Annotated in this window: 53 protein-coding genes (2 of these 53 running past the window's edge); 23 read left to right on the top strand and 30 right to left on the bottom strand. The window is 61.8% G+C overall.

The features are described 5' to 3' along the window. The 3 genes in view from ftsX to ftsY are tightly spaced (each overlapping or abutting the next) and all read right to left on the bottom strand, a layout consistent with a single transcriptional unit that may run on beyond the window. On the bottom strand, nt 1-547 hold the 5' portion of the coding sequence (ftsX, locus tag HX817_RS22090) for a permease-like cell division protein FtsX (protein ID WP_003213783.1). It extends 476 nt beyond the left edge of the window; only the first 547 of its 1,023 coding nucleotides appear in the window; its start codon is at nt 545-547; its stop codon lies off the left edge, out of view. After that, nucleotides 544-1,215: a cell division ATP-binding protein FtsE gene (ftsE, locus tag HX817_RS22085; protein WP_003213784.1), complete on the bottom strand. Its 672-nt coding sequence runs from the start codon at nt 1,213-1,215 to the stop codon at nt 544-546. Before ftsE ends, ftsX begins: the two co-directional genes overlap by 4 nt. Then, entirely contained in the window at nt 1,212-2,633 is a 1,422-nt protein-coding gene (gene ftsY / locus HX817_RS22080; RefSeq protein WP_177041187.1) for a signal recognition particle-docking protein FtsY, read from the bottom strand. The genes ftsE and ftsY overlap by 4 nt, the downstream gene beginning before the upstream one ends. Before the next feature lie 232 nt (nt 2,634-2,865). Here ftsY and HX817_RS22075 point away from each other — a divergent pair, with 232 nt between their 5' ends. The 4 genes from HX817_RS22075 (at nt 2,866) to HX817_RS22060 (ending at nt 7,435) form a co-directional block, all read left to right on the top strand. Further along, a complete protein-coding gene (locus tag HX817_RS22075) occupies nt 2,866-4,221 on the top strand; it encodes a pitrilysin family protein (RefSeq protein WP_177041185.1) in 1,356 nt (451 codons plus the stop codon). After that, nucleotides 4,214-5,704 carry a pitrilysin family protein gene (locus HX817_RS22070; RefSeq protein WP_177028019.1) on the top strand — a complete coding sequence of 497 codons (1,491 nt, stop codon included), beginning with the start codon at nt 4,214-4,216 and terminating at the stop codon, nt 5,702-5,704. The genes HX817_RS22075 and HX817_RS22070 overlap by 8 nt, the downstream gene beginning before the upstream one ends. Then, on the top strand, nt 5,704-6,309 hold the full coding sequence (gene rsmD, locus HX817_RS22065) for a 16S rRNA (guanine(966)-N(2))-methyltransferase RsmD (protein WP_003213788.1): 606 nt from the start codon (nt 5,704-5,706) through the stop codon (nt 6,307-6,309). The genes HX817_RS22070 and rsmD overlap by 1 nt, the downstream gene beginning before the upstream one ends. A gap of 130 nt (nt 6,310-6,439) precedes the next feature. Next, nucleotides 6,440-7,435: a hydrolase gene (locus tag HX817_RS22060; protein WP_177041183.1), complete on the top strand. Its 996-nt coding sequence runs from the start codon at nt 6,440-6,442 to the stop codon at nt 7,433-7,435. Between the two features lie 47 nt (nt 7,436-7,482). Here HX817_RS22060 and HX817_RS22055 read toward each other — a convergent pair whose 3' ends face one another. Both HX817_RS22055 and HX817_RS22050 read right to left on the bottom strand, forming a co-directional pair. Continuing rightward, nucleotides 7,483-8,337 (bottom strand): sulfurtransferase, encoded by an 855-nt coding sequence (locus HX817_RS22055; RefSeq protein WP_087693253.1) that lies wholly within the window; start codon nt 8,335-8,337, stop codon nt 7,483-7,485. Nucleotides 8,338-8,376: 39 nt separating this feature from the next. After that, nucleotides 8,377-9,048: a TetR/AcrR family transcriptional regulator gene (locus HX817_RS22050; RefSeq protein ID WP_003213791.1), complete on the bottom strand. Its 672-nt coding sequence runs from the start codon at nt 9,046-9,048 to the stop codon at nt 8,377-8,379. A 146-nt stretch (nt 9,049-9,194) separates the two neighbouring features. Between HX817_RS22050 and HX817_RS22045 the strand changes: the two genes are divergently transcribed. From HX817_RS22045 to HX817_RS22025, 5 genes are all read left to right on the top strand, one after another. Further along, nucleotides 9,195-10,622, top strand: a complete 1,428-nt coding sequence (locus tag HX817_RS22045) for a coniferyl aldehyde dehydrogenase (protein WP_008438970.1) — start codon at nt 9,195-9,197, stop codon at nt 10,620-10,622. A 28-nt stretch (nt 10,623-10,650) separates the two neighbouring features. Beyond that, nucleotides 10,651-11,196: a twin-arginine translocation pathway signal protein gene (locus tag HX817_RS22040; protein WP_177041180.1), complete on the top strand. Its 546-nt coding sequence runs from the start codon at nt 10,651-10,653 to the stop codon at nt 11,194-11,196. Nucleotides 11,197-11,229: 33 nt separating this feature from the next. Then, nucleotides 11,230-12,825 (top strand): GMC family oxidoreductase, encoded by a 1,596-nt coding sequence (locus tag HX817_RS22035; RefSeq protein ID WP_003213795.1) that lies wholly within the window; start codon nt 11,230-11,232, stop codon nt 12,823-12,825. Nucleotides 12,826-12,939: 114 nt separating this feature from the next. Further along, the gene (gene coaD / locus HX817_RS22030) at nt 12,940-13,419 is read left to right on the top strand and encodes a pantetheine-phosphate adenylyltransferase (protein WP_003176711.1); all 480 of its coding nucleotides are present in this window, start codon (nt 12,940-12,942) and stop codon (nt 13,417-13,419) included. A gap of 183 nt (nt 13,420-13,602) precedes the next feature. Next, the gene (locus HX817_RS22025) at nt 13,603-13,854 is read left to right on the top strand and encodes a YfhL family 4Fe-4S dicluster ferredoxin (protein ID WP_003213796.1); all 252 of its coding nucleotides are present in this window, start codon (nt 13,603-13,605) and stop codon (nt 13,852-13,854) included. A 133-nt stretch (nt 13,855-13,987) separates the two neighbouring features. Here HX817_RS22025 and mutM read toward each other — a convergent pair whose 3' ends face one another. Together mutM and HX817_RS22015 are read right to left on the bottom strand one after the other, a co-directional pair. Then, nucleotides 13,988-14,800: a bifunctional DNA-formamidopyrimidine glycosylase/DNA-(apurinic or apyrimidinic site) lyase gene (gene mutM, locus HX817_RS22020; RefSeq protein WP_177041179.1), complete on the bottom strand. Its 813-nt coding sequence runs from the start codon at nt 14,798-14,800 to the stop codon at nt 13,988-13,990. A 21-nt stretch (nt 14,801-14,821) separates the two neighbouring features. Next, nucleotides 14,822-15,634 carry an HDOD domain-containing protein gene (locus tag HX817_RS22015; RefSeq protein ID WP_173882995.1) on the bottom strand — a complete coding sequence of 271 codons (813 nt, stop codon included), beginning with the start codon at nt 15,632-15,634 and terminating at the stop codon, nt 14,822-14,824. Between the two features lie 209 nt (nt 15,635-15,843). On the opposite strand from HX817_RS22015, the gene HX817_RS22010 reads away from it, so the two are divergent. The 4 genes from HX817_RS22010 to ilvD all read left to right on the top strand — a co-directional run bounded on the left by HX817_RS22010 (nt 15,844) and on the right by ilvD (nt 21,312). Further along, nucleotides 15,844-17,040: a class I SAM-dependent rRNA methyltransferase gene (locus HX817_RS22010; RefSeq protein ID WP_177041177.1), complete on the top strand. Its 1,197-nt coding sequence runs from the start codon at nt 15,844-15,846 to the stop codon at nt 17,038-17,040. 232 nt (nt 17,041-17,272) lie between these two features. Beyond that, on the top strand, nt 17,273-18,469 hold the full coding sequence (locus tag HX817_RS22005; protein ID WP_003213800.1) for an MFS transporter: 1,197 nt from the start codon (nt 17,273-17,275) through the stop codon (nt 18,467-18,469). 212 nt (nt 18,470-18,681) lie between these two features. Continuing rightward, nucleotides 18,682-19,140, top strand: a complete 459-nt coding sequence (locus tag HX817_RS22000; protein WP_003213801.1) for a transposase — start codon at nt 18,682-18,684, stop codon at nt 19,138-19,140. Nucleotides 19,141-19,470: 330 nt separating this feature from the next. Further along, on the top strand, nt 19,471-21,312 hold the full coding sequence (gene ilvD / locus HX817_RS21995; protein ID WP_177041175.1) for a dihydroxy-acid dehydratase: 1,842 nt from the start codon (nt 19,471-19,473) through the stop codon (nt 21,310-21,312). A 193-nt stretch (nt 21,313-21,505) separates the two neighbouring features. On the opposite strand, the gene HX817_RS21990 is transcribed toward ilvD, so the two are convergent. Continuing rightward, nucleotides 21,506-22,564 (bottom strand): haloacid dehalogenase-like hydrolase, encoded by a 1,059-nt coding sequence (locus tag HX817_RS21990; RefSeq protein ID WP_256348809.1) that lies wholly within the window; start codon nt 22,562-22,564, stop codon nt 21,506-21,508. Nucleotides 22,565-22,805: 241 nt separating this feature from the next. Between HX817_RS21990 and HX817_RS21985 the strand changes: the two genes are divergently transcribed. Beyond that, nucleotides 22,806-24,197, top strand: a complete 1,392-nt coding sequence (locus HX817_RS21985) for an L-cystine transporter (protein ID WP_003213804.1) — start codon at nt 22,806-22,808, stop codon at nt 24,195-24,197. A 47-nt stretch (nt 24,198-24,244) separates the two neighbouring features. On the opposite strand, the gene HX817_RS21980 is transcribed toward HX817_RS21985, so the two are convergent. After that, entirely contained in the window at nt 24,245-24,757 is a 513-nt protein-coding gene (locus tag HX817_RS21980) for a dihydrofolate reductase (protein WP_177041173.1), read from the bottom strand. Between the two features lie 90 nt (nt 24,758-24,847). On the opposite strand from HX817_RS21980, the gene HX817_RS21975 reads away from it, so the two are divergent. Together HX817_RS21975 and HX817_RS21970 are read left to right on the top strand one after the other, a co-directional pair. After that, nucleotides 24,848-26,227: a DUF2868 domain-containing protein gene (locus tag HX817_RS21975; protein WP_177041171.1), complete on the top strand. Its 1,380-nt coding sequence runs from the start codon at nt 24,848-24,850 to the stop codon at nt 26,225-26,227. Next, the gene (locus tag HX817_RS21970; protein ID WP_177041169.1) at nt 26,220-27,593 is read left to right on the top strand and encodes a DUF3482 domain-containing protein; all 1,374 of its coding nucleotides are present in this window, start codon (nt 26,220-26,222) and stop codon (nt 27,591-27,593) included. Before HX817_RS21975 ends, HX817_RS21970 begins: the two co-directional genes overlap by 8 nt. On the opposite strand, the gene HX817_RS21965 is transcribed toward HX817_RS21970, so the two are convergent. From HX817_RS21965 to HX817_RS21935, 7 genes are all read right to left on the bottom strand, one after another. Further along, nucleotides 27,590-28,144 (bottom strand): phosphonate degradation HD-domain oxygenase, encoded by a 555-nt coding sequence (locus tag HX817_RS21965; protein WP_102370110.1) that lies wholly within the window; start codon nt 28,142-28,144, stop codon nt 27,590-27,592. The genes HX817_RS21970 and HX817_RS21965 overlap by 4 nt on opposite strands. Further along, nucleotides 28,144-29,268, bottom strand: a complete 1,125-nt coding sequence (locus tag HX817_RS21960) for a TIGR03364 family FAD-dependent oxidoreductase (protein ID WP_177028026.1) — start codon at nt 29,266-29,268, stop codon at nt 28,144-28,146. The genes HX817_RS21965 and HX817_RS21960 overlap by 1 nt, the downstream gene beginning before the upstream one ends. A 125-nt stretch (nt 29,269-29,393) precedes the next feature. Then, complete coding sequence (locus HX817_RS21955; protein WP_003213811.1) at nt 29,394-30,410, bottom strand: putative 2-aminoethylphosphonate ABC transporter substrate-binding protein; 1,017 nt, start codon at nt 30,408-30,410, stop codon at nt 29,394-29,396. Between the two features lie 23 nt (nt 30,411-30,433). Next, nucleotides 30,434-32,158 (bottom strand): putative 2-aminoethylphosphonate ABC transporter permease subunit, encoded by a 1,725-nt coding sequence (locus HX817_RS21950; protein WP_177041167.1) that lies wholly within the window; start codon nt 32,156-32,158, stop codon nt 30,434-30,436. A gap of 1 nt (nt 32,159) precedes the next feature. Then, nucleotides 32,160-33,224 (bottom strand): putative 2-aminoethylphosphonate ABC transporter ATP-binding protein, encoded by a 1,065-nt coding sequence (locus HX817_RS21945; RefSeq protein WP_023659299.1) that lies wholly within the window; start codon nt 33,222-33,224, stop codon nt 32,160-32,162. A gap of 241 nt (nt 33,225-33,465) precedes the next feature. Next, on the bottom strand, nt 33,466-34,329 hold the full coding sequence (locus HX817_RS21940; protein WP_177041165.1) for a LysR family transcriptional regulator: 864 nt from the start codon (nt 34,327-34,329) through the stop codon (nt 33,466-33,468). A 16-nt stretch (nt 34,330-34,345) separates the two neighbouring features. Then, nucleotides 34,346-36,616, bottom strand: a complete 2,271-nt coding sequence (locus HX817_RS21935; RefSeq protein ID WP_177041163.1) for a heavy metal translocating P-type ATPase — start codon at nt 36,614-36,616, stop codon at nt 34,346-34,348. 85 nt (nt 36,617-36,701) lie between these two features. On the opposite strand from HX817_RS21935, the gene cadR reads away from it, so the two are divergent. Next, nucleotides 36,702-37,151, top strand: a complete 450-nt coding sequence (gene cadR, locus HX817_RS21930) for a Cd(II)/Pb(II)-responsive transcriptional regulator (protein WP_017476559.1) — start codon at nt 36,702-36,704, stop codon at nt 37,149-37,151. Nucleotides 37,152-37,275: 124 nt separating this feature from the next. On the opposite strand, the gene HX817_RS21925 is transcribed toward cadR, so the two are convergent. From HX817_RS21925 to HX817_RS21915, 3 genes are all read right to left on the bottom strand, one after another. Continuing rightward, nucleotides 37,276-38,109 (bottom strand): thymidylate synthase, encoded by an 834-nt coding sequence (locus HX817_RS21925; RefSeq protein ID WP_177041161.1) that lies wholly within the window; start codon nt 38,107-38,109, stop codon nt 37,276-37,278. Between the two features lie 51 nt (nt 38,110-38,160). Next, nucleotides 38,161-38,973: a prolipoprotein diacylglyceryl transferase gene (gene lgt / locus HX817_RS21920; protein WP_003213823.1), complete on the bottom strand. Its 813-nt coding sequence runs from the start codon at nt 38,971-38,973 to the stop codon at nt 38,161-38,163. 66 nt (nt 38,974-39,039) lie between these two features. Beyond that, nucleotides 39,040-39,822 carry a sulfite exporter TauE/SafE family protein gene (locus HX817_RS21915; RefSeq protein WP_003213825.1) on the bottom strand — a complete coding sequence of 261 codons (783 nt, stop codon included), beginning with the start codon at nt 39,820-39,822 and terminating at the stop codon, nt 39,040-39,042. A gap of 89 nt (nt 39,823-39,911) precedes the next feature. On the opposite strand from HX817_RS21915, the gene HX817_RS21910 reads away from it, so the two are divergent. Next, on the top strand, nt 39,912-40,658 hold the full coding sequence (locus tag HX817_RS21910; protein WP_102370116.1) for an NRDE family protein: 747 nt from the start codon (nt 39,912-39,914) through the stop codon (nt 40,656-40,658). Between the two features lie 137 nt (nt 40,659-40,795). Here the strand turns inward: HX817_RS21910 and ptsP are convergent, their stop codons facing one another. Together ptsP and HX817_RS21900 are read right to left on the bottom strand one after the other, a co-directional pair. After that, on the bottom strand, nt 40,796-43,075 hold the full coding sequence (gene ptsP / locus HX817_RS21905; RefSeq protein ID WP_003213828.1) for a phosphoenolpyruvate--protein phosphotransferase: 2,280 nt from the start codon (nt 43,073-43,075) through the stop codon (nt 40,796-40,798). 22 nt (nt 43,076-43,097) lie between these two features. Further along, entirely contained in the window at nt 43,098-43,577 is a 480-nt protein-coding gene (locus HX817_RS21900; RefSeq protein WP_003176750.1) for an RNA pyrophosphohydrolase, read from the bottom strand. 143 nt (nt 43,578-43,720) lie between these two features. On the opposite strand from HX817_RS21900, the gene HX817_RS21895 reads away from it, so the two are divergent. After that, entirely contained in the window at nt 43,721-44,377 is a 657-nt protein-coding gene (locus HX817_RS21895; protein ID WP_177041159.1) for an HAD family phosphatase, read from the top strand. Between the two features lie 112 nt (nt 44,378-44,489). Here HX817_RS21895 and HX817_RS21890 read toward each other — a convergent pair whose 3' ends face one another. After that, nucleotides 44,490-44,903: a DUF2269 family protein gene (locus HX817_RS21890; RefSeq protein WP_102370118.1), complete on the bottom strand. Its 414-nt coding sequence runs from the start codon at nt 44,901-44,903 to the stop codon at nt 44,490-44,492. Nucleotides 44,904-44,943: 40 nt separating this feature from the next. Continuing rightward, the gene (gene ilvA, locus HX817_RS21885) at nt 44,944-46,458 is read right to left on the bottom strand and encodes a threonine ammonia-lyase, biosynthetic (protein ID WP_003213834.1); all 1,515 of its coding nucleotides are present in this window, start codon (nt 46,456-46,458) and stop codon (nt 44,944-44,946) included. Nucleotides 46,459-46,594: 136 nt separating this feature from the next. On the opposite strand from ilvA, the gene rpiA reads away from it, so the two are divergent. Then, entirely contained in the window at nt 46,595-47,266 is a 672-nt protein-coding gene (rpiA, locus tag HX817_RS21880) for a ribose-5-phosphate isomerase RpiA (RefSeq protein WP_003213836.1), read from the top strand. 114 nt (nt 47,267-47,380) lie between these two features. Here rpiA and HX817_RS21875 read toward each other — a convergent pair whose 3' ends face one another. From HX817_RS21875 to HX817_RS21860, 4 genes are all read right to left on the bottom strand, one after another. Beyond that, nucleotides 47,381-48,295, bottom strand: coding sequence for an SdiA-regulated domain-containing protein (locus HX817_RS21875; RefSeq protein WP_177041157.1), 915 nt, complete (start codon nt 48,293-48,295; stop codon nt 47,381-47,383). Nucleotides 48,296-48,412: 117 nt separating this feature from the next. Further along, the gene (locus HX817_RS21870; protein ID WP_177041155.1) at nt 48,413-49,342 is read right to left on the bottom strand and encodes an SdiA-regulated domain-containing protein; all 930 of its coding nucleotides are present in this window, start codon (nt 49,340-49,342) and stop codon (nt 48,413-48,415) included. A 246-nt stretch (nt 49,343-49,588) separates the two neighbouring features. Continuing rightward, on the bottom strand, nt 49,589-50,254 hold the full coding sequence (locus tag HX817_RS21865; protein ID WP_003213842.1) for a fumarylacetoacetate hydrolase family protein: 666 nt from the start codon (nt 50,252-50,254) through the stop codon (nt 49,589-49,591). Nucleotides 50,255-50,276: 22 nt separating this feature from the next. Beyond that, nucleotides 50,277-51,671: an FAD-binding oxidoreductase gene (locus HX817_RS21860; protein WP_003213844.1), complete on the bottom strand. Its 1,395-nt coding sequence runs from the start codon at nt 51,669-51,671 to the stop codon at nt 50,277-50,279. 204 nt (nt 51,672-51,875) lie between these two features. Between HX817_RS21860 and serA the strand changes: the two genes are divergently transcribed. After that, the gene (gene serA / locus HX817_RS21855) at nt 51,876-53,105 is read left to right on the top strand and encodes a phosphoglycerate dehydrogenase (RefSeq protein ID WP_003213846.1); all 1,230 of its coding nucleotides are present in this window, start codon (nt 51,876-51,878) and stop codon (nt 53,103-53,105) included. Nucleotides 53,106-53,166: 61 nt separating this feature from the next. On the opposite strand, the gene HX817_RS21850 is transcribed toward serA, so the two are convergent. After that, on the bottom strand, nt 53,167-53,607 hold the full coding sequence (locus HX817_RS21850) for a DUF4399 domain-containing protein (RefSeq protein WP_003213848.1): 441 nt from the start codon (nt 53,605-53,607) through the stop codon (nt 53,167-53,169). Nucleotides 53,608-53,741: 134 nt separating this feature from the next. Between HX817_RS21850 and HX817_RS21845 the strand changes: the two genes are divergently transcribed. After that, nucleotides 53,742-54,521 carry a transporter substrate-binding domain-containing protein gene (locus HX817_RS21845; RefSeq protein WP_177041153.1) on the top strand — a complete coding sequence of 260 codons (780 nt, stop codon included), beginning with the start codon at nt 53,742-53,744 and terminating at the stop codon, nt 54,519-54,521. A gap of 109 nt (nt 54,522-54,630) precedes the next feature. On the opposite strand, the gene HX817_RS21840 is transcribed toward HX817_RS21845, so the two are convergent. Then, entirely contained in the window at nt 54,631-55,125 is a 495-nt protein-coding gene (locus tag HX817_RS21840) for a DUF523 domain-containing protein (RefSeq protein WP_043226180.1), read from the bottom strand. Between the two features lie 2 nt (nt 55,126-55,127). Next, complete coding sequence (locus HX817_RS21835; protein WP_003213854.1) at nt 55,128-55,760, bottom strand: 2OG-Fe(II) oxygenase; 633 nt, start codon at nt 55,758-55,760, stop codon at nt 55,128-55,130. Between the two features lie 131 nt (nt 55,761-55,891). Between HX817_RS21835 and HX817_RS21830 the strand changes: the two genes are divergently transcribed. Then, nucleotides 55,892-56,472: the 5' portion of a DUF2059 domain-containing protein gene (locus HX817_RS21830; RefSeq protein ID WP_177041151.1), read on the top strand. Its footprint extends 172 nt past the window's final position; the window shows 581 of its 753 coding nt (coding positions 1-581); it begins with the start codon at nt 55,892-55,894; its stop codon lies off the right edge, out of view.

Raw genomic sequence — 56,472 nt, 5'->3', positions numbered from 1 at the left:
GTTTTTGTCGCAGGGCTTCCAGGGTGGTCTTGTCGACCTCGTTCGGGGTGACCAGCACCACGCCCGGCAGCGGGTTTTGCGGCAACTCCTTGAGCGCCTCGCCCAGGCCGGACTGTTGCTGGAACTCTTCCAGGGCTTGATCGCGGCTGATGTACTCAGCCTCGGCCACACCCGGAATGCCCTTGATCTGGTCGCGCAGGGACTCACCGTCCTGGGCGCTGGCATCCAGGTTCAGGTACAGGGAAATCTGCGCCGCCCGCTGCCACGAACCGCCAAGGCGCTCGACATTGTTCAGCAGCAATGACAAGCCCATGGGCAGGCTCAAGGCCACGGCCATGACCAGGCAGGTAAAAAAGCTGCCGATCGGCTGCTTGCCGAGGCGGCGCAGGCTGTCTACCAGGCTGGCACGGTGGCTTTCGATCCAGGCATGCACCAGGGTGCCGAAATCCGGGCCATCGTCTTCGTCGCGTTTTTTCTTCTGTGGCTGCGGGTCGGCCGCCTTTGGCGCGACGCGCTCGGAAACCTTCGGGCTGCGTGTTGCACTCATACCCCAGCCTCCCCGTCACCGATCAGGCGGCCGCGTTGCAGGGTCAGCATGCGGTGGCGCATGCGGGCGATCAGCGCCAAGTCGTGACTGGCGATCAGCACGCTGGTGCCCAGGCGGTTGATGTCTTCGAACACGCCCATGATTTCTGCGGCCAGGCGCGGGTCGAGGTTACCGGTGGGTTCGTCCGCCAGCAGCAAGGCCGGGCGATGGACGATGGCGCGGGCGATGCCGACGCGCTGTTGCTGGCCGGTGGACAGGTCGCCTGGGTACAGGTCGGTCTTGTCCGACAGCGCCACGCGCTCCAGGGCCGAATCCACGCGCTTGACGATTTCGGCCTTGGACAGACCGAGAATCTGCAACGGCAAGGCGATGTTGTTGAACACCGTGCGATCGAACAGCAACTGGTGGTTCTGGAACACCACGCCGATCTGGCGACGCAGGAATGGAATCTGTGCGTTGCTGATGGTTGCCAGGTCCTGGCCCGCCAGCAGCAGTTTGCCGGTGGTTGGGCGCTCCATGGCCAGCAACAGGCGCAACAAGGTACTTTTACCGGCACCCGAATGGCCGGTCACAAACAAGAATTCGCCGCGACGCACCCGGAAACTCAGCTCATGCAAGCCGACATGCCCGTTGGCGTAGCGTTTACCGACCTGTTCGAAACGAATCATGAACGCTCCCGCTCGGCAAACAGTGCCTGTACAAAGGGTTCGGCTTCAAAAGTGCGCAGGTCGTCGATGCCTTCACCGACGCCGATGTAACGAATCGGCAACCCGAACTGCTTGGCCAGGGCGAAGATCACACCGCCCTTGGCCGTGCCGTCGAGCTTAGTCAATGCCAGGCCGGTCAGTTGGACCGTCTGGTGGAATTGTTTGGCCTGGCTGATGGCGTTCTGGCCGGTACCGGCGTCCAGCACCAGCAACACCTCGTGGGGCGCGTCGGCATCGAGCTTGCCGATCACGCGGCGAACTTTCTTCAGCTCTTCCATCAGGTTGTCTTTGGTGTGCAGGCGACCGGCGGTATCGGCGATCAGCACATCAATGTTGCGCGCCTTGGCGGCCTGCACCGCATCGAAGATCACCGAAGCCGAATCGGCGCCGGTGTGCTGGGCGATGACCGGGATCTTGTTGCGCTCGCCCCAGACCTGCAATTGCTCCACGGCGGCGGCACGGAAGGTGTCACCGGCGGCGAGCATGACTTTCTTGCCTTCCAGTTGCAGCTTCTTCGCCAGCTTGCCGATGGTGGTGGTCTTGCCGGCGCCGTTGACGCCAACCACCAGGATCACAAACGGCTTTTTCTGCGTATCGATGATCAGCGGCGCTTCCACCGGCTTGAGCATGTTGGCCAGCTCGGCCTGCAGCGACTTGTAGAGCGCATCGGCGTCGGTCAGCTGCTTGCGCGCGACCTTCTGGGTCAGGCTCTGGATGATCACGGCGGTGGCTTCGACGCCCACGTCGGCGGTCAGCAGGCGGGTTTCGATGTCCTCCAGCAGCTCGTCATCGATGGTCTTTTTGCCGAGGAACAGGCTGGCCATGCCTTCGCCGATGCTGGCGCTGGTCTTGCTCAGGCCTTGCTTGAGGCGGGCGAAGAAACCGGTCTTGCCGGTTTCGGCAGGAACAGCAGGCTCTTCGATGACTGCTGGCGCGGCGACGGCGACCGGAACAGGTTTGGCGACCACCGGTGCAAGCACCTCAACCACTGGCGGCGCTTGGACCACAACGGGCGCAGGCTCCACGAGGGCCGGAATCGGCGGAGCCACATGCTCGGCCAGCTCGCCTTCAACCAGTGCTACAGGCTCTTCTGCCACCGGCAACACCAGCCATGGCTTGTGCTCTGGCTCTGGCTCTGGCTCTGGCGCAGGTTCTGGCTCAACCACCGGCTGCAACACCGGCTCGGCCATCGGCAACACCACCGGGGCCGGTGTTTCGGCAACCGGTTCGGCTTCTACTATGGATTCGGGGATCGGTTCAGCTTGAACCTGCGGCTGTTCGACGACGGTTTCCTGCGGCTTTTTGCGCAGCCATCCGAACAGGCCTTTTTTCTCGCCAGCCGCAGCTGGGGTCTTCTTGTCGTCGTTGGAACCAAACATGGAGACGGCTATCTCAAGGTAGCGACGCGCCAGGGGGCGTGCCGGTAAATAAAATTCGATGCGTAACAGACTGTTTTTTAGCCAGCTCGTTCATGCGCAACATTTTGTAAGGCCTAAATAGAGCCTTAACAAGACAGCCACAGTGGCCGTCCCTAGGTCGGACCAGTATCCTAGCACCTCCTCGCCCGCCGACGCTAAGACCAAGCGGGCAGCCCAACAGGTTTAAAAACGAATGAATGCTCTAGCCCGCCGCGCCGCAGGCCTGCTGCTCAGCACAGTTTGTCTGCCCCTTTCAGCTTTGGCTGCCGACCCACAACCCACCCACGAATTCACCCTGGACAACGGCCTCAAGGTCGTCGTGCGCGAAGACCATCGCGCCCCGGTGGTGGTTTCCCAGGTCTGGTACAAGGTTGGCTCCAGCTATGAAACCCCGGGCCAGACCGGTTTGTCCCACGCCCTGGAACACATGATGTTCAAGGGCAGCGCCAAGGTCGGCCCCGGCGAGGCTTCGTTGATCCTGCGTGACCTGGGTGCCGAAGAAAACGCCTTCACCAGCGACGACTACACCGCTTACTACCAAGTGCTCGCCCGTGACCGCCTGGGCGTCGCCTTCGAGCTGGAAGCCGACCGCATGGCCAGCCTGCGCCTGCCGGCCGACGAGTTCAGCCGCGAGATCGAGGTGATCAAGGAAGAGCGCCGGATGCGCACCGACGACAACCCGATGTCCAAGGCCTATGAGCGCTTCAAGGCCATGGCCTACCCGGCCAGCGGCTACCACACGCCGACCATCGGCTGGATGGCCGACCTGGACCGCATGAAGGTTGAAGAGCTGCGCCACTGGTACCAATCCTGGTACGTGCCGAACAACGCCACCCTGGTAGTGGTGGGCGACGTAACCCCGGATGAAGTCAAAACCCTGGCCCAGCGCTATTTCGGCCCGATCCCCAAACGCGACGTCCCCCCGGCGAAAATCCCGCTGGAGCTGGCCGAGCCCGGTGAACGCCTGCTGACTATGCATGTACAGACCAAACTGCCGAGCGTGATCCTTGGTTTCAACGTGCCGAGCCTGGCCACCGCTGAAGACAAACGCTCGGTCAACGCCCTGCGCCTGATCTCGGCCCTGCTGGACGGCGGCTACAGCGCGCGCATCTCGACACAACTGGAGCGCGGCGAAGAGCTGGTGTCCGGCGGCTCGTCGAGCTACGACGCCTACACCCGCGGTGACAGCCTGTTCACCCTGACTGCCACACCGAACCTGCAAAAGAAAAAGACCGTGGCCCAGGCTGAAGCCGGCCTTTGGCGCCTGCTGGATGAGCTGAAGGCCAAGCCACCGAGCGCTGAAGAACTGGAGCGTATCCGCGCCCAGGTCATCGCCGGCGTGGTTTACCAGCGCGACTCGATTACCAGCCAGGCCACTGCCATCGGCTCCCTGGAGACGGTGGGCCTGTCCTGGAAACTCATGGACACCGAGCTGGCCGAGCTGCAAAGCGTCACCTCCGAAGATATCCAGAAAGCTGCACGCACCTATTTCACCCGCGAACGTCTCAGCGTCGCCCATGTCTTGCCTGAGGAGACCGCTCATGAGTGAACGTAAAAACAACCGCCTGGTGCTGCCCGGCCTGATCGTGGTGACTTTGGCTGCGGCCTGCGCGCTGTACTTGCTGCGCCCCAGCGAATCCGTCGCCAGCCAGGCGCTGGAGCAGGCCAAGTCCGCCAACAAGCTGCAATCCCTGGCCGAGCTGGACGACAAGGCGCCGACCAACCGCAAGCTCGACGTGCAAACCTGGACCACCGCCGAAGGCGCCAAGGTGCTGTTCGTCGAAGCCCATGAACTGCCGATGTTCGACATGCGCATCCTGTTCGCCGCCGGCAGCAGCCAGGACGGCGCAACGCCAGGCCTGGCGCTGTTGACCAACGCAATGCTCAACGAAGGCGTGCCGGGCAAGGACGTCAGCCAGATTGCCGCCGGTTTCGACGGCCTGGGTGCCGATTTCAGCAATGGCGCCTACCGCGACATGGCGCTGGTTTCCCTGCGCAGCCTGAGCGCCAGCGACAAGCGTGACGCCGCCCTGTCACTGTTTGACGACGTGATCGGCAAGCCGACCTTCCCGGCAGACTCTCTGGCGCGCATCAAGAACCAGTTGCTGGCGGGCTTCGAGTACCAGAAACAGAACCCCGGCAAACTGGCGAGCATCGAGCTGTTCAAGCAGCTCTATGGCGACCACCCTTACGCCCATCCGAGCGAAGGCAACGCCGAGAGCGTGCCGAAGGTGACTCTCGCGCAATTGAAGGACTTCCACGCCAAGGCCTACGCCGCCGGCAACGCAGTGATTTCCGTAGTCGGCGATCTGACCCGTGCCGAAGCCGAAGCCATGACCGCCAAGGTTTCCGCGTCCCTGCCAAAAGGCCCGGCGCTGGCGAAAATCGCCCAACCGGTCGAGCCCAAGGCTGGCACCACCCACATCGAGTTCCCGTCCAAGCAGACAACCCTGCTGCTGGCGCAACTGGGTATCGACCGTGCCGACCCGGATTACGCCGCGCTGTCCCTGGGTAACCAGATTCTCGGCGGCGGTGGCTTCGGCACCCGTTTGATGAGCGAAGTGCGCGAGAAACGCGGCCTGACCTACGGCGTATACTCCGGCTTCTCGCCGATGCAGGTACGCGGCCCGTTCATGATCAACCTGCAAACCCGCGCCGAAATGAGCGCCGGCACGCTGCGATTGGTGCAGGACGTACTCGCCGACTACCTCAAGACCGGCCCGACACAGAAAGAACTCGATGACGCCAAGCGCGAACTGGCCGGCAGCTTCCCGCTGTCCACCGCGAGCAACGCCGATATCGTCGGGCAGCTGGGCGCCATGGGTTTCTACAACCTGCCGCTGAGCTACCTGGAAGATTTCATGAAACAATCCCAGGCGCTGACCGTTGACCAGGTCAAAGCTGCTTTGAACAAACATTTGAGTGCCGACAAGATGGTCATCGTGACCGCCGGCCCGACGATTGCGCAAAAGCCACTACCGCCCCCCACTGATAAACCCGCCGAGCAACCGCTCGGGGTTCCGGAGCATTAATGGCCCGTCCATCCCGTCCCAAAAAACCTGTCCACAACGTTCACAACGGTGTGGGCCAACTGCGCATCATCGGCGGAGAGTGGGGCAGCCGTAAGCTGAGCTTCCCCGATGTCGTGGGCCTGCGCCCGACGCCAGACCGCGTGCGTGAAACCCTGTTCAACTGGCTCGCGCCGTATATCGCCGGGGCCAAGGTGCTGGACCCGTTCGCGGGCAGCGGCGCGTTGTTCCTTGAAAGCCTGTCCCGTGGCGCTGCCTTGGGCCAGGCGCTGGATGCCAGCAACGTGGCGGTTGCCAGCCTCAAGGAACACCTGGGCACCCTGCGTTGCACCACGGGGCAAGTGCAGACGGCTGATGCGCTGCGCTACCTGGAAACCCAGGAAGCCCGCGAGTTTGACGTGGTGTTCCTCGATCCGCCGTTTAATCAGAACCTGCTGCCGACCGTTTGCGCGTTGCTGGAAGAGCGCCAGTGGTTGGCACCGGATGCCTGGATCTACACTGAAAGCGAAACCGCACCGTCCACACTCGGTCTGCCGGGCACCTGGCGCCTGCACCGCGAGCAGAAATCCGGGCGGGTGTATTACGCGTTGTGGCAACGCACCGTGTAGGAGCGAGCTTGCTCGCGAAGATCGTTAACGATGACGCGGGAAACCAGGGGAACGCGGTGATCTTGAGTTTTTCGCGAGCAAGCTCGCTCCTACAATGATTGGAGCAAGCCCATTCGGCACCGAGAATTTCATGACTCCGCCCCTCGACCGCTTCTCCCCCGCCTTCGGCCTCGGCAACCCGCACCTTCAAACGCTGTGGGGACCGCTGTGGCGCAAAACCACCCACATCGAACGCCAGCGCGAACGGCTGTGGCTGGCAGACGGCGACTTTCTCGACCTCGACTGGCACGGGCCCCATGAGGCAACCACCCCGTTGGTGCTGGTCCTGCATGGCCTGACCGGCTCGTCTAACTCGCCCTATGTAGCCGGCCTGCAAAAAGCCCTGGCGGCTCAAGGCTGGGCCAGCGTGGCACTGAACTGGCGTGGCTGTTCCGGCGAACCCAACCTGCTTGCCCGCAGCTACCATTCCGGCGCCAGTGAAGACCTGGCCGAAACCATCGTTCACCTGCGGGCCAAGCGCCCGTTGGCGCCGCTGTATGCGGTGGGGTATTCACTGGGCGGCAATGTGCTGCTCAAGTACTTGGGCGAAACCGGCGAAGCCTCCGGGCTGCAAGGTGCGGCCGCCGTGTCGGTACCGTTTCGCCTGGATCAGTGCGCCGATCGCATTGGCCTGGGCTTTTCTCGGGTTTATCAGAAGCATTTCATGCGCGAAATGCTGGCCTATATCCGCGTCAAACAAAGCCGGTTTCTCAAGGATGGCCGCGAGGCAGGCCTGAAAACCCTCGCCGACCTGGGCTCGCTGGAGAAGATGCGCACGTTCTGGGACTTTGACGGCCGCGTCACCGCGCCGCTGCACGGGTTCCTCAGTGCCGAGGACTACTACCGCCGCGCCTCCAGCCGCTATTACCTCGGGGGCATTCGCACACCAACCCTGATCATCCAGGCCGCGGACGACCCGTTCGTGTTCGCCCACAGCCTGCCCGAGGCCAGCGAACTGTCGGATTGCACCGAGTTCGAACTGCTGGCCAAGGGCGGGCATGTCGGGTTTGTGGACGGCTCATTGAAGCAGCCAACTTACTACCTGGAACGGCGAATCCCGGAGTGGCTACTGACACAACGCCGATAAAAATGTGGGGGCTCCCACACTTTGGATCAGACCGGGTCAGGCAGACCTCAGTCGCCTGTTGCAACTTCCCGCTTTGGATCAGTGATCCACTCGCTCCACGACCCCGCGTACAACTTGCCCAACGGGTAACCCGCCAGGCACAGCGCAAACAGGTTGTGGCAGGCAGTCACGCCGGAGCCGCAGTAGGCCACCAGGTCATCCGGCGAGCGGTCTTGCAGCTTGGCGGCGAAGCGTTGCTTGAGCTGGTCCGCCGGCAGGAAACGGCCGTCGCTGCCCAGGTTTTCATTGAATGCGGCACATTGCGCGCCGGGGATATGCCCGGCAACCGGGTCGATCGGCTCCACTTCACCACGAAAACGCGGCTGGGCGCGGGCGTCGATCAGGGTCAGACCGGGCTGGCCAAGGCGTTTCTGCAGGTGTTCGGCGTCCAGTTGCAAGTGGTTGTCCGGCGTGCCGCTGAAGGTGCCGGGCTCGATCACCGGCGCATCCAGGCTCAACGGGAAGCCCGCCGCGTGCCAGGCTTTCAGGCCGCCATCGAGGATGAACACACCGTCGCGCTTGCCCAGCCAGGCCAGCAGCCACCAGGCACGGGCGGCATAGGCACCGGGGCCGTCGTCATACAAAACGATATCGCTGTCGGCGTTAACGCCCCATGCCCGCAGTTGCCGGATAAACGCATCCGGCGCCGGCAACGGATGGCGACCGGTCACGCCCTTGATTATCGGCCCGCTGAGGTGGCGCTCCAGGTCGGCATACTGCGCCCCTTCGATATGCCCTTCGGCGTAGCTGCACAGGCCGTAGTCCGGGTCTTCCAGGGCAAAGCGGCAATCGAGGATTACCAGCCCGCCGGACTTCTGGCGCTCGGCCAGTTGCTGGGGGCTGATCAGTTGGGCAAGCGGCATGACTGACTCCTGTGGCTAGGTTAGCGTTCGGGAAACATCCTACTTCACTTCTTCCAGCGCCTGATTCAACGGCACGTAAAACTCTTTGAACAGTGCATCCACCGCGTCCTTGGCCTTGGGGGTGATAAACCCGGCTTCCAGCACCAGCACCTGATACACCCCGCGCTTGATCGCCTCGGCGCTCAGGTGCGTGGACTTTTCATTGGTGGTGCACAGGAAGCGCACCCACGAGGTGAGGATGATCCAGGCGTTGAGGGTCAGGGCTTCGGTTTGTACCGGGTCCATGTTCAGGATGCCGGCATCGACAAAACCCTGGTAGATGGCTGCGCCCTGGATCAGGCAACGCTGGGAGAACCGCCGGTAGCCGGTGGCCAGCTCCGGGTCGCTTTCCAGCAGGTGTTCGAGGTCGCGGTGCAGGAAGCGGTAGCGCCACATGCCGGCCAGCACCGCCTGCAGGTAGAAGCGCTTGTCTTCCACGGTCACCGCACGGCCCTGGGGCGGGCGCAGGAAACTGTCCACCAACGCTTCGTACTCACGAAACAGCACCGCGATAATCGCCTGCTTGTTGGGGAAGTGGTAGTACAGGTTGCCCGGGGAAATTTCCATATGGGCGGCGATATGGTTGGTGCTGACACTGCGCTCGCCCTGCTGGTTAAACAGCTCCAGGCTGGTTTGCACAATGCGCTCGCTGGTCTTTACTCGTGGTGCCATGGGAAATCAACTTCTAGACCCGTGATGGCGGCATCTTACGGACTATCCTTGTCCGGATAAATCGGCACGTTGTGCAATGTTATTTGACAATTTAGAGCAATGACTCTAAAAACTGAAGCATTCCAATAACAATCGGGAACTTCGCCATGTCTGCCAACGTTGCCTACCTGCAAGATTCCCAGGCGCTGGACCAGCTCCAGGAACTGTTCGACGCCCAGCGCCAAGCCTACGCCGCCAACCCGATGCCGCCGGCCACCCAGCGCCAGCAATGGCTCAAGGCCTTGCGCGAGCTGCTGAGTGACGAACGCCAGGCGCTGATCAACGCCATCAGCAGTGATTTCAGCCACCGCAGCGCCGACGAAACCCTGTTCGCCGAACTGATGCCCAGCCTGCATGGCATTCACTACGCCAGCAAACACCTCAAGGGTTGGATGAAACCTTCCCGCCGCGCTGTAGGCATTGCCTTCCAGCCCGCGTCCGCCAAGGTCATCTATCAACCGCTGGGTGTGGTCGGGGTGATCGTGCCCTGGAACTACCCGCTGTACCTGGCCATCGGCCCGCTGGTGGGTGCATTGGCGGCCGGCAACCGGGTGATGCTCAAGCTCAGCGAATCCACCCCCGCCACCGGCCAGTTGCTCAAGGCGCTGCTGGCGAAGATCTTCCCCGAGGACCTGGTGTGCGTGGTGCTCGGCGAGGCTGAAGTGGGCATGGCGTTTTCCAAGCTGCGCTTCGACCACCTGCTGTTCACCGGCGCCACCAGCATCGGCAAGCACGTGATGCGCGCGGCGGCCGAACACCTGACGCCGGTCACCCTGGAACTGGGCGGCAAATCACCGGCGATTGTTTCCGCCGACGTGCCGCTCAAGGACGCCGCCGAACGCATCGCCTTCGGCAAGGCGCTGAATGCCGGGCAAACCTGCGTGGCGCCGGACTACGTGCTGGTGCCGGAAGACCGTGTAGACGGCTTCGTCGAGGCCTACAGCAAGGCGGTTCGCGGGTTCTATCCGACCCTGGCCGACAACCCGGACTACACCGCCATCATCAACGAACGACAGTTGGCCCGGCTCAACGGCTACGTGAAAGACGCCACTGACAAGGGTGCCACCCTGGTCCCGCTGTACGACCAGGGCCAGGACCGACGCATGGCCCACAGCCTGCTGCTGAATGTCAGCGACGAGATGACCGTGATGCAGGACGAAATCTTCGGCCCGGTGCTGCCGATCGTGCCGTATCGCGGCCTCGACCAGGCTTTCGCCTACATCAATCAGCGCCCTCGCCCACTGGCGCTGTATTACTTCGGCTACAACAAGGCGGAACAGAACCGCGTACTGCACGAAACCCATTCCGGCGGCGTGTGCCTGAACGACACGTTGCTGCACGTAGCCCAGGACGACATGCCCTTCGGCGGCATCGGCCCGTCGGGCATGGGCCATTACCACGGCCATGAAGGTTTCCTGACGTTCAGCAAGGCCAAGGGCGTGCTGATCAAGCAACGCCTGAACGCGGCCAAGCTGATTTACCCGCCCTACGGCAAATCCATCCAGAAGTTGATCCAGAAGCTGTTCGTCCGCTAACAAACCCATCACCGGGATAACAATAAGAATGAACCCTAGCCTGACTGAATCACCCGCGCTGTCACGGCGCGGCGTCTTGAAACTCGGCCTGTGCACCAGCGCCTTCCTGGCCACCGCCGGGCTGGGCGCCAGCCTCAGCGGCTGCTCCAGCAGCACCCCGGCCAGCGGCTTTGCGATGTTGCGCAGCAGTGACCTGCCGTTTTTGCGGGCAGTGATTCCGGTGCTGCTGGAGGGCGTGGCCAGCGCCGAGATAGTGGTGGCCGGCATCGACGACACCCTGAAAAAGCTCGACTTCAGCCTGCAACACCTGTCGCCCGAGATGTTCAAGCTGACCCAGCAACTGTTCGACGTCTTGGGCATGGCCATCACCCGTGGGCCCCTGACCGGCGTGTGGGGCAGTTGGGAAAACGCCAGCGGCGAACAGATCCGCAACTTCCTGCACCGTTGGGAAAACAGCTACCTGAACCTGCTGCGCATGGGCCAGGGCTCGTTGCTCAAGCTGGTGATCATGGCCTGGTATTTCCGCCCCGAGTCCTGGGCGCATTGCGGCTACCCCGGCCCACCGAAAATCTGATTCGCATCCCGATAAAAACAAGAGACGACCCTGATGCCCGTACCTGATCTGTTCCGCGATGGCATGGCCCGCGGCTGGAAGACCCACAATGGCGCCGCCCTCGACCAGGACCTGACCCTGGAAGCCGACGTCGCAATCATCGGCAGCGGCGCCGGCGGCGGCACCACCGCCGAAATCCTCAGCGCCGCCGGCTACAAGGTGCTGCTGATCGAAGAAGGCCCGCTGAAGACCAGCAACGACTTCAAGCTGCTGGAAGACGAGGCCTACGCCAGCCTCTACCAGGAAGGCATCGGGCGCATGAGCAAGGACGGCGCTATCACCATCCTGCAGGGCCGCGCGGTCGGCGGCACCACGCTGATCAACTGGACCTCCAGCTTCCGCACCCCGGACCCGACCCTCGCCCACTGGGCCAGCGAGTACGCGGTCAAGGGCCACAGCAGCGCCGAAATGGCGCCCTGGTTCGAAAAAATGGAACAACGCCTGGGCATCGCGCCTTGGGCGATGCCACCGAATGCCAACAATGACGTGATCCGCAAGGGCTGCGAAAAGCTTGGCTACAGCTGGCACGTGATCCCGCGCAATGTGCGCGGCTGTTTCAACCTGGGGTATTGCGGCATGGGTTGCCCGGTCAACGCCAAGCAATCAATGCTGGTGACCACCATTCCGTCCACCCTGGAGAAAGGCGGCGAGCTGCTGTACCTGGCCCGTGCCGAACGCCTGAAGTTCAGCGGCGACACCATCACCAGCCTCGAATGCGTGGCCATGGATCAGTATTGCGTGGCACCCACCGGCCGCAAGATCACAGTCAAAGCCAAGCATTACGTACTGGCCGGCGGCGGCATCAACAGCCCGGCGCTGCTGCTGCGCTCGGACGCGCCCGATCCCCACTCGCGCCTGGGCAAGCGAACCTTTTTACACCTGGTGAATTTTTCCGCCGGGTTGTTCGACGAGGTGATCAACCCGTTCTACGGCGCGCCGCAGTCGATTTATTCCGATCACTTCCAATGGCAGGACGGCACTACCGGCAAAATGTCCTACAAGCTCGAAGTACCGCCACTGCATCCGGGCCTGGCCAGCACCTTGCTCGGCGGCTACGGCACGCAGAACGCGCTGGACATGGGTCAACTGCCGAAAACCCACGCCATGCTTGCGCTGCTGCGGGACGGCTTCCACCCCGACAGCCCGGGTGGCACAGTCGAATTACGCGGCGATGGCACACCGGTGCTCGATTATCAGGTTTCGCCCTACGCCTGGGACGGCCTGCGCCGGGCATTCCACAGCATGGCGGAGATTCAGTTTGCCGGCGGCGCCAAGTCGGTGATGCCGCTGCACGGCGATGCGCGCTACGTGAACACCTTGGCTGAAGCCCGCAGCATGATCGACGGGTTGAACCTCGAATTGCACCGAACCCGGCTCGGCAGCGCTCATGTAATGGGCGGTTGCGCGATGGGGGAAGAACCGAAAAACGCCGTGGCCGACAGCCTTGGGCGCCATCATCAACTGCGCAACTTGTCGATCCACGATGGCTCGCTATTCCCCACCAGCATTGGCGCTAACCCGCAGTTATCGGTGTATGGATTGACGGCGCAACTGGCGACAGCATTGGCCGAACGTCTGAAAACGGCCTGAAAAAACCGGGTATTCGCGGTGTCTATAGTGCTTTCTTCTGAATAAGTTGACTTGGCCGACCGGGATGGCTGCGATACCATCCGGTTCCCCAACGGACTCCGCCAGGACGACGCGATGAACCGAGTGTTGTACCCAGGTACCTTCGACCCAATCACCAAGGGCCATGGCGATCTGGTCGAACGCGCCTCGCGCTTGTTCGACCATGTGATTATCGCGGTCGCTGCCAGCCCCAAGAAAAACCCGCTGTTTCCCCTGGAACAGCGCGTGGAGCTGGCCCGTGAGGTCACCAAGCATCTGCCCAACGTTGAAGTGGTCGGCTTCTCGACGCTGCTGGCGCACTTCGCCAAGGAACAGAACGCCAATGTGTTCCTGCGCGGCCTGCGGGCGGTGTCGGACTTCGAATACGAATTCCAGCTGGCCAACATGAACCGCCAACTGGCGCCGGACGTGGAAAGCCTGTTTCTTACGCCTTCGGAACGTTATTCGTTCATTTCCTCGACGTTGGTCCGGGAAATCGCGGCGTTGGGCGGGGATATCACCAAGTTCGTGCACCCGGCTGTGGCGGATGCTCTCACCCTGCGATTCAAGAAATAATCCCGGACAGTAGGAGCTGGCTTGCCAGCGATCCAGGCGCCACGGTGCAACTGACCCATCGCCATCGCCGGCAAGCCGGCTCCTACTGTCCATCGCTGTGACTCGCACTGCGGGCGCCAATGCGGCACAATTGCGCGCATTAGTTTTCAGATGCCTTGGCTGACAGCCCTGGCAGGAGTTTCCATGTCCCTGATCATCACCGACGATTGCATCAACTGCGACGTCTGCGAACCCGAGTGCCCGAACGCTGCCATTTCCCAGGGTGAAGAGATCTATGTGATCGACCCCAACCTGTGCACCCAGTGTGTCGGCCACTACGACGAACCCCAGTGCCAGCAGGTTTGCCCGGTGGATTGCATTCCGCTGGACGAGGCTCATCCGGAAACGGAAGAGCAACTGATGGAGAAGTACCGGTTGATTACCGGGAAGGCCTAAGTCCCTTGGCGCTTCATTAAGCCCCTTCGCGAGCAAGCCCGCTCCCACATTCGACCGAGTTCCACCTTTGGAATGCAGTCGAATGTGGGAGCGGGCTTGCTCGCGAAGAGGCCATCAGCAGCACCACAAATTGTCAGCTCTGACACTTCGGGCAAAACACACTCGCCCGCTGCCCCAGCATCACGTTGCGCAATTCGGTCCCACAGACCTTGCACGCCTCGCCACCACGGCCATAGACGAACAATTCCTGCTGGAAATACCCCGGCTGCCCGTCGCCGCCGATAAAGTCACGCAACGTGGTGCCGCCGCGCTCGATGGCCGCCGCCAGGATGCGCTTGATCTCGATCGCCAGCTTCAGGTAACGCCCACGGGAAATGCCCTTGGCTTCCCGGCGCGGATCAATCCCGGCGGCAAACAGCGCCTCCGTCGCGTAGATATTGCCCACCCCCACCACCACCGCGTTGTCCATGATGAACGGCTTCACCGCCATCGAGCGTCCACGGGACAGCTGGAATAGCCGCTCGCCGTCGAACAGGTCGGTCAACGGCTCCGGCCCCAGGTGGATCAGCAGCTCGTGGTTCAGCGGGTCGAGGCTCCAGAGCATCGCGCCAAAGCGTCGCGGGTCGGTGTAGCGCAGGGCCAGGCCCGACTCCAGTTCTATATCCACATGCTCATGCTTGGCCGCCGGGCTGCCGGCTTCCACCAGGCGCAAATTGCCCGACATGCCCAAGTGGCTGATCAGCGTGCCGACCTCGGCATTGATCAACAAATACTTGGCCCGCCGCTCCACCAGCACGATGCGTTGCCCGGACAGCCGCACATCCAGGTCTTCCGGGATCGGCCAGCGCAGGCGCCGCTCACGCACCACCACACGGCTGACCCGCTGGCCTTCCAAGTGCGGCGCAATTCCGCGCCGGGTGGTTTCGACTTCCGGTAACTCGGGCATGTGTACCTCTTGGAAAAAGGGTTAGTGCGCGCCCAGCTCGCGGATCGACAACTTCAAACTCTCGAAGTCGTAGTCCGACAGGCCGATATGGTCCAGCACCAGCGGGCCGATGGCGTTCCACTCATGGTCATCCACCTGGTTGCCCAGCACGCGGTACGACGCACAAATGTGCTCGGCCATTTTCAGGATCGCCAGCAGGTTTTTCAGCTGCGGCTTGTGGTTGGACTCGTCGCTGAAAATCGCCAGGGCATTGTGGTGATTGGCGATGGCATCGGTCACATGTTCCGGCAGGCGCCAGGATTTGGCGGTGTAGTAACCCACCACGGCATGGTTGGTGTTGAACGCCTGGTTCTCGGTGTCGACCACACGGCACTCCGGGCCGGCGTTGGCATAGGCCTCTTCCAGCACACTCATGTAGTTCGGGAAACGCTTGAGCATCAACGGCACGCCACAATCGTGGAACAGCCCCAATGCGTAGGCTTCATCGACCGCCTGGCTGCCGGTGCGCTTGGCCAGGGCCAGGCAGGTCATGGCCACGTCCTGGGCGGTGTCCCAGAAACGGTTGAGGGTGACGATGGTGTCGTCGCTCATCTCGCCCTTGATCGACTGCGCGTTGATCAGGTTGACGATGGAGCGGCTGCCCAGCAGGTTCACCGCGCGCTGTATCGAGACGATCTTGTTGCTCAGACCGTAATACGGCGAATTGACGATCTTCAGCAGCGAGCCGGAGAGGCCCGGGTCCTGGGCGATCAACCGGGCGATCACTTCCAGGTCCGGATCGGGCATGTACTGCTCCATCTGCAAATCCACCATGATTTGCGGTTGAGGCGGCACACTGATGCCTTGGAGGCTCTGTTGGATCTGTTCGGCGGATAGCTCTTGGGACATAGGGGGCACACTCTGGACTAGGCGGCGATTCTAACCTTTATGGCAACCAGGCTGACACCTCAAAAACCCGAACTGAACCGCTTCCACATGTCCGGCGGCGCCGCCAAGTACTGCACAACACGGTATACTCCCGCTCTTTTTTCCGGAGCGACGTCATGTCCCTGCCAAGCCTGCGTCTCAAAGCCAACGCCGATCGTCGTTTGCGCAACGGCCACCTGTGGGTCTACAGCAACGAAATCGATGTGGCCGCCACACCTCTTCACGGCTTCCAGGCAGGCGACCAGGCGATCCTGGAAGCAGCCGGCGGCAAGCCCCTCGGCATCGTGGCCATGAGCCCGAACAACCTGATCTGCGCCCGCCTGCTGTCCCGCGACATCAAGTTGCCGCTGGACAAGTCGCTGCTGGTACACCGCATCAACGTCGCCCTGTCCCTGCGTGACCGCCTGTTCGACAAGCCGTTCTACCGCCTGGTGTACGGCGATTCCGACTTGTTGCCAGGCCTGGTGGTCGACCGTTTCGGCGACATCCTGGTGGTGCAGATCGCTTCGGCGACCATGGAAGCCCACAAGGAAGACGTGATTGCCGCACTGACCCAAGTGCTCAAGCCAAGCGGCATCCTGTTCAAGAACGACTCCGCCGCGCGTGATGCCGAAGGCCTCAACCGCTACGTCGAAACCGTGTTCGGCCTGGTGCCGGAGTGGGTGGCGCTGGAAGAAAACGGCGTGAAGTTCGAAGCGCCGGTGATCCAGGGCCAGAAGACCGGCTGGTTCTACGACCACCGCATGAACCGCGCTCGCCTGGCTCCGTATGCCAAAGGCAAACGCGTACTCGACCTGTACAGCTACATCGGCGGCTGGGGCGTGCAAGCGGCCGCCTTCGGTGCCAGTGAAGTGTTCTGCGTCGACGCCTCCGCCTTCGCCCTCGACGGCGTGGAGCGCAACGCGGCACTGAACGGCGTTGCCGAGAAAATGACCTGCATCGAAGGCGACGTGTTCGAAGCCCTCAAAGAGCTGAAAGCCAGCGAAGAGCGTTTCGACGTGATCGTGGCCGACCCGCCTGCCTTCATCAAGCGCAAGAAAGACATGAAGAACGGCGAAGGCGCCTACCGCCGCCTGAACGAGCAAGCCATGCGCCTGCTCAGCAAGGACGGCATCCTGGTCAGCGCTTCGTGCTCGATGCACTTGCCGGAAGACGACCTGCAAAACATCCTGCTGACCAGCGCCCGTCACCTGGATCGCAATATCCAGATGCTGGAACGCGGCGGCCAGGGCCCGGACCACCCGGTGCACCCGGCGATTGCCGAGACCCGGTATATCAAGAGCATTACTTGCCGGTTGTTGCCGAACAGCTAACGCCCAATTGGAACCGGATCAACTGTAGGAGCGAGCTTGCTCGCGAAAGACGAATAGACAACACGGGCTACCTGATAGCGCTGCGTTATCGTTGACGTTCTTCGCGAGCAAGCTCGCTCCTACAACGGCAACACACACCATCATGGGCTTGGCCTCCCACAACACTTTTGATTGAATTCCCCGTTTCGCAGACTAGTATCGGTTTCTGGTTTTACTCCGGAAAATAAAAACAATGTCTGAGTCCTCTTATTCGCCACCCCATGGCGACGTAAAACGCCAACAACGCTCGCGCTTCATCCTCATCACCTGCATCTCGCTGATCAGCTTCTTCCCGATCAATATCCTGCTGCCCTCCTTTCCAGCCCTGGCCGCGAAGTTCGATACCTCAACTGCTGAGGTCGCCTTATCCATCAGCCTGTTCACTCTGGTTTTTGCGATTTCCCAACTGATCGCCGGCCCGCTTTCAGATAAATTCGGGCGCAAGGAAGTGCTGCTGGGGTGCATCGTGGTTTCCACCCTAGGCTCGATCGGCTGCGCACTGGCGGCGAATTACCCGAGTTTCCTGCTGTTTCGCGCCGTCCAGGCCATCGGCTGTGGCTTTTTTGTGCTCGGCCATGCGCTGGTTGAAGACCTTTTCGAAGAGCAGGATCGCGCCCGCATCCGCATCTACTACATGACCCTGAGCGGATCGTTCGTTGCGCTGTCGCCGCTGCTCGGCTCCTGGCTGCAAACCACATTTGATTGGCAGGGCAGCTTTTATGGATTTGCGGTGATGGCGCTAGGCATGTTTATCCATGCCTGGCTGATATTGCCGTCCAAGGCGGCCAGCCCTGAAAGAGCCCCTGTTTCGATCATCGCCACGCTGAAATCCATCGCAAGCAACCGGGACTTCATCCGTTACTGGTGGATCGCCGCGTTGGTATTCGCGTGTTACTTCGCCTTGATCAGCGTGACACCGCTGATTTTCATGGATGAGTTGAAGCTGTCCGAATACCAGTACGCGGTAGTGCTGATGGTGTATGGCGTTGCCTACCTGCTGGGCGGCGTTGCAGCAACTGCACTGCAGAAACATATCTCCCTCACGCGACAAATCAACCTCGGGCTGGGCCTGCTGGGGATCGCAGGCGTATTGCTGACGCTGGTGATCAGCTATGAGGCCATGACCACCATCACCCTGCTGATCCCGATGCTGATCAGCGCCCTGGCCGTGACCCTGGTTCGCCCCGCCGCGATTTCCGCGGCCATGTTGCTGTTCTCCAGCAGCGCCGGCACCGCCGCGTCGGCCGGCAACAGCATCATGTTCATCACCGCCGCCGTCAGCAGCGCCGCCCTCGCCCAAGCCGGAGACAACTTGCTGATGACCATCGCCATCAGCTTCATCGTGCTCAGCGTTTGGGGCGTAGTGACGAACATCAGAGTCGGACGCTAACGCTCTCCCACTCCCACTGTAGGAGCGAGCTTGCTCGCGAAAAACATATAGGCGACACGGGCCACCTGATAGCGCTGCGTTATCGTTGACGTTCTTCGCGAGCAAGCTCGCTCCTACAGAAGGCATGACATATTCAGAACCAGTGTTTAAACGCCAATAGACACTGTTGCCTCCTACCGTCTCTCTTCTACCCACACGAAGAGGACGAAGGAATGTCCACCCAGCAAAACGCCCATCGGCTGCGTAAAGGCCGCTATTCGGAATCCGGCCGCATTTACCTGCTCACCGCCGTCACCCATCAACGACAGCTGGTCTTCCAGGACTGGCGCATTGGTCGCCTGCTTGTTCGCGAGTTCAGAAAGGCTCAGGACGACGGCGAGGCGACCTCACTGGCCTGGGTCGTGATGCCGGACCATTTCCATTGGCTGGTGGAATTGCACAACGGCGATTTGCCGAGACTGATGCGGATTACCAAGTCGCGAAGTGCCCACGCCATTAACAAAGCGAGGAGTTGCCACGGGACACTTTGGCAAAAGGGCTACTTTGATCGGGCGCTACGCCGGGAAGATGACCTGAAAGCAACAGCTCGATACATCGTCGCCAATCCATTAAGAGCAGGGCTGGTTGAGCGTATCGGCGACTATCCGCTCTGGGACGCCATGTGGCTGTGAAATACGCAACCCTGTAGGAGCGAGCTTGCTCGCGAAAAACCAACAGACGACACGGACCACCTGATAGCGCTGCGTTACCGTTGACGTTTTTCGCGAGCAAGCTCGCTCCTACAGGTAGACGGCCATTCCCTCCGGCCGCCAGCGGTGTAGAATCGGACCTATTCATCGCCAGTCATCCCCCGGCGGGTTTATGAGCTCGAGGCCCAAGCAAGCGGCGATCCCGCGACGCGAGTGGCAACTTCCGGACACACGGCCATTTATCGGGTGTTCCAGTCGTCAATTAGAAGCTCACTCCCCTTTAGTACTTGATTAGCCGCCCGGAGTGCTCCAATGCCTGATTACCGCTCGAAAACATCCACCCACGGCCGCAACATGGCCGGCGCCCGCGCACTGTGGCGCGCCACGGGGATGAAAGATGACGACTTCAAGAAGCCGATCATCGCGATTGCCAACTCGTTCACCCAGTTCGTACCCGGCCACGTCCACCTCAAGGACCTGGGCCAACTGGTCGCCCGCGAGATCGAACGCGCCGGCGGTGTAGCGAAAGAATTCAACACCATCGCCGTGGATGACGGCATCGCCATGGGCCATGACGGCATGCTGTATTCCCTGCCGAGCCGCGAGATCATCGCCGACTCCGTGGAATACATGGTCAACGCCCACTGCGCCGACGCCATCGTGTGCATCTCCAACTGCGACAAGATCACCCCCGGCATGCTGATGGCCGCCCTGCGCCTGAACATCCCGGTGATCTTCGTCTCCGGCGGCCCGATGGAAGCCGGCAAGACCAAGCTCGCCTCCCACGGCCTCGACCTGGTGGACGCCATGGTCATCGCCGCCGATTCCAGCGCTTCTGACGAGAAGGTCGCGGAATACGAGCGCAGCGCCTGCCCTACCTGCGGTTCGTGCTCCGGCATGTTCACCGCCAACTCGATGAACTGCCTGGTGGAAGCCCTGGGCCTGGCCTTGCCGGGCAACGGCTCGACACTGGCCACCCACAGCGACCGCGAGCAACTGTTCCTGCAGGCCGGCCGCACCATTGTCGAGCTGTGCAAGCGTTACTACACCGAGAACGATGAGTCGGTGTTGCCGCGCAACATCGCCAACTTCAAGGCGTTCGAAAACGCCATGACCCTGGACATCGCCATGGGCGGTTCCACCAACACCATCCTGCACTTGCTGGCCGCCGCGCAAGAAGCCGAGATCGACTTCGACCTGCGGGACATCGACCGCCTGTCCCGCCACGTGCCGCAACTGTGCAAAGTCGCGCCGAACATCCAGAAGTACCACATGGAAGACGTGCACCGCGCCGGCGGGATCTTCTCGATCCTCGGCTCCCTGGCCCGTGGCGGCCTGTTGCACACCGACCTGCCGACCGTGCACAGCAAATCCCTGGCCGAAGGCATCGCCAAGTGGGACATCACCCAAACCACTGACGAAGCCGTGCATCACTTCTTCAAGGCCGGCCCGGCCGGCATCCCGACGCAGACCGCGTTCAGCCAGTCGACCCGCTGGGAAACCCTCGACGACGACCGTGAAAACGGCTGCATCCGCAGTGTCGAGCATGCCTATTCGAAAGAGGGCGGCCTGGCCGTGCTGTACGGCAACATCGCGCTGGATGGCTGCGTCGTGAAAACCGCCGGTGTCGACGAGTCGATCCACGTGTTCGAAGGCCGCGCCAAGATCTACGAAAGCCAGGACAGCTCGGTACGCGGCATCCTCGCTGACGAAGTGAAGGAAGGCGACATCGTCATCATCCGTTACGAAGGCCCGAAAGGCGGCCCGGGCATGCAAGAGATGCTGTACCCGACGTCGTACCTGAAATCCAAGGGCCTGGGCAAAGCCTGCGCCTTGCTGACCGACGGCCGTTTCTCCGGCGGGACCTCGGGCCTGTCCATCGGCCACGCTTCGCCGGAAGCTGCTGCGGGCGGCGCCATCGGCCTGGTGCAGGATGGTGACAAGGTGCTGATCGACATTCCGAACCGCTCGATCAACCTGTTGATCAGCGATGAAGAACTGGCGGCACGCCGCATCGAGCAGGACAAGAAAGGCTGGAAGCCGGTGGAGAAGCGTCCGCGCAAAGTCACCACCGCCTTGAAGGCTTACGCCCTGCTGGCCACCAGTGCCGACAAGGGTGCTGTGCGTAACAAGGCGATGCTCGACGGGCTGTAAACCTCGCCCATAAAAAAGCCCCGCCAGGTGCGGGGCATTTTTTTGTCTGGAGATAATTCCCCAAACAAAGAAGATCAACTGTGGGAGCGGGCTTGCTCGCGAATTGCGGTGTGCCAGTTACTGAATAAGCTAGCTGATCCACCGCCTTCGCGAGCAAGCCCGCTCCCACATTTTTGACCGAGTCCAGCCGTACTTACTGAATCTCGTCCGGCTTGACGATCACCCAGTTTTTATCCGCCGTCACCGGCAACCCTTCCTTGGCCTGGGCCGCAGCGTGCTTGGCCATCATGCCGTTGAGCTGGGTCATGTATTTGTCTTTACGGTTGATCCACAGGTGGATGCCGCCCTTGGCCACGTCCACGTCATGGAACAGCATGTAGCCGTCACTGGTCGGCGTGTCGCCACCGACGATCACCGGTTTTTTCCACTCGTCGATATAGGTCAGGATCGCTGCGTGCTTGCCGGCCATCCAGGTGGCCGGGGTCCACAGGTACGGGGTCAGCTCCAGGCCGAGGTTGGCCTTCTCGTCATACTTGCCGGCGGCAATCTGTTTGCGGGCGGTGGTCAGCTCGCCGGTCTTGCGGTCCTTGAGCAAGGTGCTCACGCCGATGACATTCTCGGGTTTGACGTTGTAGCCGTACTTCGGATCGGCCGCGACCATGCGCACCAGTTCCTCGGACGCGGCGGTCATCACGTAGACCTCGATGCCGTTTTCCATCAGCTTGTTGAACAGCTCAGCCTGGCCGGTGAAGACCTTCGGCGGCTGCACTTCCATGTTCTTGACCACGTCACCGTCGTAATACGTGACCGGCACCGGCTTGCCCGACGCCATCATCTCGTCGACGTAGCCCTTGAGTTCCTTGAGGGTGAAGCCGGAGAAAATCTGCGCGACCCACGGGTAGCAGACCATGTCGTCGACTTCGCAGAGGCGGTAGTAGTAGCTGAAGAGGCTTTCCTTGTGGTCGGCGGTGTCTTTGAACGGGATCAGCTTCAGGGAAGGGTCCATGGTGTCGCGGGTAATCAGGCCCTTGTTTTCCAGGTACGGCAGCAATGACTCTTCAAGGTCGTAGCGATAACTGGTGTTGTCCATGTCGAACACCGCGAAGTTACCCTTGTTGGCATTGGCGACAATCATCGTGTCCAGTTGCTTCGCGGCAGCCGCGGGCCAATGTTTCAACTCGGTGGCGGCAAAGGCCTGGCTCGCAAGGCCCAGGCACAGCGCGGCGGCAAACAGTTTCGGCGCTAGCTTCATGTGCGTTTTCTCCCTGAGTGAAAGACATCGACGCTAACAAATCTGTATGACAGTTATCGCCCGAGCGCGACCGCTTTCGTCGTGATCGCGCCAATGCCATACGCCTGCGCGTCATCCGCTTATTCCAAAAACGACAGTCACCATGCGATAACGTTATTAAATCAATATATTTCAAGCTGTTAGGCTTGCCGGTTCGCAATCGCAGGCTCCTGCGATTGGCTGCCTTCTCAACGGAGCTTCAATGAATCTGCCCCTGATTCTCAACTTACTGGTGTTCGTGGCCTTGCTGCTGGGCCTGGCACAAACCCGCCGAACCAACTGGAGCCTCGCCAAGAAGGTGTTGTTCGCGTTGGTACTCGGCGTGATCTTCGGTGTGGTGCTGCACGCGATCTACGGTGCCGGCAACCCGGTACTCAAGGCCTCGATCGGCTGGTTCGACCTGGTCGGCAACGGTTACGTGCAGTTGCTGCAAATGATCGTGATCCCACTGGTGTTCGCCTCGATCCTCAGCGCCGTGGCCCGTCTGCATAACGCCTCGTCCCTGGGCAAGATCAGCTTCCTGACCATCGGCACGCTGTTGTTCACCACGGCAATCGCGGCGCTGATCGGTATCGGCCTGACCAACCTGTTCGGCCTCACCGCCGAAGGCCTGGTGGCCGGCACCCAGGAAATGGCGCGCCTGCAAGTGATCCAGAGTGATTACGCGGGCAAGGTCGCCGACCTGAATATCCCGCAACTGCTGCTGTCGTTCATCCCGCAGAACCCGTTCGCCGACCTGGCCCGGGCCAAGCCGACGTCGATCATCAGTGTGGTGATCTTTGCCGCATTCCTCGGGGTTGCCGCGCTGCAACTGCTCAAGGATGACGTGGAAAAAGGCCAGAAAGTCCTCAACGCCATCGACACCCTGCAAGCCTGGGTGATGCGCCTGGTGCGCCTGGTGATGAAGCTGACCCCGTACGGCGTATTGGCGCTGATGACCAAAGTGGTCGCCAGCTCCAACCTGCAAGACATCATCAAGCTCGGCAGTTTTGTGGTGGTGTCGTACCTGGCCCTGGGCCTGATGTTTGTGGTGCATGGCCTGCTGCTGTCGCTGGCCGGGATCAACCCGCTGCGGTTCTTCCGCAAGGTCTGGCCGGTGCTGACGTTTGCCTTCACCAGCCGCTCCAGCGCCGCCAGCATCCCGCTGAGCATTGAAGCGCAGACCCGTCGCTTGGGGATTCCGCAGTCCATCGCCGGCTTTGCCGCCTCGTTTGGCGCGACGATTGGCCAGAACGGTTGTGCCGGCCTTTATCCGGCGATGCTGGCGGTGATGGTTGCGCCGACCGTGGGTATCAACCCGCTGGACCCGCTGTGGATCGCAACACTGGTGGCGATTGTGACCTTGAGTTCGGCCGGTGTGGCGGGCGTGGGCGGCGGTGCGACGTTTGCCGCGCTGATCGTGCTGCCGGCGATGGGCTTGCCGGTGTCACTGGTGGCGCTGCTGATTTCGGTTGAGCCGCTGATCGACATGGGCCGTACGGCACTGAACGTGAACGGTTCGATGACGGCCGGGGCGATTACCAGCCAGATCATGCAGCAGACGGATAAAGAGTTGTTGAATGCGGATGAGCATGCGGAGTTGGCGCAGGCTTAACGGCTGAACGTTGTGGCGAGGGAGCTTGCTCCCTCGCCACAGAATTTTTAGGCTTTTTCCCAGACTTCGAAGTTGTACGCCGGCTTTTCACCCTCAGCCGGATTCTCGACATTCGACACCAGCTTCCACTGGTTCAAATCAAACTCGGGAAACCACGCATCGCCGTCCGGGCTCAACGCCACCCGCGTCAAATACAGGCGATCCGCCTGCTCCAGCCCCTGGGCATACAACTGCGCGCCGCCGATCAGCATCAGCTCATCCACGCCCTGCGCCTTGGCCCATTCCTCAGCCCGCTCCACGGCCGCGTCCAGTGACGGAAAAACTTCCGCACCTTCCAGCGCCAGATCGGTCTGACGGCTGACCACAATGTTCAACCGGCCCGGCAACGGTCGCCCCAGGGAATCCCAGGTCTTGCGCCCCATGATGATCGGCTTGCCCAAGGTGGTGGCCTTGAAATATTTGAAATCCCCCGGCAAATGCCAGGGCATGCTGTTGTCGACGCCGATCACACGGTTTTCACCGAGGGCTGCGATCAGGCTTAAAGGGAGAGTTTTTTTCATGGCGACGAGAATACCAGAGCCGCGCGCGGCATACCCCAACCGGCGTTCCAGCGGTTATGCTCCAGATTCACTGGCTCAACAGGACCGCGCGTGACAGCTCTGACCCCCCTGCAAACACTCTGGCTGACCGAGACCGTGCGCCTGCGCGAGGAACACGCGGGCGCCCTGGAAGACCAGGAAGCCAATCGCCTGGCCCGCAGCGCCGGCGGCGATTTGCCCACACGCATTCAAAACCGCGCGCTGTGGCTGGCCGAACGCGATGGCCTGACCGCCGCCCTGACCCGCTGGCTGCAAGGCGCGCGCCTGGCGCTGATCCTGCTGGCGGCAGTCGCCACTATCAGCGGCGCCGGCCTGGCGTTTGCCGCGCTGGGCAACGGGTTGGCGCCGGTCAATGTGTTCTGGGCCCTGGGCAGCCTGCTGGGTTTGAACCTGATCCTGTTGTTGAGCTGGGCCCTGGGCCTGCTATTTGCCGGTGAACACGGCGCCAGTCTTGGCCGCCTGTGGTTATGGCTCAGCGAAAAACTCGCCCGCGACGCCAAGGCCGCGCAACTGGCGCCCGCCCTGCTGCTGTTGCTGCAACGGCGCAAGCTCAATCGCTGGGCCGTCGGTGTGCTGGTCAACAGCCTGTGGCTGCTGGCCCTGCTCAGCGCCCTGGTGATCCTGCTGACGCTGTTGGCCACCCGGCGCTACGGTTTTGTGTGGGAAACCACCATCCTGCGGGCGGACACCTTTGTCGCCGTGACCCAAACCCTCGGCGCCCTGCCCGCCTTGCTCGGCTTCAATGTGCCCACTGTCGAGATGATCCGCGCCAGCGGCGATGCCGCCCTGAATATCGAAAGCGCCCGCCAGGCCTGGGCCGCCTGGCTGGTGGGCGTGCTGCTGGTGTACGGCATCCTGCCGCGGCTGATCCTTGCGTTGCTGTGCCTGTGGCGTTGGAAACGTGGGCGCGCCGCCTTGAGCCTCGACCTTAACCTGCCCGGCTACAGCCAACTGCGTGAACGGCTGATGCCCAGCAGCGAACGGCTTGGGGTCAATGATGCGGCGCCCGAACAATTGCACCACGTGACCGGCGGCGTCAGTGAACTGGAAAGCAACGGCGCCCTGCTGGTGGCCATCGAGCTGGACGACCAGCGCCCATGGCCGCCGAAGCTCCCGGCCAGTGTCAAGGACGCCGGCATCCTCGACAGCCGTGAATCCCGCAACAAGCTGCTGGAGCAACTCACCCGCTTCCCGCCCGCGCGCCTGGCCATCGCCTGCGACCCACGCCGCTCGCCGGATCGCGGCAGCCTTGCGCTGATTGCCGAACTGGCCCGCAGCGCCACCGCCACTCGGGTCTGGCTGCTGCAAGCGCCCGCCGGCCAGGCCCTGGATGCTGAGCGCCTGGGTGATTGGCACACGGCCTTGCAACAACTGGAGATACCGTTCGCCGATTGCGCGCCGCTCACCTGGCTGGAGACCGGTCATGACTAAGCCCCTGAAACTTGCGGTGGTCGGCCACACCAACGTCGGCAAGACCTCGTTGCTGCGCACGCTCACGCGAGACGTCGGCTTTGGTGAAGTCTCCCATCGTCCCAGCACCACCCGGCATGTCGAAGGTGCGCGCTTGTCGGTGGACGGCGAAGCCTTGCTGGAGCTGTACGACACGCCGGGCCTGGAAGATGCCATCGCCCTGCTCGATTACCTCGAACGCCTGGACCGCCCCGGCGAACGCCTCGACGGCCCGGCACGGCTGGCGCGTTTTCTGGAAGGCAGCGAAGCCCGGCAACGCTTCGAACAGGAAGCCAAGGTGCTGCGCCAACTGCTCGCCTCCGACGCCGGGCTGTATGTGATAGACGCCCGGGAGCCGGTGCTGGCCAAGTACCGCGATGAGCTGCAAGTGCTCGCCAGTTGCGGCAAACCGTTGCTGCCGGTGCTCAATTTTGTCAGCAGCGCCGACCACCGCGAGCCGGACTGGCGCGAAGCCCTCGCCCGCCTCGGCCTGCATGCGCTGGTGCGTTTTGACAGCGTGGCGCCGCCGGAAGACGGCGAGCGCCGCCTCTATGAAAGCCTCGCCCTGCTGCTGGAAAACTCCCGTGGGCAACTGGAACGGCTGATCCTTGATCAGGAAGCCCAGCGCCAGGCCCGCCAGCAAAGTGCGGCGCGGCTGATCGCCGAACTGCTGATCGACTGCGCCGCCTGCCGCCGCAGCGTGGTCAGCGAAGCCGAAGTGGAACAGCAGGCCATCAGCGAACTGCGCAAAGCCGTGCGCCAGCGCGAACAGCGTTGCGTGGAAGCCTTGCTCAAGCTGTTCGGCTTCCGCCCGCAGGACGCCGCCGCCAGCGATTTACCGCTGCTGGACGGGCGCTGGGGCGATGACCTGTTCAACCCCGAGACCCTCAAGCAACTGGGCGTGCGGGTCGGTGGCGGTATCGCAGCCGGCGCGGCGGCCGGCGCAGGTGTGGATCTACTCGTAGGCGGCCTGACCCTCGGCGCCGCCGCCCTCGCCGGAGCCATCGCGGGAGGCGCGCTGCAAACTGCCCGCAGTTATGGCAGCCGCCTGCTGGGCAAGATCAAGGGCCAGCGCGAGCTGACCGTCGACGACAGCGTGCTGCGCCTGTTGGCCCTGCGCCAGCGGCAACTGCTCAAGGCCCTGAACCTGCGGGGGCATGCGGCGATCCACAGCATCAAGGTCGACACACCCCAGGACAAGACCTGGCGCGAAGGCAAATTGCCCGAAGCCCTGAACAAGGCCCGGGCTCATCCGCAATGGTCGTCCCTCAACCCGCACCCCAAATTGAGCCAGGCCGAACCCCAGGAACAGGTCGAAGCCCTGGCCCAGCGCCTGGACGAGACCTAAGCCGCCAACAACTGCCGGGCCTTGGATTTCAACACTTCAAGGTCCAGCACCGGCACGTGCATTTCCTTGGCTTGTTCATCCCAGTGACGCATGCGCAGGCTGACGGCGCACAACGGGTCCTGCTCAAACGCCCGGGCTTCCTCGGCGGTCATCACGCCGCCCTGGTAACCCAAGGTACGACGGCTGGCTTCGCTCAAGCGTGCGTAATAATCCGGCTGGCTGAAGGTCAGATAACGCTTGGCCTGCACGTGGTATTCCACCAGTTTTGCCATCCGCTCGCTGAAGCCTGCGCGGCGCAGATAATCGGCGCCCAGCCGTTCATGGCTGACCACACCATAACCGCCCATGTTCTCGCCACCTTGGCCGCAGATATGCCCGATATCGTGGAAGAACGCTGCCAGCACCACTTCATCATCGAAGCCTTCAGCCATGGCCAACTGCGCGGCCTGGGACATGTGTTCGATCTGCGAGACCGGCTCGCCAATGTAATCGGCGGTGCCGTGTTGTTCGTACAGGCCGAAGACCTCGGCGATTGCCTGCTCTGCTTTCATCACGCACTCCCCCACAGCTCAGTGATATTGCGCTCGGCCATCGCCGGCCCGACGCTCATGCCCACGCCGGTGTGCATCAACGCCGCGCTCACCCCCGGCGCCGCCCGCGTGAACGAGAACGGCCCCGGCCCACGGGAACCATAGACGCCCTGCCAGCGCTCCACGACCTGGATCTTGCAGCCCAGGGTATGTTCGGCCAGTTCGATCATCCAGTTGTCCACCTGTTCGGCGTTGAACGGTGAAGGATCGCTGCCGTAATGGTGGGAATCCCCGATGATCAGTTCGCCATAGGGTGTCGGGCTGATCAGCAGGTGAATACCGTTTTCATGCAGGTGCGGTACATCCCGCAGAATTTCGGCCTGTACCGGCGCGGCTTCCGGCAAGTCGGCGAAGGCGCCGTAGTGCACGCAGCTGAGGCCGGTCAGCAGCGCGTGTTGCAGGTTCAACTCCACCACTGGCCGGGCGCGCAGCATTTGCAGGCGGCAGATTTGCGGGTTGAGTTCGGCAATCTGCTCGGCCAGCAGCGTCTGGTAGTCGTGACCGGAGCAGACAATGATCTGCTCGCCGCGAAAGGAGCCGGCAGTGGTGTGCACCTGGCCGGGTTCGATGTCGCGCACCAGGGTGGAGAAATGAAACTCCACGCTCAGTTCGCGGCTGAGGTAGTTGATCAGCGCCGGGATGGCTTCGCGGGAATACAGTTGTTGATCATCCAGGCCGTGAAGCGCAGCGCGGTGATGGGCGAACTGGCCACCGTACAGCTCGTGCAGGGCGGCGCCTTGCAGCAACTTGACGCGATAACCGTGTTCTTGCGCGCGACCGGCGCAGAAGGCTTCAAGCAAGTGCTCTTCGGCTTCGGTGCGGGCGAACAAATAAGAGCCGTTGCGCTTGAGCTGGATGCCGGCGAGTTGCGCCCACTGGCCCCAGATCTCGCGGCTTTCCCGCGCCAGGTCGAGCATGGGCCCCGGCGGCTGGCCGGTGACCAGTGCCTGGCCGAAGTTGCGCACGGAAGCACCCAGCGGGGTGGCGCTGCGCTCGAAGACCTTGACCTTGAGGCCGCGTTTGGCAGCGGCATAGGCATGGGACAGGCCGAGGATGCCGGCGCCGATGATCAGCAGTTGTGTCATGAAGACCTCTCGTTCCCACGCTCCGCGTGGGAATGCATCCTGTGACGCTCCGCGTCACGACTACAAAAGCGGACGCAGAGCGTCCAGAGCCGCGTTCCCACGCAGAGCGTGGGGACGATCGGTGGTTATTGTTTTTCCGACTTGCCGTCATAGCGCTTGCGCCATTCGGTCAGGATGCTGTCGCGGTTTTTCGACGCCCAGGCAAAGTCATTCTTGATCAACCGCTGCTCGTAGTCCGCCGGCAACTCGGTCTGCGGCTTGGCGATGCCCGGCTGGGCCAGTACCGCGAAGTTTTCCTTGTACAGCTCCATCGCCGCGGGGCTGGCGGAGAAGTCGGCGAGTTTCTGTGCCGCGTCTGCGTGGGCAGTGCCTTTGATCACGGCAGTGGCTTCGATATCCCAGCCCAGGCCTTCTTTCGGCAGGATGATGTCCAGCGGTGCGCCCTGGCGCTTCAGCTGAACGGCCGGGTATTCGAAGGAAATGCCGATCGGGAATTCACCCGAGGCCGCCAGCTTGCAGGGTTTGGAACCGGAGTGAACGTACTGGCCGATGTTCTGGTGCAGGTCGTCCATGTACTGCCAGCCCTGCTTCTCGCCGAAGGTCTGCAACCAGGCACTCACATCCAGGAAGCCCGTGCCGGACGAGGCCGGGTTGGGCATCACGATCTTGCCCTTGTATTCAGGCTTGGTCAGGTCCTGCCAGCTCACCGGCTTGCTCAGGCCCTGCTTTTCGGCTTCGACGGTGTTGAAGCAAATGGTCGCAGCCCACACGTCCATGCCGACCCAGGCCGGCGGGTTGGCGGCATCGCGGTAGTTCGCACCGATCTTGCTCAAATCTGCCGGTGCGTAGTTTTGCAGCATGCCCTGCTGATCGAGAATCGCCAGGCTGGAAGCTGCCAGGCCCCAGACCACATCAGCCTGCGGGCGGGCTTTTTCGGCCAGCAGCTTGGCGGTGATGATGCCGGTGGAATCGCGCACCCATTTGATCTCGATGTCCGGGTTAACCTTTTCAAAGGCCTGTTTGTAGGTCTTCAATTGCTCGGCTTCGAGGGCCGTGTACACGGTCAACTCGGTCTTGGCGGCAAAGGCATTCAGGCTGAACGCAGTGAGCACAGCAGCGGCTAACGCCAGGGGCTTGAACATGGTGCAGTTCCTTTATGGGTGAATTATTGGCCGGGCGCGGTTTGGCGCCAGGCCTGGGAGCGGCGCAACAAGCCGCGTGAGGCCCACGCCAGCAGCAAGGACACGCCCGCCGAGGTGAACAGGATCAGGGTCGACATGGCCGCCGCACCGCCGACGTTGCCGGCGTCGTCCATGTTCAGTACGGCGACGGCGGCGAGGATGGTGTCGGGGCTGTAGAGGAAGATCGCGGCGGAGACGGTGGTCATCGCCGAGACGAACAGGTAGCGCACGATGTCCAGCAGCGCCGGCAGGCAGATCGGCACGGTGACCCGCAGGTAATGGCGGTACAGCGGCGCCTTCAGCGACAGCGCGGCGGCTTCGAATTCCGCGTCCAGTTGGCGCAGGGCCGTGGTGGCGGTCATTTGGGCGGTGGTCAAATAGTGAGCAATGGTGCACACCACCAGCAACGTCATGGTGCCGTAGAGCACATGCAGCGGGTTGCCGTTGAGGTTGAAAAAGAACACGTAGCCCAGGCCGAGCACCAACCCCGGCACCGCCATCGGCACGAAGCTGAGCATGCGCAGCGCCAGGTTCAGGCCCTTCTGGCCCCTGGTCTTTTCCATCAGGTAGGCGCCGGTGAAGATCAGCACGCTGCCGATCAACGCGGTGCACAGGGCCATGGTGATGCTGTTGCGGTAGGCCAGCCAGCCGCCGCCGGCCGTGTCTTCGAACTGGTAGTGGGCCAGGGACAGCGACAGGTTGTAGGGCCAGAATTTCACCAGGGATGAGTAGACCGCCATGCCGAACACCAGCAGCAGGATCGCGCAGATCAGCAGGACGATGGCCAGGTAGCAGCCATCCCGCAGCTTCGACGGTGCCGGCTGGAACACCTGGGCGCGGCCACTCATGGAGTCGCCATGGCGGCGGCGCAACCAGGCGTCGACACCGAAGCTGAACAGTGCCGGCAGCAGCAGGACCATGCCGATCAAGGCACCGCGGCCGAATTGCTGCTGGCCGACCACAGCTTTGTAGGCTTCCAGCGCCAGTACTTGATAGTCGCCACCGACTACCACGGGCACGCCAAAGTCAGTGATGGTCAGAGTGAACACCAGGCAAAACGCGGCAAACACGGCCTGGCGCGTCGCCGGCCAGGTGATGCTGCGAAACGCCCGGGCGGGACTCGCACCCATGCTCGATGCGGCGTCAAACAAACGTGCATCCGCCAGGGAAAGCGCCGACAACAGGATCATCAAGGCATGGGGAAAGGTGTAGATCACTTCGCCGAGGACGATGCCCCAGAAGCCATAGATGTTGTCCGACAGCAGCCCGCGCAGCATGCCCTGGTTACCGAATAGGTAGACCAGCGCAATCCCGGGCAGCATCGACGGCGCCATCAACGGCAGCAGCGACATGCCACGCCAGATCGCCTTGCCCGGAATAAGCGTGCGTTGCAAAGCGTAGGCAAACAGATAAGCCAGTGGTACGACGATGGCGGCAACGCTGCCGGAAACCTTCAGGCTGTTACCGAGCAGCCAGTGGAAATTGTCGCTGGTGATCAACTCCCGCGCCGCCACCAGGCCACCGCCCTGCCCGGCTTCACTGCTGAAGCCGCGCCAGAAGATCGCCAGCAGCGGCATCAGCACCGCGACGCCCAGCAGGCAGAGCCAGAGCAGCTTGCCGCCGATAACAAAAATACGGTCGCCGAGTTCGGCACGGGAAACCTGACGAGCCACGTTATCGGGTATCGGCAGAGTCATATCGCGGGCCATCTCAGGCAAACACCTGCAGGCTGCGCGGGGGCAGCGCGACCCAGATGTCCTGGGCGCCGAGGCGCGGCATGGCTTCCGGGGCCAGCTCGGCCAGCAGCGGATGGCCGGGCAGTTGGTCCAGCTCGAAGCTCATGCGGCAGCGGTTGCCGAGGAAAGTGATCTCGCGGACCTTGGCCGGGAACAGGTTTTCTTCATGCACTGGCGGGTTGACGCTGATGGCTTCCGGGCGGCAGAACAGACGGCCCGATTTCGCGACGCCTGCGTTGTCCGCCAGGCGCATGTTCATGCCGCCAACCTGTGCGTGGCTGGCGCTGTTGCGACTGAACGGCAGCCAGTTGCCCTGGCCGACAAACTCGGCCACGAACGGTGTGGCCGGACGGTCATAGATTTCCTGGGGCGTGGCGTACTGCTCGACCTTGCCGTTGTTCATCACGGCAATGCGGTCGGCCATCAGCATGGCCTCGTCCTGGTTGTGGGTGACCATCAGGGTGGTGATGCCCAAGCGGCGCTGCAATTGGCGCAGCTCGGTGCACAGATGCTCGCGCACCCGGGCGTCGAGGGCCGACATGGGTTCGTCCAGCAGCAGCAAGGACGGCGCCGGCGCCAGGGCGCGAGCCAGTGCCACACGCTGTTGTTGCCCGCCGGAAAGTTGGCCGGGGTATTTCTTTTCGCTGCCCACCAAACCCACCAGTTCGAGCATCTGCCCGACACGCTTGCGCACTTCATCACGGCCACTGCCGGTGAGGCCGTAGCCGATGTTCGCTTCGACGGTGAGATTGGGAAACAGCGCGTAGGACTGGAACAGAATGCCGTAGTCCCGAGCCTGGGGTGCCAGTAGGGAAACATCGCGGTCGCCGAGGTACAACTCGCCGCTGTCCTGGCGCTCCAGGCCGGCGATGCAGCGTAGCAAGGTGGTCTTGCCGCAGCCCGACGGGCCCAGCAGGCACACCAGTTCGCCAGCGGCGACGTCCAGGGACACGTTATCCAGCGCGGTGAAGGCGCCGAAGCGTTTCTGTACACCGCGCACCTTCATTGGCGCGCCGGGATTAGTCATGGCTGTGTTCATGGAGGCACCTCATCAAACTGATGAAGGTCATCCTAGGCAGGCAATGCGTCCCTCTTGTGGCAGAAAGGCAAAACGTGGCGATAGTGGTATTGGTGGATTTGGGTAGGGCTGGAAAGGGACGGTGACAGGGCTACCGCTTTCGCGAGCAAGCCCGCTCCCACATTGGATCGCATTCCAAACGTCAAACTCGGTCGAAGGTGGGAGCGGGCTTGCTCGCGAATGGCAAAGCCAGCGTAACACTTTAGATCGGAGACATTTCCTGGGCCAACCCCAGGAAAGCCGCCGGCAACCGGGCGCCCTTTCGCTCTTTGAGGCAGTACAAATACTCGGGAATCTGCGGCGCATTTTCGATGGTCAGCACGCGCAATTGCGGGTCGTGGGGCACTTCCTGGCGGGCAATGATGCTGATGCCGATATTGCGCAGCACTGCCTCACGGATCGATTCCCGGCTGCCGATCTCCAGCAACGGCCCGTAACTCACGCCGGCGCCCTGCAACATCTCTTCGGTCAATCGACGGGTGGTCGACCCCGGCTCGCGCATCAGCAAGGTATGCCCGGCCAGCGCGGTCAGCGGTACATGTTCAAGTACCGCCAGCGGATGATTGCGATGCACCGCCAGCACCAGCGGGTCCATGCCCAGTACCCGCCGGATCAGGCGCGGGTCTTCAAGCAATTGGGACGAGGCAGCGACGTCGACGCGGTAGTCATCCAGCGCTTCCAGCACCTGCTGGGAGTTGCCGATCTCCACCGAAACCTCGACCTGCGGCAGTCGCTCGCGGAAGGTCTTGACCAGGTCGAGGATGTAATAAGGTGCCGTCGCGGCAATCCTCAACGTGCCCTGCACCTGGCCACTGTTGCGCAGGAAAAACTCGATATCCGCCTCCTGCTGCAACAGCGCCTTGACCATCGGCAACAGCCGCGCGCCTTCGTCGCTGACGGTCAGGCGGCGCCCGCCACGGTAGAACAATTCCACCGAGTACTGGCTTTCCAGGTGACGAATCTGGGTGGTCACCGTGGGCTGGCTGAGCCCGAGCTTTTTCGCCGCCTGGGTAATGCTGCCCAGGCGGGCGACCATGTAAAACGCCTTCAGCTCGGCACTCAGCACACCACCCTCTCATCGACTATTTGCGCAGCAGGCGCAGACCATTGAATACCACCAGCAGGCTCACGCCCATGTCGGCGAACACCGCCATCCACATGGTGGCCATCCCAAGGAAGGTCACCGCGAGGAAGATCGCCTTGATCACCAGGGCCAGGGCGATGTTCTGTTTGAGGATACTCGACGTTTGCCGCGACAGCCGAATGAATGCTGGAATCTTGCGCAGGTCGTCGTCCATCAGGGCCACGTCGGCGGTCTCGATGGCGGTATCGGTACCCGCAGCAGCCATGGCAAACCCGATCTCGGAACGGGCCAGCGCCGGGGCGTCGTTGATCCCGTCGCCGACCATGCCGACCCGGTGGCCCTTGGCGTAGAGCGCTTCGATGGCTTGCAGTTTGTCGGTGGGCAACAAGTCGCCCTGGGCCTGGTCGATACCCACCTGATCGGCGATCGCCTTGGCCGTGTGGGTGTTGTCGCCGGTCAGCATCAGGGTCTTGATGCCCAGGTCATGCAACTGCTGGATGGCTTCGCGGCTGGTGTCCTTCACGGTGTCGGCCACGGCGAACAGCGCCAGCGGGCCGGACTTGTCCAGCAGCAGGACCACGGACTTGCCTTGTTTTTCCAGGGCGAAGAGCTTCTTCTCCAGGGCCGGCGAGCACAGGTTCAGCTCTTCCACCAGACGGTGGTTGCCCAGGTAGTAGACCTCGCCATTGATTTCACCCTTCACACCGCGACCGGTCAGGGCCTCGAAGTTATCCACCGTGTGAACGGCGAGATTCTTATCCACAGCCGCGTTGGCGATGGCCAGGGACACCGGGTGATCGGAACGCCCGGCCAGACTGGCGGCCAGGGCCGGCGCGCTGTCTTCCATGTTCGGGAACAGCGCCAGGTAATCGGTTTGCACCGGTTTGCCGTGGGTAATGGTGCCGGTCTTGTCGAGGGCCAGGTAGTCGAGTTTGTAGCCACCCTCCAGGTACACACCGCCCTTGATCAGGATGCCTTTGCGCGCCGCGGCGGCCAGGCCGCTGACGATGGTCACCGGGGTGGAAATCACCAGTGCACATGGGCACGCGACCACCAGCAATACCAGTGCGCGGTAGACCCATTCAAACCACACACCGCCCATGAACAGCGGCGGAATCAACGCCACACCCAGGGCAAAGATGAACACCGCCGGGGTGTAGACCTTGGCGAAGGTGTCGACAAAACGCTGGGTTGGCGCACGGGCGCCCTGGGCCTGTTCCACGGCGTGGATAATCCGCGCCAGGGTGGAGTTGTTGGCGGCTGCAGTGACTTTGTATTCCAGGGAGCCGGCCTGGTTGATGGTGCCGGCGAAGACTTTGTCGCCCACGGTCTTTTCGATCGGCAGGCTTTCACCGGTAATCGGCGCCTGGTCGATGGTGGACTGGCCGGAGGTGACTTCACCGTCCAGGCCAATGCGCTCGCCGGGACGAACCCGCACGATGGCGCCCAGTTCAATGACTTTAACCTCCTGTTCAACCCAACTGCCATCTGCCTGACGGACCGTGGCCTGTTCCGGCGTCATCTGCATCAAGCCGCTGATGGCGTTACGTGCGCGGTCCAGGGACTTGGCCTCGATCAACTCGGCCACGGTGAACAGGAACATCACCATCGCCGCTTCCGGCCACTGGCCGATCAGGATCGCGCCGGTGACGGCGATGCTCATCAGGGCGTTGATGTTCAGGTTGAGGTTTTTCAGGGCGATCCAGCCCTTTTTGTAGGTGGTGAGGCCGCCGCTGAAGATCGAGATCAGCGCGACCAGGGCAATCACCCACGTCGGGGCTGCGTTGGTGAAGTGCAGCACTTCAGCACCCAGCGCGCCCACGCCGGACACAGCCAGCGGCCACCAGTGCTTCTTCGCCGGCGGCTCAGCCGGGGCGACGCCTTCTTCGATGGGGTCCGCCTGCATGCCCAGGGACTTGATGGCGTCGATGATCGGCGCGGTCGTCGGCAGGTCGTGAGTGACGCCGAGAATGCGGTTGATCAGGTTGAATTCCAGCTGCTGCACACCCGCAAGCTTGCCCAGTTTGTTCTGGATCAGCGTCTGCTCGGTGGGGCAGTCCATGGCTTCGATGCGGAAGGTGCTCAGCCGCGAGCCCGCTGTCGGGGCTTCGGTCAGCTTCACCAGCGCCGGCGCGGCCTTGCTGGAACAGCAGGAATCGCCATGGCTGCCATGGTCGTGCTTCTGCACAGGTTTGAGCTTGGGGCCGTGATCGTGCGCGTGGTCATGATCATGGTCGTGCTTGTGCGGGGTGTGGAGGGAATCGCTCATTCTGTCGCGTCCGTAAAGGTGCCTGTTGCCAAGTAAAGACCCTGTAGCCACTATAGGGTCAAGCATCCTTTTGGAGATTGCTGCGATGAAGATCGGCGAATTGGCAAAATTGACGGATTGCCAGGTGGAAACCATCCGTTATTACGAGAAAGAAGGCCTGCTGCCGCCGCCTGCGCGCAGTGACGGTAATTACCGGCTGTACACCCAGGCGCACACCGAACGGCTGGTGTTTATCCGCAACTGCCGCAGCCTGGACATGACCCTTGAGGAAATTCGCAGCCTGCTGGGCCTGCGTGACAGTCCTCAGGACCAGTGCGAAAGCGTGAACGCATTGATCGACGAGCATATCCACCACGTCAAGGCGCGGATCGACGGGCTGCTGGCGTTGCAGGAACAGTTGCTCGACCTGCGCCAGCGCTGTGGCGGCGGGCCGGATCTGGATCAGTGCGGGATTTTGCAGCGGCTGGAAGTCAGCGGGAGTGTCGCGGCCAGCGAGGCTGAGCCCTCACATGTGGGCAGAAGCCACGGGCATTGAATGTGTACACAAAAAAATGTGGGAGCGGGCTTGCTCGCGAAAGCGGAGTGTCAGCCACTGAATGTGTTTCTGATACACCGTATTCGCGAGCAAGCCCGCTCCCACATTTGGACCGAGATCGCTTTTAGATCGCTACATCGGCCTTGATGCTCGGATCAGCGTCATAGCCCACGATTTCAAAATCTTCGAATTTGTAATCGTAGATCGACGCGGGTTTGCGCTTGATCACCAGTTCCGGCAGCTTCTTCGGCGTGCGCGCCAGCTGGGTCTGGATCTGTTCCATATGGTTGCTGTAGGCATGGGTGTCGCCCGTGGTGACGATGATCTCGTGAGGGATCAGGTCGCACTGCTGGGCCAGCATATGGGTGAGCAACGCCAGGGCCGCGGTGTTGTACGGCAGGCCGAGGAATACATCTGAGCTGCGGATGTACAACTGCATCGACAGATGACCGTCATGCACAAACGCCTGGTACAGCAGGTGGCAAGGTGGCAGCGCTTGCTTGCCGTCCCGGGCGTTCTGCTGCGGGCTTTTGGTCTCGTCCGGCAGGTACTCGACGTTCCAGCCGTGGAACAGGATGCGGCGGCTGTTGGGGTTGGTCTTCAACGTCTCGACCATGTAGTCGATCTGGTTGATCTTGCCGCCGTCCTTGGTGGGCCAGGCGGCCCACTGCTCGCCGTACACCGGGCCCAGGTCGCCGTCTTCGGTGGCCCATTCGTCCCAGATACGCACGCCATTTTCGTTCAGCCACTTGATGTTGGTGTTGCCACTCAACATCCAGATCAATTCGTTGGCGATGCTTTTGAAGTGAAGCTTCTTGGTGGTCAGCAGCGGGAAGCCGTCGGCCAAGCTATGCCGAAACTGACGGGCAAACACGGCCTTGGTGCCGGTGCCGGTGCGGTCGCCCTTGGTCAGGCCATTGGTCACGACATCGTTCAGTAGTTCGAGATATTGCTTCATGTGTATACCTGTATCGTTGAAGCCGGGACCCTCGGGCCCCGGCGTTCGAATTTAAAGCGCGGTGTTCTTGATGCCTTGCGGGCGATTGTAAGCCCACCACAGCAGGCCCAGGCCGGCGATGATCATCGGCAGGCTGAGAATCTGACCCATGGTCACCCAGCCCCACGCCAGGTAGCCCAGTTGCGCATCCGGCACCCGTACGAACTCGACGATAAAGCGGAAGATCCCGTAGAACAACGCGAACATCCCCGAAACGGCCATGGTCGGGCGTGGCTTGCGCGAGAAGATGTAGAGGATCAGGAACAGCGCCACGCCTTCCAGGGCGAACTGGTACAGCTGCGAGGGGTGGCGCGGCAACTGCGCCGGGTCGCTGAACGGCGGGAACACCATGGCCCACGGCACGTCAGTCGGCTTGCCCCACAGTTCGGCGTTGATGAAGTTACCGATGCGCCCGGCACCCAGGCCAATCGGCACGAACGGTGCGACGAAGTCCATCAACTGGAAGAACGACTTACCGTTACGCCGGCCAAACCACCAGGCGGCGATCATCACCCCCACAAACCCGCCGTGGAACGCCATGCCGCCCTTCCACACCTCGAAGATCAGCGTCGGGTTGGCGATGTAGGCTGGCAGGTCGTAGAACAGCACATAACCCAGGCGTCCGCCGACGATGACCCCCATCGACATCCAGAACACCATGTCGGAGAGCTTCTCCTTGGTCCAGGTCGGGTCGAAACGGTTCAGGCGCCGGGAAGCCAGCAGCCAGGCACCGCCGATGCCGATCAGGTACATCAACCCGTACCAGTGGATTTGCAGCGGACCGATGGCCACGGCCACCGGGTTGATCTGCGGGTAAGGCAGCATTGCGACTCCTCGTTAAATCAATAGTCATGGCGCATCGGACCATGCCGGTGCGCGATTAAGCCTGCGTTACAGCAAAAAATTCAGCCCTACGCAAAACAGCAGCCCGGCGAACAGCCGCTTGAGCAAGCGCGGCGACAACCGGTGCGCCAGGCGCGCGCCGAAACGGGCCGCCACCATGCTGGTCAGGGCGATGCCCAGCAGCGCCGGCAAGTACACAAAGCCGAGACTATGATCGGGCAGCAGCGGATCATGCCAGCCCAGAATCATGAAACTTAACGCACTGGCCAGGGCGATCGGCAAGCCGCAGGCCGACGAAGTGGCCACTGCCTGCTGCATCGGCACGCTGCGCCAGGTCAGGAACGGCACGGTCAACGAACCACCACCGGTGCCGAAAATCGCCGACGACCAGCCGATCACGCCACCCGCCAGGGTCAGGCCAAGCTTGCCCGGCACCTGGCGGCTGGCCTTGGGCTTGAGCTCCAGAGTCATCTGCACGGCGATCACCAGGGCGAACACACCGATGATCTTCTGTAGATGCGGCCCGGAGATCGCCTCGGCGGTCAGCGCGCCAACGCCCGCGCCCAGCAGGATACCCACGGCCATCCATACGAAGATCGGCCAGCGCACGGCGCCGCGCCGATGATGCTCACGCACCGCATTCACCGACGTGAAGATAATAGACGCCAGGGACGTGCCGACAGCGAGGTGGGTCAGCACCGCGGGATCGAAGCCCTGCAAGGTGAAGCTGAACACCAGCACCGGCACAATAATGATGCCGCCGCCCACGCCGAACAGCCCGGCGAGCATGCCCGCGCAGGATCCCAGCAGCAAATACAGCAGAAATTCCATGGGAGCCCCCGAAAACAGACCGGCATGTTAACGGATGCAAAGCACAGGGTTCTATGGGTAGAGTGGGCAAAACACAAAGGGATCGCCTTATGTGCCTGATTGTTTTCGCCTGGCGGCCGGGCCACGCCCAGCCGCTGATCGTCGCGGCCAACCGTGATGAATTTTATGCCCGGCCCAGTTTGCCGTTGGCCCAATGGCTGGATGCGCCCCATGTTTACGCCGGGCGCGACCAGGAAGCCGGCGGGACCTGGCTGGGGGTCGGGACGGATGGGCGCTTTGCGGCGCTGACCAATATTCGTGACCCGCACCAGCCGCCGGCCCGCAAGTCGCGGGGCGAATTGGTGGCGCGGTTTCTCAGTGGTTCGCTGCTGATTGAGGATTACCTGGCCGACGTTAACGGCAGATCGATTGAATATGCCGGGTTTAACCTGTTGCTGGGGACGCGGGACGAGTTGTGGCACTACAACGCCAAGGAGTCCGCTCCGACGCGCTTGGAAGCAGGGGTTTATGGGCTATCCAATGCGGGGCTGGATACGCCGTGGCCGAAGCTGTTGAAGGCGAAGGCGGCGTTGGCGCAAGTGTTGGCGGATCCACAGCCCGAAGCTTTGCTGGGGATTTTGAGCGATCCGCAGACTGCGCCGTTTGCCGAATTGCCGGACACCGGCGTGGGCTTGGCGACGGAGAGCTTGTTGTCGAGTGTGTTTATTGCCAGCCCCAGTTATGGGACGCGGGCGAGTACGGCGCTGATTGTGAATGCCGACGGTACGCGGCATATCGTGGAGCGCAGTTTTGGGCCCTATGGCGGACAGTTGGGTGAAGTTGAACTCAAAATCTGAACCTCACGCAAACCAAATGTGGGAGCGGGCTTGCTCGCGAAGGCGGCGTGCCAGCCAATACATAAGCTGACTGATGCACCGCTTTCGCGAGCAAGCCCGCTCCCACATTTCGATTGGGGACAGGCTCTGAAATCCGGTTAGAGGCTCTTTGCAGACGCCGGGTTGATCATCCGCGCCAACCCAAGGTTCTTCAGCGCCAATTGCAGCGAGCTGTGGATAACTTGCGGGTTGTCGATAGTCATCAACTCCGCCAGCAGCTCCTTGGCCCGGCTCAGGTTGATCTGGCGCAGCATCCATTTCACCTTCGGCAAGTTGGTGGCGTTCATCGACAGGCTGTCAAAGCCCATCGCCATCAACAGCACAGCCGCCGCCGGGTCACCGGCCATCTCGCCGCAGATACTCACCTGCTTGCCTTCGGCATGGGCGTCGCGCACCACATTCTGCAAGGCTTGCAGCACCGCCGGGTGCAGGTAGTCGTAGAGGTCGGCCACCCGCGGGTTGTTGCGGTCCACGGCCAGCAGGTACTGGGTCAGGTCGTTGGAGCCCACCGACAGGAAGTCCACCTGCCGCGCCAGCTCTTTAGCCTGGTACACCGCCGCCGGAATCTCGATCATCACGCCAATCGGCGGCATCGGCACGTCGGCGCCTTCGTCGCGCACTTCGCCCCAGGCCCGGTGGATCAGGTGCAGGGCTTCTTCCAGCTCGTGGGTGCCGGAGATCATCGGGAGCAGGATGCGCAGGTTGTTCAGGCCTTCGCTGGCCTTGAGCATCGCGCGGGTCTGGACGAGGAAGATTTCAGGATGGTCGAGGGTAACGCGAATACCGCGCCAGCCAAGGAAGGGGTTGTCTTCCTTGATGGGGAAATACGACAGTGACTTGTCGCCGCCAATGTCCAGGCTGCGCATGGTCACCGGTAACGGATGGAAGGCGGACAATTGCTCGCGATAAATCGCCAGCTGCTCCTTCTCACTCGGAAAACGCTGGTTGATCATGAACGGCACTTCGGTGCGGTACAGGCCCACCCCTTCGGCGCCGCGCTGTTGTGCACGTGCCACGTCCGCCAGCAGGCCGGTGTTGACCAGCAGCGGTACGCGGTGGCCGTCGAGGGTCACGCACGGCAGTTCCCGCAGGGCGTCGAGGCCCTGGGACAGCTGGCGTTCTTCTTCCACCACTTCGGCGTATTGCTTGCGCAGCACTTCGCTGGGGTTGGTGTAGACCTCGCCGTGGTAGCCGTCGACGATCATTTCGATGCCGTCGACCTTGGAATACGGCAGGTCCACCAGACCCATCACCGTCGGAATGCCCATGGCCCGAGCCAGGATCGCGACGTGGGAGTTGCCCGAACCCAGTACCGAGACCAGGCCCACCAGTTTGCCTTCCGGCACTTCGCCGAGCATGGTGGCGGTCAGTTCTTCACTGATCAGGATGGTGTTGTCGGGGTACACCAACGTGGTCGAGCGCTCTTCCTGCAGGTAGGCCAGCAGACGGCGACCGAGGTCCTTCACGTCCGAGGCGCGCTCGCGCAGGTAGGCGTCGTCCATCAATTCAAAACGGTTGACGTGATCGGTGACCACCTGGCGCAGCGCGCCCTGGGCCCACTGGCCGGTCTTGATCACGTCCTTGACTTCGCTGCCCAGGGACGCGTCGTCGAGCATCATCAGGTACACGTCGAACAACGCCCGCTCTTCAGGCCGCAGCTGGGTGGCCAGCTTGGTCGAGAGGGTGCGCATGTCATTGCGTACGCCTTCGAGGGCGGTCTTGAACAGGATGATTTCAGCGTCGATGTCGGTGACGGTCTTGTCCGGCACCACGTCCAGGTCGGCGGGCGGCAGCATGACCACGGCGGTACCGACAGCAGCACCCGGCGAACCCGGCACGCCGACGAACTTGGCTTCCTGGATGCCCTTGCCCTGGCGCCCCAGGCCGCGAATCGAACCGGTGGCCTCGGCGTGGGCGATAACCCCGGCGAGCTGCGCGCTCATGGTCACAAGGAAGGCTTCTTCACCTTCGTCGAACTGGCGGCGTTCTTTCTGCTGGATGACCAACACGCCGACAACGCGGCGGTGGTGAATGATCGGCGCACCGAGGAACGAGGCGTAGCGCTCTTCACCGGTTTCGGCAAAGTAGCGATAACGCGGGTGATCGGCCGCGTTTTCGAGGTTCAGGGGTTCTTCACGCGTCCCCACCAGGCCCACCAGACCTTCATTGGGCGCCATGCTGACCTTGCCGATGGAGCGCTTGTTCAAGCCCTCGGTGGCCATCAGGACAAAACGGTTGGTCTCGGGGTCCAGCAGGTAAACCGAGCAGACCTGGCTGCCCATGGCTTCCTTGACGCGCAACACAATAATCCCCAACGCCGCCTTGAGATCCTTGGCGGAGTTAACTTCCTGGACGATCTTGCGCAGCGTATTGAGCATGGCTCGGGGTCGAACTCCGTCGTCAGTCGCGCGCTAAAAGGCGCGGGGCAAGCTCTTTAAGAGCGCGACGATAAACCTCGCGCTTGAATGTCACCACCTGGCCCAACGGATACCAATAACTGACCCAGCGCCAGCCATCGAACTCCGGTTTACCGGTCAAATCCATCCGCACCCGCTGCTCGTTGGAGATCAGGCGCAGGAGAAACCATTTCTGTTTCTGGCCGATGCACAGCGGTTGGCTGTGGGTACGCACCAGACGTTGCGGCAAACGATAGCGCAACCAGCCTCGGGTGCAGGCCAGAATTTGCACATCTTCACGTTCAAGGCCTACTTCTTCGTTCAACTCACGGTACAAGGCGTCTTCAGGGGTTTCGTCGGGGTTGATTCCGCCTTGAGGAAACTGCCAGGCATCTTGGTTGATACGGCGAGCCCATAGCACCTGTCCGGCATCATTCGTAAGAATAATCCCGACATTAGGACGGAAACCATCGGGGTCGATCACGGCAACAACCTCGCAAACGCATGTCACCGCATTGTTCCACAAAGATTGATACAGCGGCAACGAGGCTGCTTACCTTATGTGCACTCTTGTGAAAAGACCGTATTCTGGACGCCTTTTTACAGACTTTTCAGCGAGTAACTGCAATGCGCCTGGCTTTATTCGACTTGGACAACACGCTTTTGGGGGGTGACAGCGATCACGCCTGGGGCGATTACCTCTGTGAACGCGGGATTCTCGACGCGGTGGCCTACAAGGCCCGCAACGACGAGTTCTACCAGGACTACCTGGCCGGCAAGCTGGATAACGCCGAGTACCTGAACTTCTGCCTGGAAATCCTCGGCCGCACCGAGATGGCCCAGCTGGATGAATGGCATCGCGACTACATGCGCGACTGCATCGAGCCGATCGTACTGCCCAAGGCAGTTGAGTTGCTGGCCAAGCACCGGGCGGCGGGCGACAAGCTGGTGATCATCACCGCGACCAACCGTTTTGTGACCGCGCCGATTGCCGAGCGGCTGGGGGTTGAAACCCTGATTGCGACGGAATGCGAGATGCAGGATGGCCGTTACACCGGGCGCAGTACGGATATCCCGTGCTTTCGCGAAGGCAAGGTGACGCGCTTGAATCGCTGGCTGGAAGAGACCGGGTTTAGCCTGGAGGACAGTTACTTCTATAGCGATTCGATGAATGACCTGCCGCTGCTGGAGCAGGTGACGCATGCAGTGGCAGTGGATCCGGATCCGAATCTGCGGGCTGAGGCTGAGAAGCGTGGTTGGCCGGTGATCACCCTGCGCGGCTGATAAAGCTTTCGCGAGCAAGCCCGCTCCCACATTTGCTCGAGTTCCACCTTTGGAATGCAGTCAAATGTGGGAGCGGGCTTGCTCGCGAATGGAGGCAACTCGGTCTCAAGCCTTAAACCGGCTTGGCACCCATCAACCCGGCAATCGCCACAAACCCCACCAGGCTCACCACCGCCAGCGCCACGGTAAAGTTCAAACTCCCCGCCCCGCCCAGCCGCAGCCGATTAAGCCGCACCACCAGCCAGAACCAGCTCAGCGCCGCCACGGTGTAGATCACGCTGGAACCCAGGATCCAGGTTTGCCCCAGCGGCCAGCCGATCAGGTGCGCCAGCCACCAGCCGGTGAACGGCATGCTCACCACGCAAATGCCCATCAACAACCACACAAACACCCACGGCCGCTGCACGGTATAGGCCGGCCCCGCGCTGCGTTTGCGCCAGGCCAGCACTGCCAGGGCGAGGCCGCTGAGCAGCAGCAACACCGTGGCCGCGATGTGGATAACTTTAAGGGTGGTCAGCGTTTCCATGTTCTCGATTCCTTGAAGGCCGCCCAGTCAGCGTAGTCGCTCAACCGAGGAACAGCTGGTAGGCCGGGTTATCACTTTCATCCCAGTACGGGTAGCCAATGGCCTCCAGCGCCGCCGGCACCAGGTGACGCTCGTCCGCCGGTACTTGCAGGCCCGCCACCACGCGCCCATCGGCGGCGCCGTGGTTGCGATAGTGGAACATCGAGATGTTCCAGCGCCCGCCCAATTTGTTAAGGAAGTTGAACAGTGCCCCCGGACGTTCCGGGAATTCGAAGCGGAACACCACCTCGTCGCTGACGTGCGCCGCATGGCCGCCGACCATATGGCGGATGTGCAGCTTGGCCAGTTCGTTTTCCGTCAGGTCCAGCACCGGGAAACCCTGGCTGGTGAGGCTGGCGATCAGCGCGCTGCGCGGGTCGTTTTCCGGGTGGGTCTGCACGCCGACAAAAATGTGCGCCTCGCGGCCTGAGTGGTAGCGGTAGTTGAATTCGGTGATCTGGCGCTTGCCCACGGCTTCGCAAAAGGCCTTGAAGCTGCCCGGTTTCTCGGGGATGGTCACGGCAATGATGGCTTCGCGGCCTTCCCCCAGCTCGGCGCGCTCGGCCACATGGCGCAGGCGGTCGAAGTTGACGTTGGCCCCGGAATCGATGGCCACCAGGGTTTGCCCGGTGATGCCACGGGTCTCGACGTATTTCTTGATACCCGCCACGCCCAGGGCGCCAGCAGGTTCTGTGATGGAGCGGGTGTCGTCGTAGATGTCCTTGATCGCCGCGCAGATTTCATCGGTGCTGACGGTGATCACTTCATCCACGTAATCCTTGCAGATGTCGAAGGTGTGCTGGCCGATCTGTGCCACCGCCACGCCGTCGGCGAAGATGCCCACGGTCGGCAGTACCACGCGCTCGCCCGCCGCCATGGCGGCTTGCAGGCAGTTGGAGTCGTCCGGCTCGACGCCGATGATCTTGATCTCGGGCCGCAGGTATTTCACGTAGGCCGCGATACCGGCAATCAGGCCGCCGCCGCCCACCGGGACGAAAATCGCGTCCAGCGGCCCCGGGTGCTGGCGCAGGATCTCCATCGCCACGGTGCCCTGCCCGGCAATGGTGTGCGGATCATCGTAGGGGTGAATGTAGACGTAGCCTTTTTCGTCGACCAGCTTCAGCGAATACGCCAGGGCTTCCGGGAAAGAATCCCCATGCAGCACCACTTTGCCGCCACGGGAACGCACGCCTTCGACCTTGATCTCGGGGGTGGTCTTGGGCATCACGATGGTGGCCTTGACCCCCAGCACCTTGGCCGCCAGGGCCAGGCCCTGGGCATGGTTGCCCGCAGAAGCGGTGACTACGCCACGCGCCCGTTCTTCGGCGCTCAGTTGGGTCAGCTTGTTGTAGGCACCGCGAATCTTGAACGAGAACACCGGCTGCAAGTCTTCGCGCTTGAGCCAGACCTTGTTGCCCAGGCGCTCGGAGAGCTGGCGGGCGGTCTGCAGCGGGGTTTCTACGGCAACGTCGTAAACGCGCGAGGTGAGGATCTTTTTGACGTACTGTTCAAGCATCGGAAAGCATCACTGGGCGGGTTGGGCAGGGCCAAGGAGTCTAACCCAGCGTTTGGCCGGGCGACCACACGAAAACCGAGGTTTTGTTGGGTTATACTCGCGCCCCTCTTTACTCCCCGCCCGTTCCGGAGCCCGCATGACCCAGGATCAACTCAAACAGGCAGTGGCCCAGGCCGCCGTCGATTTAATCCTTCCTAAACTCGACGATAAAAGCATCGTCGGTGTTGGCACCGGTTCCACCGCCAATTGCTTTATCGATGCGCTGGCCCTGCACAAGGGCGCGTTCGACGGCGCGGTTGCCAGCTCCGAAGCCACCGCTGCGCGGCTCAAGGGCCACGGTATTCCGGTGTACGAGCTGAACACCGTCAGCGACCTGGAGTTCTATGTCGACGGCGCCGATGAAAGCGACGCACACCTGAACCTGATCAAGGGCGGCGGCGCAGCCCTGACCCGCGAGAAGATCGTCGCGGCCGTGGCCAAGACCTTCATCTGCATCGCCGACGCCAGCAAACTGGTGCCGGTACTCGGCGCGTTCCCGCTGCCGGTGGAAGTGATCCCGATGGCCCGCAGCCACGTGGCCCGCGAACTGGTGAAACTGGGCGGCGACCCGGTGTACCGCGAAGGCGTGCTGACCGACAACGGCAACATCATCATCGACGTGTTCAACATGCAGATCACCAACCCGGTGGAACTGGAGCGCCAGATCAACGCGATCGTCGGCGTCGTCACCAACGGTTTGTTTGCGGCCCGTCCGGCTGACGTACTGCTGCTGGGCACCGCGGAAGGCGTAAAAACCCTTAAGGCGTAATGCAAAACCCGTGTGGGAGCGGGCTCGCGAATGCGCAGTGTCAGTCACTGAATATGGCGCCTGATACACCGCATTCGCGAGCAAGCCCGCTCCCACATTTGTTCTGCACATGACTCAAGACTTGGTTTTTTTGAATACATAGAAAAGATTGGGCTCACTGACCATGTACAACGTACCGTCGTTGTCCATGGCAATCCCCTCGGCCTGAGGCACGCGCTGCTTCAGGCCATGGCGCCCCTTGAGCAGTGAAAGACTGCTCAGGGGGCGACCGTCGATATCCAGCTCCAGCACCAAAAATGACTCATCCGACAGCGCCAGCAGATGACCGCTGCGCTCGTCGTATTGCAGGCTCGACAGGTCGCGCACAAACAACCCGGCATCGCGCTTGGGGTTGTTGATCACGTGCACCGAGTAGGTTTTTTCCGGTTTGAAATGCGGAAAGCCGTGGACCTCGTAGATCAGCATCGGGTCGCGTTCCTTGGCCACAAACAGGCGCTTGCCCACCGAGTCATAGGCCAGGCCTTCGAAGCCCTTGTTGCCGCCCAGGTGCACGCCGAGGGTCATTTGCTCGGCGTCGGCGGCATCGAGGAATTGGGTGTCGTCATCCACATGGACCTTGATCAGCCGCTGCTGGCGTTCGTCGCTGATCACGTAGGTGTTGTCGCTGATGTACTCCACCGCCTCGGCGTCGCCAAACCCCACCAACGCAATGCGCCGCAGGATTTTGCCATCCAGGGACAGTTCGACCAGCTCAGCGTTCTTGTTGGTCACGGTAAACAGGCTGTTACGCACCGGATCAAAGGTCAGTGCCGAGACATCATCATTGAGGCCGTCGATCACCTGCGCCTCCAGGGCCACCCGGTAATCCCCAAGGCCAATGGAGTGCTCCCCGGCGGGATTGCGCCAGGATTGCCAGTTGAACCAGGCACGCTCGAACAGGCGCAATTGCTGGGCAACCACACCGCACGCCACAAGGGCGATCAGCATCAGGATAAAAAAAGCAGGTTTGGGGCGGGCAAGTCGACGCATCGGGCGGGGCTCAGAGTAAAAACTGGCGAATGAATATCACGGTCGCCTGAATTTAAACTTAAACGCCCCGGGTGTCTGGCGGATGCCGCAGATAGAGAGAAATCTGACGTAATCGAACTACTGCGCCTGCTTCTCGAAGCGATAGAACAGATTCGGCTCGCTGACCATGTACAGCGTGCCGTTCTCATCCATCGTCACGCCTTCGGCACGCGGGATGGTCTTTTTCAAGCCATTGAAGCCACCCAGCAAGGTCATGAAGCTGACCTGCTCGCCCTTCTCGTCCAGTTCCAGCAACAGATGGGAGTCCGCCGACAGCGCCAGCAGGTGGCCGGTACGTGGGTCGACGGTCAGCGCCGACAGGTTACGCATGTCCAGTTCAGTGCTGGCGAGCTTTTGCTTGGCGCCGGAGAGGGTCTGGCTGCCGTCGCTTTTCCAGGTGAACAGCGCCGGTGGGCGTTCTTCGCCGAGGATCAGCTGTTGGTTGCGCTTATCCCAGGTCACCGCCTCAAAGGCTTTGTTCTGGTCCTTGGACGGGCCCAGGTCATAGGACGGGAAGTCGGCTTTGTTCAACTGCTGGGTCTGCGGGTCGACCTTGACGATGGTCAGGCTGTGCTGGCGCTCATCGACCACGGCCATCAGGCCGTTTTCCATCATGGTCACGCCTTCCGGGTTGTTCCAGCCGTTGAGCGGCATCTTGCGCAGCACGTCGCCTTGCAGGGTCAGTTCAACCAGGAACGGGTTCTTGCCCATCACCGAGAACAGGGTCTTGGTCAGCGGGTTGTAGGTGAGGTCCGAGGCTTCGTCCTTCTCCATGCCGGGCAGCAGCTTGGCGTCGATCACCGCGTGGTAGTCCGGGAGCCAGACGCTTTCCAGGCGCTCGGCCGGGGTTTCGAAACCCTCCGCCAGCCACAACACGCCACGGTCGTCCCAGTGCATCGCCCAGGCCACGCCGTAAATGATCGCGCCGGCGAGGAACAGCCAGGAATACCAGCGCATGGCAAGGCGTGAACGCAACGTGGGTTTTACAGAGGGGAGAGGCACGGCCATTACGCTTTCCAGAAAGTCAGCTTTAGGGGATAGCACAGGATCAAAAGGTCCGCGCGCAGGAGGCTGAGGATTATCCGGATGGGGTGTGAAAAAAATGCAAAAACCCGATTGGGTGACAGTACACAGATCAAATGTGGGAGCGGGCTTGCTCGCGAATGCGGAGTATCAGTCACTGAATCTGTCACTGATACACCGCTTTCGCGAGCAAGCCCGCTCCCACATTTTTGACCGCGTTTCGCCAGGTATTCAGCGAACGCTGCTTTCGAAGCGGCTCACACCCGGCAATTCCAGCACCAGCTCGTCACCCACATTCAGCGGGCCAACGCCTGCCGGCGTACCGGTGAGGATCACATCCCCGGCCTGCAACGAGAAGCAGCCGGCCATGTACTGGATCATCGGGATGATCGGGTTGAGCATGATCGCGCTGTTGCCGTCCTGGCGCACTTCGCCGTTGATGGTCAGGCGGATGCCGATATCCGTCACATCCGGGAAAGTGCTGCCGACCACGAACGGGGCAATCACCGCCGCGCCATCAAACGACTTGGCGATTTCCCACGGCAAGCCCTTGGCTTTCAGCTCGGCCTGTTTGTCCCGCAGGGTCAGGTCCAGGGCCGGGGCGAAGCCGGAGATGGCGTCCAGCACTTCCTCGCGGCTCGGTTTGGCCGACAACGGCTTGCCGATCAACACCGCGATTTCCGCTTCGTAATGCACCGAACCGCGCTCGGTAGGGATGGCAAAACCGCCTTCCAGTGCCACTACGCAACTGCCAGGCTTGATAAACAGCAGCGGCTCGGTCGGTACCGGGTTATCCAGTTCCTTGGCGTGTTCGGCGTAGTTACGCCCGATGCACACCACCTTCCCCAGGGGAAAGTGAATATTGGTGCCGTCGACATACTTGTGCTGGTAGCTCATGGACCGACTCCTTCAGGGACTGTTAAACAGCGAAAATCTTGCCCGGGTTCATGATCCCGTTCGGGTCGAACACCGCTTTCACTGCCTTCATGTATTCAATTTCAACCGGCGAACGGCTGTAGGTCAGGTAATCGCGCTTGGTCATGCCCACGCCGTGTTCGGCGGAGATCGAGCCGTTGTACTTCTGCACGGTCTCGAACACCCACTTGTTGACGGTGGCGCACTTGGCGAAGAACTCGTCCTTGCTCAGGTTTTCCGGCTTGAGAATGTTCAGGTGCAGGTTGCCGTCGCCGATGTGGCCGAACCAGACGATTTCGAAGTCCGGGTAGTGTTCGCCGACAATCGCGTCGATTTCCTTCAGGAAGGCTGGCACTTTCGACACAGTCACCGAAATGTCGTTCTTGTACGGCGTCCAGTGGGAGATGGTCTCGGAGATGTACTCGCGCAGCTTCCACAGGTTGTGCAGTTGGGTTTCGCTCTGGCTCATCACGCCGTCCAGCACCCAGCCCTGCTCGACGCAGTGTTCGAACGTGGCCAGGGCATCGTTGGCCACTTCTTCGGTGGTCGCTTCAAATTCCAGCAGCGCGTAGAACGGGCAGTCGGATTCGAACGGCGCCGGCACGTCGCCACGACCGAGGACTTTAGCCAGGGCCTTGTCGGAAAAGAATTCGAAGGCGGTCAGGTCCAGCTTGCTCTGGAAGGCGTGCAACACCGGCATGATCGAGTCGAAATCGGTGGTGCCGAGCACCATGGCGGTGAGGTTTTTCGGCGCCCGGTCCAGGCGCATGGTCGCTTCGACCACAAAGCCCAGGGTGCCTTCAGCGCCGATGAACAGCTGGCGCATGTCGTAGCCGGTGGCGTTCTTGATCAGGTCTTTGTTCAACTCCAGCAGGTCGCCCTTGCCGGTGACGACTTTCATGCCGGCCACCCAGTTACGGGTCATGCCGTAGCGAATGACCTTGATTCCGCCGGCATTGGTGCCGATATTGCCGCCAATCTGGCTGGAACCCGACGAGGCGAAATCCACCGGGTAGTACAGGCCTTTTTCTTCGGCGACGTTCTGCAATTGCTTGGTGACCACGCCCGGCTGGCACACGGCGGTGCGGTCGGTGAGGTTTACGTCGAGGATCTGGTTCATATAGTCGAACGACACAACCACTTCGCCATTCGCAGCGACGGCAGCGGCCGACAGGCCGGTACGGCCACCGGACGGCACCAGCGCGACCTTGTGCTCATTGGCCCAACGGACGATGGCCTGCACCTGCTCGGTGGTCTTCGGGAAGACGATGGCCACCGGGGCCGGCGCGAAATGCTTGGTCCAGTCCTTGCCATAAGCCTCAAGGGAGTCAGCATCGGTCAGGACCTTGCCAGGCTCAACCAGGGTCTTCAGCTCATCAATCAGGGCAGGATGGGTCATCGACAGAACTCTCGAACAATTCATGGTCATCCTGAGAACGCTTCACGTCGCAGGAATGGGTGTTTAGCGGGGCACGTATGCTAGCATACCGCCCCCGCAGGATAGTGCCCAAGGGCGTTCTGCGGTGACGGCTTTCCTGCCGTCCGGGTCAGCTTACGTGATCCGATTCCCTGCCATTTTTCTCCGGGATACAGGTTTACGCAGATGAGCAAGACTTCTCTCGATAAGAGCAAGATCAAGTTCCTTCTTCTGGAAGGCGTCCACCCATCGGCCGTCGAAGTCCTGAAGGCCGCCGGGTACACCAGCATTGAGTACATCACCAGTTCTCTGCCGGAAGCCCAGCTCAAGGAAAAGATCGCCGACGCGCACTTTATCGGCATTCGCTCCCGCACTCAGCTGACCGAAGAGATCTTCGATCACGCCAAGAAGTTGGTAGCTGTCGGCTGTTTCTGCATCGGCACCAACCAGGTCGACCTCAACGCAGCGCGCGAGCGCGGCATCGCGGTGTTCAACGCACCGTACTCCAACACCCGCTCCGTTGCTGAGCTGGTATTGGCCGAGGCGATCCTGTTGCTGCGCGGTATTCCCGAGAAGAACGCTTCCTGCCACCGTGGTGGCTGGATCAAGAGCGCAGCCAACTCCTTCGAAATCCGCGGCAAGAAGCTGGGTATCGTCGGTTACGGCTCGATCGGCACGCAGTTGTCGGTACTGGCCGAAGGCCTGGGCATGCAGGTGTTCTTCTACGACACCCTGACCAAGCTGCCATTGGGCAACGCCACCCAGGTGTCGAGCCTGACCGAGCTGCTGGGCATGTCCGACATCGTGACCCTGCACGTACCGGAAACCGCTGAGACCCAGTGGATGATCGGCGAGAAGGAAATCCGCGCCATCAAGAAGGGCGGGATCCTGATCAACGCTGCACGCGGCACCGTGGTCGAGCTGGACGCCCTGGCCGACGCGATCAAGGACAAGCACCTGATCGGCGCCGCCATCGACGTGTTCCCGGTAGAGCCGCGCTCTAACGACGACATCTTCGAAAGCCCGCTGCGTGGCCTGGACAACGTGATCCTGACCCCGCACATCGGCGGCTCCACCGCTGAAGCCCAAGCCAACATCGGCCTGGAAGTGTCGGAGAAACTGGTCAAGTACAGCGACAACGGTACGTCGGTGTCCTCGGTCAACTTCCCGGAAGTGGCTCTGCCGGCGCACCCTGGCAAGCACCGTCTGCTGCACATCCACCAGAACATCCCTGGCGTGATGATGGAGATCAACAAGGTCTTCGCGGAAAACGGCATCAACATTTCCGGTCAGTTCCTGCAGACCAACGAGAAAGTCGGCTACGTGGTTATCGACGTAGACGCCGAGTATTCGGACCTGGCGCAAGAGAAGCTGCAACACATCAACGGCACTATCCGTAGCCGCGTGTTGTTCTAATCGTTAAACGCGCATAAAAAAGGGAGACCCTCGGGTCTCCCTTTTTTTGTCTGAACAAATCTTACTTGACGTTAACCGTGATGACTTTCGAGGCTACAGTCGGGTTGAACTGCATGTGCAGTTTGTCGCCGGCTACCAGTTGCAGCGTGTGCTTGCCTGGGGTGAGGGTCAGCTCGGTTTCGGTCTGTGCCTTGCCGTAGTGGATCACGGTATCGGTGGCCGGGATCGGCACGCTGGCATCCGGCAATTCTTTCTGGTCGATCAGCAGGTGGTGGTGGCCGGTGCCCGGATCCTGACTGGTGGCCGGGGCCAGTTTCAGGCCTTCCATGCCGAATTTCACGGTGAAGGTTTTATCGACGGTGGCGCCATCTTTGGGCGACACGATGAACACTTTGGCACCTTCTGGTGGAGCGCTGCGCGGGATGCCATCAGCAGCGGTCGCCAGCATCGAAGCGCCCAGCAATAGGCTGGCCAGGGTTGCACGGGTCAAAAAGGCTTTCATTCACTTCTCCAGTTTTTCCGGGAAATCTGTAGGGTTATGACAACTTCGCGACAAATTGCTGTCCAAGGCATTCAACACCATAGCAAAGCGAGCCTGAACAACGCTTCGCTCATTCGAATTCTTTAGGAGCGACCATGCGTTTCCTGCCTGGCCTGTTACTTTTACTGCCCCTTGCAAGTCCCTTGGCCCATGCCGAACTGATCGACGATGTATTTGACCGCGGGGAACTGCGCATCGCAATGGAAGCCAACACCCCGCCCTTCAACTTCAAGGAAGGCGACAAACTCACCGGTTTTGAAGTGGAGCTGGGTGAGTTGCTGGCCAAGGAAATGGACGTACGCCCCTCCTTTATCACTGTCGATGCCGCCGAGTTGCTGCCCGGCGTGGAAAGCGCCAAGTACGACGTGGCCATCAACCATATCGCTATGACTCCTGAACTGGCGGATCGTTTCGACTTCAGCGAGCCCTACAGCTACTCCAGCGCACAGCTGATCGTGCGCAAGCAGGAACAGCGCCCGTTGGGCAGCTTTGCGGCGCTCAAGGGCAAGGCGTTGGGCGTGGCCCAGGGCAGCCAGTTTGTGGAGCAGGCGCGCACCGCCGAGGGCGTTGATTTGCGCAGCTATGCCGATGCCAGGCAGCCGATCAAGGACGTTGCCGATCAACAGATCGATGCCGCCATCAGTGATCGGCTGCTGATTCCCTACGCGATTCGCGACAGCCAGCTGCCGGTGAAGGAAGGCGCAGACGTCGGCCCGACGCTAAGCCTGGCGATTCCGTTCCAGAAGGGTAACCCGGCGTTCAAGGCCAGCCTGGACAAGGCCCTGCAACGAGTGAAGGCCGATGGCCAGCTGGCGGCGCTGTCGGAGAAGTGGTTCGGGATGGATGCGAGCAAGCCGGTGAAAAAGGCCGAATAAACGACTCGGTCAATGTGGGAGCGGGCTTGCTCGCGAATGCGGTGGCTCGGCTTGAGCATCGGGTGACTGACACTGCGCTTTCGCGAGCAAGCCCGCCCCACATGTTGATCTATGTCGGGCTTGAGCATTTTGCCAGGGCCACTGCCGCTTCAGGCAACTCCAGCTCACTGAACACCAGTACCCCATGGCGCTTGAGCAACGCCGCCGTCACGCCTTCGCCGGTGACCTTTACGCCGGTGAAGGTACCGTCATAGGTCAGCAGATTGCCGCACGACGGGCTGTTGGCCTTGAGTACGGCGACGCGGATATTGTGACGCTGTACCAGCGCCAATGCCTGGCGGGCGCCATCGAGGAAGGCTTCGCTGAAGTCTTCCCCCTGGGCCGTCAGCACCTGGGCGCGGCCTTCCCACACGTCAATCCCCTGCCCGCCCGGGATTTCGGCAGACGGCCGTGGCGTCGGCAAGCCACCCGCCACTTCCGGGCACACGGCAACCACCCGGCCTTCGGCCTGCCACGCGGCCAGTTGGTCGAAAGGCCCGCTGGCCCCTCCGTCGTAGCGTACCCGGTGCCCCAGCAGGCAGCGGCTGACCAGAATCTTTTGCATCATCAAAACGGCTCGTTGCCCCGCCGGCGAAACCAGCCGGTGAGGGACAGGCGTTCGCGGGTGGCGGGCATGACTTCATGGGGAATTTCCCCCGACAGGAATACCACCAGGCAACCGCCGGTGGGCACCACATCGTATTCGACGTCGCCCTTGAGGTACATGCGCAACTGGCCGCCATGTTCCGGCAGCCAGGCGTTGTTCAAGTAGATCACTGCCGACACCATGCGCCGGTCGTCATCGCGAAAACGGTCCACATGCTTGAGGTAAAACGCCCCCGGCGGGTACATCGCGAAGTGGCTTTCGAAGTCTTCCAGGCCCAGGAACAGGCCACGGTTCATCGCCACCCGCAGGCTGTCCATCAGCTCCAGGTAGTTATCGCAGGCCACCACCTCGCCCGGCTCCAGCCACTGGATATGGTCACCCCGGATGCCCTCGCGAATCTCCTGGGAAGGCCCCCGTCCGACCGCCGCGGGCGCCAATTCACCTTCGGCGGCGCGTTTTTGGCACTCAGCCGCCAGTTCGAGGGTCAGAGCCTCGGGCAGGAAGATATTCTGCTGCGACCAGCCTTGTGCGGCCAGGTCATCGACAATGCGTAACAGCAGCGGGTGATCGGAGGGTATGGGCATGGCGCGCATAGTATCCATACGCCTGTGAATCCGACAGAGCCGCCGAGCGTCTGAATACACTTTAGTCAGGTGACCGATAGGATTTCTCGACAAATCCTACGCCCGACACGGACAATAGTGGCCGACTGACAGGAGTCCATATGCGTCGTTTGTTTTTTTCCTTGCTGATGTTCTGCGTTTTGCCCGCCTGGGCAGACAGCCATGACCAGTTGTACAAGGTCGCCGGCTGGGCAGACCAGCGCGCGCATTTTAATGACGCCCTCAGTGCCGCCCAGCAACGCTACCGCAACAGCCTGCCGCCGGCGGTGTATCAGGCGCTGGTGGACAACAGCAATAAACGCTTCGCGCCCCAGTCGGTAGACCGGCGAGCCGAAGCGCAACTGCGCAAGAATTTGGCGGACCCTAAGCCGGCACTGGCCTTCTTCCAGTCGCCGCTGGGCCGCAAGATTGTCGCCGCCGAGTTGCTGGCCACCCGCCGCGATCAGCTGGCGAAGAACGCCCAGGGCTTGCCGCACATGGAAGCCGATGCCACCCGCAGCCTGATCATCGGCCACCTGGCCCAGGCCTTGCCTGCGCGGGAAGCCGGGGCTGAAGTCAGCCTGGCGATTGCCGGCGTGGCGGCCGACAGCTTGAGCCAGATGATCCCCGGGCTGTTGGGCGGCGGCCAGGCGCAGGGCATGTTGAACGGCCAGCGTGAGCGCCTGATGCAGCAGATCGGCAA

It is taken from the genome of Pseudomonas sp. C6002, from assembly GCF_013385805.1.
Lineage (GTDB): Bacteria > Pseudomonadota > Gammaproteobacteria > Pseudomonadales > Pseudomonadaceae > Aquipseudomonas.
This window is presented reverse-complemented; position numbering and strand designations above follow the sequence as displayed.

Excerpts from the sequence above, each read along its gene's own strand:
- ftsE (WP_003213784.1), bottom strand. The coding sequence starts at position 1,215 with ATGATTCGTTTCGAACAGGTCGGTAAACGCTACGCCAACGGGCATGTC.
- ftsY (WP_177041187.1), bottom strand. The coding sequence starts at position 2,633 with ATGTTTGGTTCCAACGACGACAAGAAGACCCCAGCTGCGGCTGGCGAG.
- HX817_RS22075 (WP_177041185.1), top strand. The coding sequence starts at position 2,866 with ATGAATGCTCTAGCCCGCCGCGCCGCAGGCCTGCTGCTCAGCACAGTT.
- HX817_RS22070 (WP_177028019.1), top strand. The coding sequence starts at position 4,214 with ATGAGTGAACGTAAAAACAACCGCCTGGTGCTGCCCGGCCTGATCGTG.
- rsmD (WP_003213788.1), top strand. The coding sequence starts at position 5,704 with ATGGCCCGTCCATCCCGTCCCAAAAAACCTGTCCACAACGTTCACAAC.
- HX817_RS22060 (WP_177041183.1), top strand. The coding sequence starts at position 6,440 with ATGACTCCGCCCCTCGACCGCTTCTCCCCCGCCTTCGGCCTCGGCAAC.
- HX817_RS22055 (WP_087693253.1), bottom strand. The coding sequence starts at position 8,337 with ATGCCGCTTGCCCAACTGATCAGCCCCCAGCAACTGGCCGAGCGCCAG.
- HX817_RS22050 (WP_003213791.1), bottom strand. The coding sequence starts at position 9,048 with ATGGCACCACGAGTAAAGACCAGCGAGCGCATTGTGCAAACCAGCCTG.
- HX817_RS22045 (WP_008438970.1), top strand. The coding sequence starts at position 9,195 with ATGTCTGCCAACGTTGCCTACCTGCAAGATTCCCAGGCGCTGGACCAG.
- HX817_RS22040 (WP_177041180.1), top strand. The coding sequence starts at position 10,651 with ATGAACCCTAGCCTGACTGAATCACCCGCGCTGTCACGGCGCGGCGTC.
- HX817_RS22035 (WP_003213795.1), top strand. The coding sequence starts at position 11,230 with ATGCCCGTACCTGATCTGTTCCGCGATGGCATGGCCCGCGGCTGGAAG.
- coaD (WP_003176711.1), top strand. The coding sequence starts at position 12,940 with ATGAACCGAGTGTTGTACCCAGGTACCTTCGACCCAATCACCAAGGGC.
- HX817_RS22025 (WP_003213796.1), top strand. The coding sequence starts at position 13,603 with ATGTCCCTGATCATCACCGACGATTGCATCAACTGCGACGTCTGCGAA.
- mutM (WP_177041179.1), bottom strand. The coding sequence starts at position 14,800 with ATGCCCGAGTTACCGGAAGTCGAAACCACCCGGCGCGGAATTGCGCCG.
- HX817_RS22010 (WP_177041177.1), top strand. The coding sequence starts at position 15,844 with ATGTCCCTGCCAAGCCTGCGTCTCAAAGCCAACGCCGATCGTCGTTTG.
- HX817_RS22005 (WP_003213800.1), top strand. The coding sequence starts at position 17,273 with ATGTCTGAGTCCTCTTATTCGCCACCCCATGGCGACGTAAAACGCCAA.
- HX817_RS22000 (WP_003213801.1), top strand. The coding sequence starts at position 18,682 with ATGTCCACCCAGCAAAACGCCCATCGGCTGCGTAAAGGCCGCTATTCG.
- ilvD (WP_177041175.1), top strand. The coding sequence starts at position 19,471 with ATGCCTGATTACCGCTCGAAAACATCCACCCACGGCCGCAACATGGCC.
- HX817_RS21990 (WP_256348809.1), bottom strand. The coding sequence starts at position 22,564 with ATGAAGCTAGCGCCGAAACTGTTTGCCGCCGCGCTGTGCCTGGGCCTT.
- HX817_RS21985 (WP_003213804.1), top strand. The coding sequence starts at position 22,806 with ATGAATCTGCCCCTGATTCTCAACTTACTGGTGTTCGTGGCCTTGCTG.
- HX817_RS21980 (WP_177041173.1), bottom strand. The coding sequence starts at position 24,757 with ATGAAAAAAACTCTCCCTTTAAGCCTGATCGCAGCCCTCGGTGAAAAC.
- HX817_RS21970 (WP_177041169.1), top strand. The coding sequence starts at position 26,220 with ATGACTAAGCCCCTGAAACTTGCGGTGGTCGGCCACACCAACGTCGGC.
- HX817_RS21965 (WP_102370110.1), bottom strand. The coding sequence starts at position 28,144 with ATGAAAGCAGAGCAGGCAATCGCCGAGGTCTTCGGCCTGTACGAACAA.
- HX817_RS21960 (WP_177028026.1), bottom strand. The coding sequence starts at position 29,268 with ATGACACAACTGCTGATCATCGGCGCCGGCATCCTCGGCCTGTCCCAT.
- HX817_RS21955 (WP_003213811.1), bottom strand. The coding sequence starts at position 30,410 with ATGTTCAAGCCCCTGGCGTTAGCCGCTGCTGTGCTCACTGCGTTCAGC.
- HX817_RS21950 (WP_177041167.1), bottom strand. The coding sequence starts at position 32,158 with ATGGCCCGCGATATGACTCTGCCGATACCCGATAACGTGGCTCGTCAG.
- HX817_RS21945 (WP_023659299.1), bottom strand. The coding sequence starts at position 33,224 with ATGAACACAGCCATGACTAATCCCGGCGCGCCAATGAAGGTGCGCGGT.
- HX817_RS21935 (WP_177041163.1), bottom strand. The coding sequence starts at position 36,616 with ATGAGCGATTCCCTCCACACCCCGCACAAGCACGACCATGATCATGAC.
- cadR (WP_017476559.1), top strand. The coding sequence starts at position 36,702 with ATGAAGATCGGCGAATTGGCAAAATTGACGGATTGCCAGGTGGAAACC.
- HX817_RS21925 (WP_177041161.1), bottom strand. The coding sequence starts at position 38,109 with ATGAAGCAATATCTCGAACTACTGAACGATGTCGTGACCAATGGCCTG.
- lgt (WP_003213823.1), bottom strand. The coding sequence starts at position 38,973 with ATGCTGCCTTACCCGCAGATCAACCCGGTGGCCGTGGCCATCGGTCCG.
- HX817_RS21915 (WP_003213825.1), bottom strand. The coding sequence starts at position 39,822 with ATGGAATTTCTGCTGTATTTGCTGCTGGGATCCTGCGCGGGCATGCTC.
- HX817_RS21910 (WP_102370116.1), top strand. The coding sequence starts at position 39,912 with ATGTGCCTGATTGTTTTCGCCTGGCGGCCGGGCCACGCCCAGCCGCTG.
- ptsP (WP_003213828.1), bottom strand. The coding sequence starts at position 43,075 with ATGCTCAATACGCTGCGCAAGATCGTCCAGGAAGTTAACTCCGCCAAG.
- HX817_RS21895 (WP_177041159.1), top strand. The coding sequence starts at position 43,721 with ATGCGCCTGGCTTTATTCGACTTGGACAACACGCTTTTGGGGGGTGAC.
- HX817_RS21890 (WP_102370118.1), bottom strand. The coding sequence starts at position 44,903 with ATGGAAACGCTGACCACCCTTAAAGTTATCCACATCGCGGCCACGGTG.
- ilvA (WP_003213834.1), bottom strand. The coding sequence starts at position 46,458 with ATGCTTGAACAGTACGTCAAAAAGATCCTCACCTCGCGCGTTTACGAC.
- rpiA (WP_003213836.1), top strand. The coding sequence starts at position 46,595 with ATGACCCAGGATCAACTCAAACAGGCAGTGGCCCAGGCCGCCGTCGAT.
- HX817_RS21875 (WP_177041157.1), bottom strand. The coding sequence starts at position 48,295 with ATGCGTCGACTTGCCCGCCCCAAACCTGCTTTTTTTATCCTGATGCTG.
- HX817_RS21870 (WP_177041155.1), bottom strand. The coding sequence starts at position 49,342 with ATGGCCGTGCCTCTCCCCTCTGTAAAACCCACGTTGCGTTCACGCCTT.
- HX817_RS21865 (WP_003213842.1), bottom strand. The coding sequence starts at position 50,254 with ATGAGCTACCAGCACAAGTATGTCGACGGCACCAATATTCACTTTCCC.
- HX817_RS21860 (WP_003213844.1), bottom strand. The coding sequence starts at position 51,671 with ATGACCCATCCTGCCCTGATTGATGAGCTGAAGACCCTGGTTGAGCCT.
- serA (WP_003213846.1), top strand. The coding sequence starts at position 51,876 with ATGAGCAAGACTTCTCTCGATAAGAGCAAGATCAAGTTCCTTCTTCTG.
- HX817_RS21850 (WP_003213848.1), bottom strand. The coding sequence starts at position 53,607 with ATGAAAGCCTTTTTGACCCGTGCAACCCTGGCCAGCCTATTGCTGGGC.
- HX817_RS21845 (WP_177041153.1), top strand. The coding sequence starts at position 53,742 with ATGCGTTTCCTGCCTGGCCTGTTACTTTTACTGCCCCTTGCAAGTCCC.
- HX817_RS21840 (WP_043226180.1), bottom strand. The coding sequence starts at position 55,125 with ATGCAAAAGATTCTGGTCAGCCGCTGCCTGCTGGGGCACCGGGTACGC.
- HX817_RS21835 (WP_003213854.1), bottom strand. The coding sequence starts at position 55,760 with ATGCGCGCCATGCCCATACCCTCCGATCACCCGCTGCTGTTACGCATT.